Consider the following 57,671-nt stretch of genomic DNA (forward strand, 5'->3'; position numbering starts at 1 on the left):
TCAAAAGTACGTGATCAAAAACGATGACACGCGAGACTTCCCATACCGTTCGAAAGGTCCACTATTAAAAGGGCAGGAAGGGGCGTTTTTTAATGCCTTGAGAGCGGCGGTTGGTGATCACGCAGTGGTGTTTGCCAAAGTAAACATGGCGACGCTGATCGCACCAAAAGAAGTCAAAAATAAGAAGCAGTTCTTCATTGCTAGTAACCGAATTTCACGCAGCTACTTTGATTACGTTATCTGCGATCCTAGAACGCTTGAACCTCGTGTAATTATTGAGCTTGATAATGGTCAGCAGTTACATAAAGGCAAAGTCGAGCGCCAAAAACTGTTGATGCACGTGTGTAAATCGGCGAACCTTCCTTTGATTGGTGCATCGGTAAAACACAGTTACCAAGTGGGGCGTTTACGTCGTTTATTGGCAGCACACATTGATCTGATTGAGCCGGACAAAGAAATCCGCTTTTGCAAAAAGTGTGGCAGTCCGATGATCATCAGAACCGCGAGCCAAGGCGAGTTTAAAGGTCGACGCTTCTTTACTTGTAGTCGCCAACCAAACTGTACCTACACAGAAAACTACAATGTGGTGTTTGATACCGAAGACGAATAAGCATTTTGTTCCCTAGATAGTGAAATAGAGAGAGGCTTCAACTGGATTAGTTGAAGCCTTTTTTGTTTTACCGTTGAACAAAGAAGAGCACTTCGCAGCATCCATTCTGGTAGCTCCTATACTTTGATAAAGAAAGAAGAATAGGGAAGCGTTATGCGATATGGATGGATTCTTTCAGCACTACTGCTCACGTTCAGTAGCCATGCACAGCAGTCACTCAAACCACTTGAATGCCAATTAACAGATACACCTCAGGATCACTTCTTGTTTTATCGTGAACAGATGGTTTACCACAGTGAGCAGTTTGCGATTTTTCAAAATTTCAAAGGGCGAGTCAGTACTCAAGTGGATCTCAAAACGGGCAAGTTGATACGTACGACGTTTATTGGTGAACCATTTGAGCCTAAATACCAAATTTTGTTTGGTGATTGTCCAAACGTATCGCAAGTTTTGCAAATTTGGATGCTCAGTGAAGTGCCTTACGACAATTAGGTCAAACAACAAAAGTTAAGTAGATCACACTTTTAACACCGTTCAGGTCGAGCCTTGACGATAAAATCATCTGAAAACGGGTGTTGAGTTTAGATTTTCGCCAAACGATTCAAAGTTAGTGAATTTATGCTTGCACCCCCAATGGGATATAGCTAATATCCTTCTCGTTCTTAAGGAATGGGTCCGTAGCTCAGTTGGTTAGAGTACTACCTTGACATGGTAGGGGTCGGCGATTCGAGTTCGCCCGGACCCACCACTCCTTAAAGCCATGCTAAAACCAAAGTATGCCGAACATAAAATTTGGGTCCGTAGCTCAGTTGGTTAGAGTACTACCTTGACATGGTAGGGGTCGGCGATTCGAGTTCGCCCGGACCCACCAAATTTAAAGAAGCGCCCACCTTTTTAGGTGGGCTTTTCTTTACCTGAAATTTGTCAAATCGCGCTAATTTCCCTCTAAGGCACAGCTCTCCGCTATTCGATGTTCAGGTACGTGATTCATCGAGTGTCCTGACGTACGCAACTTTCACATGCCATCCCGCCTTTTATCCAAACAACAAAACGAGCAATAGAACGATTGAACTTAGGATGAGTAGTATTCGCCAAATTGGCTTGGTTTCAGAAACGTCTGAACCGTTGTGATGACACATGCCCATAAGAAATCCCCTTTCTCATTACCTGATAAAGAAAGGCTAGGGCTTCACCCAAGGTAAAGGTCAAGCGGAGGTGAACGGTTTACCTCCACAATCGCTCAAGCTTATTTTGCGGTAATTGGAATATTCAATAATAAATCTGGAAATTATCAATTATTTCAATGTCATAAGGGTAGTAAACCGTTATTTCTCAAGTTTGAATGGATACAGTTTTTTAATGTTGATTCGCAACGTGTGGCATTTTTGAGTAGTTTTGAATGATATACCCAAGTAACCTCGAGATGCTTGGGTCAGCGAGAATGACTTGGTTTGTAGACGCGGCGGCGATTTGAAGGCTTAGTGGGTCTAAATCAAGAATCGGCAACAAAGTATACAAACAAAGGCCCTTACTATTTGCAAAGAGGGCCCTCTGGGAGCGTGTCATTGACCCGATTGCTACGTCAAACAACTTGGAAAGAGCGTGCTATTCCGCTTCGTTGTTTTCCTTGCACTCGAATCAATGACAACGCTCTGAATCCAGCATCTTGAAGTCACTTGGGTATATGTTCAATATAGAGATCATTATGAAGTTAATTCCCTATAATAGGTTTCAAATCGATACGTTCTTGTCTGCACCTGAAGTTTTAAAGCGAATACAAGAAAACACATCAGAACGAGCTTTTTTCAAGCCTAGTTCCTCTTCAGCATTTTGTGGAAAGGTAGACGAAACGGGCTTCGATCTTGTGGGAAACATTCGTTACAGAAATTCATTTTTACCTGTCATGAAGGGAAAGGTAGAGGCGAATAAAGATGGTACTCGGGTGAGCGTCTCCATGCGGTTAAACTTGTTTGTGATGGGTTTTATGCTGTTCTGGCTTGCCGTTACCGGAGGTGCCGGTATTTACATTCTTCTGAGTGTTGATACTTTTAGCTTACCTTTGCTCATACCACTCGGTATGTTTTTGTTTGGAATCGCGTTGACTTGTGGTGGTTTTTGGTTTGAAGCACTAAGACAAGAACGTAAGCTGAGACAGATTATTTCTACCTGGCAATAGAGGTTTGAAGCGTATCTCGCAGCTAGGCTTGATTGAATGCACTATCAAGCCTAGATATCTCTTATTCTCGGGTTTTCCCGGTGCTATTTTTCAGGGCTTTAGCGAGAAGTTTATTCGACTTCGACTATAAAAACTTTTCCAAATTTTTTGAGTTGTTCGAGTTCCCAAGGTGGCTGTTTAACAAAAACATTTTTCACTCCAAGTTTCGAATAATCGTTTGGGTTATAGGTCCAACCGGAGTAATCCGAATCGGAAAAACTATCGTAGCGGGGAGATTGACCAAGGGTTGTTATTTCTTGTTTTACTTTGATTTTTTTGAAGAACGAATCTTCTTTTTCCTTAGTTTTGCCAATATACGTTTGCATTTCATGTAAGACTTTTTGAATTTCTTCTTCCCTTTGTCTTTTGGGTAAGTCCTTAAATGAAGCCTCAATATCTGAGGTATCAAACTCCTGACTGCTTAAGCCTCCGTGAAAACCGATAATTGCTTTGTTTGATATATATTTGTTTTTGCCTGCGGTAAATACATAGTTTGCACAAGAGGAAAGGCAATAGTCGTTGACTTCAATATCTATTTTATTTGCAAAAACCCATTCACCTAAGGCCATTCCCAGCTCCACATCACCGCCGTCACTTGAGATCACAAGAGTGGTTGGTTTCACTGCCGCATCAGCATAGATTTCCACAACAGCGTCGTTTGCTTCGGAGGTTAATGTACCGGTGTAGTGAATCGAGTCACCCACAAGTGTAACGTTGGTTGTTTCTGCGCTGTAAACGGGCGCTCCCGGCAGCAATAGAAAAGGGAGAACCATTTTTGTTAACTTAACACACATAAATTTACCTGATTAATGAACCGCATTAATAGACATGTTTATCTGCGTCTGGTTCCTTATGTGTAGGGCTTTTATAAAAATGCTAGCTGTCGAGTTAACAACAAACTTTAGATCATGCTATGTGTGCCACAGCCTTGTGTTAATGCAAATCGATAGTCCGTCGTTGGCGTAAACACCATTGCTAAATCAACCGGAAGAAAGACGACATCTGCTGCTAAAGAGAGCGGGATGTCGATGAAAGTCAAAGGGTAAAAGACATAGTCGACCACCGAGTCGTTTCTAAAAGCGCAAGGTTGGGACGCGACTGCCAGTGTTGTTCCTGAAAACGGCGCTCCATACCCTCCCACAAGGTGAGTATCCAAAGAAGAACAACCCATCATTGAAGTGGTAAGCGTAAGAAGTAATGCAGTTCGTAGTTTCTTAAAGTTATTGTTTTTCATTTTCATTTTCATTTAAATATTTTATAAACATAAACGTTGAAATTGAATCTATAGCCCAAAAGAATGAATTGCGAGTAGATATTCTTTTTTGTGTTCAATAATATGCGCTACGCAACAAGGTTTAGAGTGTTTAGGTACATGGTGGCGTTTAAGAGAGAGGGAAATGAAAGGTTTCGCTCTTAGATTGTCATCGTTCTCCACAGACCTCCCTAGAAATGTGTAATGTGGCAATTTAATCAACGATTGACGTCGCGATACCACTTACGTTTCAACTTAATTTAGGAATAACTATGTTTACTGATTTTTTCATACAGAAAAATAGAAAAGCGGGAGAAAAACATGTTCCTAACTCGTTCCCTAAACATAAATTAGTCCTCAACTTAGTAGTCGGCGTCTTTCTGGTGGTGTATGGCGCTTATGGCATCTATTCCGGCGAGTTATATGTGTTTTTAGGAAGGCGTACAGAGGTAACGCTACACGGTGATGCCATATACATCGCTTTTGCTGCCTTTATACTTGGCTGTATTTACTGTTTGGTAGAAATCATCGACCATTTCGATAAGCGAGATAACGAAGAAATCTACATACGCATTAGGGCAGGTTGCCAAGCATTTGGACTGTTGATTTTTGGTTTTGCATTGATACAAAACAGCGTTATGGCAGGCGCTTAGGCAACATTACTTGTTGTAGCAGGATGCTTTTCTATCGGTATTAAATACATAGCAAAGTATTGCGGCGTTATGCAGTAATTAAAAAGGGGATTAGATTGGATAAAGCAGTAAGAGTAGGTGTCGCGGCAGTGATTGTGCGCGAAGGACGAGTGCTACTTGGTGAACGTATTGGCTCACACGGGGCTCATACTTGGGCTACACCCGGAGGACACCTTGAATGGGGTGAATCTATTGAAGATTGTGCTAAACGCGAAACACTCGAAGAAACCGGCTTAGTTGTTGGGTCTTTTAAGAAGTTGAGCTTCACGAATGATGTTTTCGAGAAAGAGGGTAAGCACTATGTCACTTTGTTTGTTGCTGCTTCATGTGAGGTCGGAGAGCCTCAGGTCGCTGAACCGGAGAAGTGTAAGCAATGGAAATGGTTTGACTTAGACAAGCTTCCGGAGCCTCTGTTTTTGCCTTTAGAGAATTTGCTAAAAGCACAAACCGAACTAGATGTGCTTTTCCAAGCTAGCGCTGAATAGAGAGCCGTAGCGTTGCCCCTTTGGTAAAAGCTGGTTTAGTTTTGAGCTCTAGACCAGCTTTGATACTAATCCCTAAGTAACCTCAAAGTGCAGGGATATAATGACTAGTGGTTAATTTTATCGCGCTATATCCACTCTTGTTCTTCAACCGATACGGTAATATCGCTTTTCAGCTCACCAGTATGCGCCGTTGTGGATGGCTCAATCATCATGAAGTGAGTGTCTGGCTCAGCGACAGGGCAGTGCTCGACACCTTTCGGTACAACAAACATTTCACCCGGCTTTAGTACCACTTCTTGCTCTGGTAATTTCAGCGTCAGTTCACCCTTAAAGACGATAAATAGTTCATCTTCGTTGTCATGTTTATGCCAAACTAATTCGCCAGAGCCTTTTGCGATTTTAACTAGCTGACCGTTCGATTCAGCTAATATTTTGGGTGTCCACTGCTCTGAAAAAAGCCCAAATTTCTCATTAATGTTGATCTTCTTCATTGATGATAACTCCTTGAATTTTTGGGATTGAAACGCTTTTTATCTCCTTCGACGTTATGTCGCTACTGACCGTATGTAAAGAGAAACATTGTTCACACGTAATAGATGACTGTTAAGGTTGATATTTGAAGCGATACAGGGTGTAAGGCGCCTTTGCATTACCGAGACCTTGACTGAATGCTGGGTGCTGATGAAGCTGGTCTTGGGTGACATAAATGTAATCGCCGCTGACTGCCATACTGTCCGGCCAAGATAGCTTTTTGTCTTGAATAAGTGTCTGATATTTCCCTTTGGTTACCAAACCAACACCACTATGTTCGAGATCGGTCGCTAAAATGCCACCCCCTGGCGCATACGCAATGCCATCGCTGGGTCTTTTTGGTCCATATACTTCGATTTTATTCTGCAGCTTACTATCTGTGTTATTTGCATTTTCTAGGGCTGAAGTCGGAACTCGATAGATTTTTGTGCCAGTAAATGCGCCAAAGTAGAGCCATTCGTTATTGTCATCAATAGCGATTGGGTTTAACCCAAAACGTAAGTGGTTCGTGGCACCTTGTTCTGTTTTCGATGCCAATAGAGAAGCTTCGATGACTATATCTCTGTCTTCTGGCATAAGCTGGGGCGCATTTTCTAATACACGTGTCGACTGACCCGTTTTTAAATCTACCACGACAATAGCGGGTTTCGTTGCCCCAATGAAGTTGCCAAAGGTCATGTCAGCGATGTAGATCTTCGCGTGCTTTTCATCGATGGCAAAATCTTGCAGGAACGAGTTGTCTCTTAGTGCAGATGAGTTAATTGTAATTTGGTTGCTCAACTTATTTTTAGACGTGTCCCACGAGACCAATTGTGCTGGTGAGGTTTCGCTGCCCATATCGAGCATCCAGACCGTACCTTTGCTGTCGGAGTGAACGCCAATAACCGCACTTAAGCCTACATCGCCGACCTCTGGTCCGTCTGACCAGTCCATGGTTGGGAAGGGTCTTTTAGTACCATTCGCCATCACTTCGACGACTCGATATTTGGGATTGTCCAAAGGGTGCATGCTTACGATCAAGCGACCTTCGGGTGTTACGGTGACACCTGCGCCGCGGTAATCGTTAAATTGTGTCACGGCTTCTAGAGAACCGATTTCCGCAGCGTAAGTTAAATGGGGTGCCACCGCTGAAATTGCGGCAGCAGCAGTGAAGAGGCTGGTAGTTAAAAGATGCTTTTTCATTTTATTTCCATTTTGAAATGAACAGTTTGATGTATGGATTTTGGCGACTCGAATGAGATGTTGAGCGTCTCATTCAGTGCGTATTGAAATCCTAGCCTCGGAATAGTCCATTAAAAACAGTTCTTTATTTGATTTATTTTCTAATAATTTTTGATAATCCGTGAGTGCAAAGCTCAAAGCTCAAAGCTCAAAGCTCAAAGCTCAAAGCTCAAAGCTCCAACGTGACTATTTTATTGAATCTAATTAGCAAGAGATAAGTTGTGGTGATGAAGTGATGTAAAGCGTCTGATTTTGTGAATAATTATTATCTTTTGAAGAGAGATATTGTAGTGAATAGTGGTTGTTAATAAAAAGTTTCACAGCAAACAAGCAGGCACAACAATGTTCATTAATAACAATACTAAAATTACACTTCTTATCAGTACCAGTATCATCGGCTATGCCGTTACTCAACCTGCGTTCGCCGCGAACGTGCCAGACGGAGTAAAGCTGGCTAAAAAGCAGGAGTTTGTTCGAGGTAATGGCACCGAAGTCGCGACCATTGATCCACAAAAGTCCGAGGGCGTTCCAGAATCTAATGTGATTCGCGATTTACTGGAAGGCTTAGTAACGCAAGATGCCGATGGTAAAACCATCCCTGGCGTCGCGGAGTCTTGGGAAACAACGGACAATCGCACCTTCGTTTTTCATTTACGACACAACGCAGAATGGTCTAATGGTGACCCGGTTACGGCGCAAGATTTTGTTTATAGCTTCCGTCGAGTCGTAGACCCAAAAACTGCGTCACCTTACGCTTGGTATCTTTCTTCGACCAAAATGAAAAACGCGCAAGACATCATAGAAGGCAAGAAAGACATCAGTCAGTTAGGTGTCCAAGCGCTTGATGACTATACCCTTAAGGTCGAGCTCGATGCTGAAGTACCATACTTTGTTAAGATGCTCGCTCATACCACCATGATGCCAGTCCATAAAGCAACGGTAGAGAAGTGGGGAGATAAGTGGACCAAGCCAGAACACTTTGTGGGGAATGGTGCATATGTGCCAGACCGATGGGTGGTCAACGAGCGTCTCGTGCTTAAGCGAAATCCAAAGTATTGGGATGATGTACACACCGTCATTAACAAAGTGACTTATCTGCCTATTGAAGATCAGGTGTCAGAAATGAACCGCTTCTTGTCAGGTGAGATTCAAATGACTAACGAAGTGCCAAACGAACACTTCCGTCGACTTCAAAAAGAGTACCCTGAGGACTTGTCGATAAAAGGCAATCTATGTAGCTACTACTATCAGTTCAATACTCAACGTGCACCGTTTGATGATGTTCGAGTACGTAAAGCGCTGTCTTATGCGATTGACCGAGACATTATTACCAAAGCCATCCTCGGGCAGGGACAAAAGCCTGCGTACTTCCTGACGCCAGAAATCACGGCCGGATTTTCCCCTCAGTTGCCTGAATACGGCAAACTCACTCAAAAGCAGCGTAATGAAAAAGCAAAAGCACTGCTTAAAGAGGCGGGCTATGACAAACAACATCCTCTAGATATTAACCTGCTGTACAACACATCAGAAAACCACAAGAAACTCGCCGTTGCCATTTCATCAATGTGGAAGAAAACACTGGGCGTGACAGTTCACTTAGAAAACCAAGAGTGGAAATCTTATTTAGCCAGTCGTGATGAAGGGAACTTTGATGTTACGCGCGCCGCGTGGTGTGGGGATTACAACGAAGCATCAACCTTCCTGACTTTGATGATCGGCTCTAACGTCAATGGCGGAGTTCACTATAAGAGCAAAGCGTACGATGACATCATAGAAAAAGCGTTGAACTCGACCTCAGAAGAAGAGCGAACCAAGCTTTACTACGCGGCAGAAACTCAGATGGCGAAAGACATGCCATTAGCGCCTATCTATCAGTACGTAACGACTCGTTTGGTTTCTCCACTTCTCGGTGGTTATCCGAAAGGCAACGCTGAGGATAAGATCTACACCAAAGATCTGTACATCAAAGCGAAATAAGCTTATTGCTAGATAAGAGTTTGAGTTTCGTGAGATTTGCGAAACTCAAACTCTCTTTTTTGGACGGGGGAAATCGGCAAGGGTGGCTAAGCTGAGAAAACCAGCTTAAGCGCGAACTCGACGAAGCATGCTATCTAGAGATAACGCCCCTTGATTGTGCAGGAACAAGAATGGGTACAATGCCATTGCCCAGAAGAAAGGAAATTCCCATCCGCCGCCCGGCAGTGCCCACGTATATCCTGTGAAGAAGTGACCCGAGAAGAGCTCCGCTGCAATTAAATACGCAATTGCCCACAAAACGCCGATGCGTGTAAACAATCCCCAGCCAATCAATAGCGCCACGGAAATTTCCGTTATACCACCTACGTAGATCATTAAGTCAGTGAACCAAGGACCGACCGTATCAAAGCCAGCAACCTGCCCAAAGTAACCTCGCATTCCATTGTGTATCTGGGTTCCTGCAAACAGTTTTTCCGTCCCGTGGGTTAAGAAGTTCAATCCGAGAAATAGGCGTATACAGGTAAGGGCAAATTCGTTTGGGCTTTCTTTGTATATCTCTTTCGCAATGCCGATGAACTGAACAAGCAACGGGATCAACGATAAGGCGGTTAACCACCCAACCAATGAAATGTCATTTTGATCACCGATACGAATGATGATTATGGTTGGAGCAATGGTCATCAAAAATGACAGTCTGTTGCGATTTCTCAGAGCGAAAACAAGGATAGGTGTCAATACGCCAAAGCATAGAAGGGATGTGGTTAGCCACACATCATTGTAGGTATTGAGTTTAAACACGATCGCTGCCAGTGACGCTAAAGACGTTATTTGTAACCCGACCCACGTGTTGTTTTTATTGTTCATTGATAGTTTCTCCATCTCGTGACCAGTAAGAGCAGTCATCCTGTCCTCATCAGGTTTATGAATTTGTAGTGAGTGTCTGAACAATAAAATACGCCTTATTAACTCTCTGATAATTAGGGAATAAGTGAAATCATTCTTTGGCTGAGATGAACAATACACAGACAAAGCGAGTGACAGCTGCAAGACAGCGAGTAATTAAGGTGGAAGAGAGGAGAGGCAGAACGTGAAGCCGATGTTAATAAGTATCCTTCAATTCAACACGTTGTCGACTATTGATAAAAACTGACTTTTATTACTTAATTTCGGTAAACAGGGAATCAATGACAATGCTCTGAACCCTGCATCTTGAAGTCACTTGAGTATATGTCATTCATATATTCAATTAGATTCTGTGCTTAACTATATTTATGTCTTATGTGTCAATGGGGTAAATATATTTCCCTGCAATTAATGTTTGAACCTGATCGCATAACTATCTGATATCTATTATCTTGTGAGATCAAACTGTGCTTTTATGAATCAATTGGAGAAGATATAACGAATTGTCTTCTCGTGTCTTTATTTCCTCATGAAAAGACTAAGCAAAAAAGATGTAAAGTGTCTCTTTTTGCTGTTTTTCTGCGGCTTAATCGTAATATAAAACGAGAACAGTTTATGAAGCGTCAGTATATTCTTGTTGGTTTGTCAGTAATATTGTCAGGCTGTGCATCACAACAATTGGTGGTTCCAACCGCGAGTAAAGTCATCATTGTTGGTGATACTTTGGTTTATGATGGTGTCATTTCTGGCGGTGATGTTTTAAAAGCAATTCGGTTAGTAAAATCTAGCGATAAGAAGATTAAAAAGCTCAGAATTACCAGTCCTGGAGGCGAGATTGATACCGGTATCGAGTTTGGGTACTTTGTAAAAGAAAATAACCTTGATGTGGAAGTCAGCCGTCTATGTTTTTCAGCATGCGCAAACTATGTCTTAACGGCTGCCAATAGTATTACCATTAAAAAGGATGCCTTGATAGGGTGGCACGGTGGTGCGTTACAATCTGATGAACTGTGGAAGCAAACCATTCCAAACGGTTATTGGAATCAATATGAAGGTTACCTCAACCATCTGAGGGTCAAAGAAAAGGCGTACTTTAATTACATCAATGTCGACCCATATATCACGGTTTATGGTCAGATAAGAGACAGAAGTTGCCAAAAAAACAAGCTCACAGAAGGTTGGTACTACTCACTTAACGACCTTAAACAAATGGGAGTGAAAAACGTTGATCTACAAGGCGGAAAGCTAATGAACAGTGTGGAGTACGAAAACTCAGACATCACGTCTTGTTTGATGCCGGACGTTTACATTAACAAAATGGCTCCTAGCTCTAGCTCTAGCTCTAGCTCTAGTTCCTAGCCGTTAATCCTTTCGATACCACGTCTCTTAAATCAATATTCGTCTAAACATCATCAAGATGAAGGCTTGCCACGGTAAGCCTTCATTTCTGTTGCGGCTAGGATAACGACTAGCTTTCGTATCAGTTAGAAATATAGTGCTTTTTGTATAATCGCTTTGAAGTACCAGAGAACTTTATGTGCTCTGTTTTTCTTGTTGCATAATCAAGAATAATATTGGGATGCACACTTACGTGAAAATATTCGGGAATATTGATCGCTCGATAATAAATGTCATCCCGATATTTATTTTCTTCTATCAAACCACAATCGATTAGCTTGTTGAGCATGCTAAATGCAGAGAATATATCGATCCTCGTAAGTAATGATATTTCTTTTGCTGTTTTTCCTTGCTCGGGGAAATCAAGCATCCGACACATAATAAGGTCTTGCAGCATTCTTGTTGCAATCGCATTAAGCTCTTCTTTACTTAGTTTTTCCATGGCTATCAGGCACCTTTTGATGAAAAGTTGAACTTGATGTTTTTATGGAAACATATTGTTACATTTGTGTCAATAAGCCATTCTCTATGTTTTATTTACCATAGATATAACACTGATTGGATTTTGCTTTATTTATTTTTATTGAACTAAATTTCACTTGTTATTATTTGAATCTTAGTTTTTGCATATCGACAAACTCATTGTTGATATTATTGTTTTTAGTGGTCTTTTTTGAAATCAACATTTGAATATGCTTTGTTTTTAATGAGTGTTCTATACCCAAGTAACCTCGATATGCTAGGTTCAGCGAGAATGACTTGGTTTGTAGACGCGGCGGCGATTTAAAGATCTAGTCATTCTAAATCAAGAAGCGGCAACAAAGTATACAAGCCAAGGCCCTTATATTTGCAAAGAGTGCCCTTTGGGAGCGTAAAGAGAATAAAAACCATAGAAGTTAAATCATGCATTAAATCTGCGCTTTTCTTTGAACGCGCTTAGAAACTCAAACTCAATGATCCGGTGTAATGCTTCTGTCTACTAAACAAATGGTATGAGTATGATAGTAAGTAAGATATCTGATGAGCTAATTACGGAAAAAGCAAAACTAGAGTGGCTAGCGTATTGGCGTCACTTCAGCACCGTTAAGCATCGCCTTTGCTGCGAAGCCAACTGTACCGCAGAGCATGATTATGGTGTTCTGGTTAGAAAAGACGGGGAAGAGCGTAAGGTTTTCGTGGTGCCATTATGCAAGGCGCACAGTGATAATCTTGAACGATTGGAAGTCTCCGACGGCACAGAAATTATCTCCGCGGATCTGACCTTGTGATTTACGTTGTTGCTTCAACGACGTTTAGGGAACGCTTTGAATCGTAGGGTTTCAAAGCGTTCTTCCTAAGCAAGGGGGAGGTTACATTTTCTTTTGATAAACCCTTTCAGGGCGACCAACTTTACCATGTTGAATCACAGCAAGTAGAAACCCTTTTGCGGCTAAAAACTCAAGATAACGTCTTGCTGTTGTTTTGCTGATGCCGACTTCATTGCCTAGAGACTCTGCCGTGTAAATAATTTCGCCATCATCAAAGGCATTCGTGACTTTATCGAGCGTGAGCTCATCGATCCCCTTGGGTAAGGCTTGCATGTGTGATGATTTGGATTGAAAGTTAAACAGCTCGTCGACGTGGCGTTGATTGATATTGTCATTTGCTTTTAACGAACTGGTGTACTTCAGATAGCGCTCTAAAGAATCGGTTAAGCGATCATAAGAGATCGGTTTTAGCAGATAGTCGAACACGCCACACCTTACGCCTTCTCTTACTGTTTCCATGTCATTGGCGGCGGTGATAAAAATAACATCTGGTGACTGCTTGGCAGCGGTTATGTCTTTCAATAAATCGATGCCTTTGCCGTCAGGCAAGTAGTTATCCAATAAGACCAGTTTTGGCTTCAGTAACTGAATCATCTTTCTGGCTTCAGCGATACTTTTTGCAATTCCGATAGGTCTGAAACGTTGTGTTTGCTGAAGATAGTAAGAATGAAAGTCCGCGATATTGGATTCATCTTCTACTATCAAAACGTCATAAATTTCCATCTTTCAAACTCTCGTTAGGAATAAATAAAGAAAAGATTGTTCCGGTTGGTTCGGCATCGTCGACGAGGATTGCACCGCCAGCGTTATTGACAAGCTGGTGGACTAAATACAAGCCAATACCGTGTCCCGGTTGCGATTTGCTGGTGATCCCTTTATCAAATAGGGATTCTGCGATTTCATCGGGTATTCCAGTGCCATTGTCAGCAACCTCGACCACCAATTCCGTTTCGTTGGCGTCTGAAATTAGTATCGAGATGCATTTGTTGCTGTCAGGGTTTTTCAACGTTGCTTCATAAGCATTGTCGAGTAGGTTACCTATGATGGCGGCTAACTCATCATCAGTAAGTTTGGTTGGTGTACCGCTCAGGTGGCAGTACGGATCAAAATGGAGAGCGAGACCAAGTTCTTTTGCTCGGCTGTATTTGCCTAATAACAGACCCGCAATCACTTTGGAGTTGAACGTACGAGAAATGAAATCAATCAGCTTTTGATGTGTTTCTGTTTCTTGCCTTATGGCACTGAGCGCCTCTTCGTACGCGCCGATTTGAATCAGCCCACTGACTGTAGAAAGCTTATTTGCGTATTCGTGGCTCAATACTCGTAAATTGTCGGTTTGCTGCTGAACTTGGTTAAGTTGTGATGTAAGCGTGCTTAAATCATTGCGCGGTCTGAAGCTGATGACCCAGCCAGAGTGTTGATTGTCTTCCCAAATCTTTACACGAGTCGCGACCAAGGTTTCGCCATTACAGGTAATCACTTGATGCTGTCTCTGTGACTCCTCCGCGTCTTCTGCCATCTTTGCTCCCAAGAAAAAGTCAGCAGGGGTGACGTATTCGTTGACCATTCGACCTTGGAGGTGGGATAGATTACGCGCAATTCCTAGAATCTTAAGTCCCCTCTGGTTTGCCGACAAAATACGACCTTGTTTGTCGACCGCAATAATGCCTTCGTAAACCGCTTCAAATACCGAGTTTTGCACGCGGAGGGAGAGGGCGATCTCTTCCGGTTCCATACCATACATCTGACTTTTGATATGACGGGAGAAGAACCAAGCGCCTAAAGATGAGCAAACTAGAATGATCAATAAGGCAAAGAAAAACGGCGTGGAGTAGAGGAGCAGTAAATTACTAACGGTATCCAGTAAATAGCCTACTGAAACAACACCAATGATCTCGCCAGTTGAGGAAATAATGGGGGATTTCCCACGTATCGCAAAACCTAAGCTGCCTTCTCGTATTGAGTAGTAGTGCAATCCTTGTTGAAGGGCTCGTATGTTGTCTCCACCTTGCATCGGGTAGCCAACTTTTTTGATGTCTGGATGCGCTAAGCGAATGCCTTTACTATCGCCGACGACGATGAAGTTGGCATCGGAAATCCCTTGTAGGCGCTTAATTTGTTTTTGCACCCGCGCTGTATCTCGTAAAGAGACAGCTTCGATCAGTTGAGGGTCGCTGGCAATTTCACGAGCTTGTATGACTGCGCGCGCACTGACCTGGTGGTTTAACGTATCAGAAAGGATGTGGTGGAAATAGCCACCGATAAGGAGTAATTGAAACGAAACAACCACAAAAAGCAGCGCCCATACACGCTGTCTAAAAGAGAGGTTACGGCAGAGGTAGTCGTGAAATGTTCGGTCTGGCATGAATGGTAAGCTTCTTATTGATTGAAGGGTAAATTATCAAATGAAACAAGGAAGAGACCTGATCGAGATCTATTGAAGATAGTCAATCGAGCCTCGTTCCTTGTGTAACTGTCTAACCGATCACATATTTGATCATCACGCCTGCTGCAACCGCCGAGCCAATAACGCCGGCTACGTTTGGTCCCATCGCGTGCATTAGTAGGAAATTCTGTGCATTTGCTTCTAGACCCACTTTGTTTGACACCCTTGCTGCCATCGGAACCGCAGAGACACCCGCAGAGCCAATCAGTGGATTCACTTTTTCACTCGCGAAACGGTTCATTAGTTTTGCCATCAATACGCCTGCCATTGTACCAATACAAAACGCGACGATGCCAAGTGCGAGAATACCGATGGTTTGCGGCTGTAAGAACTTATCGGCAACCAATTTGGAACCCACAGAAAGACCCAAAAAGATGGTGACGACGTTGATCAACGCGTTTTGAGCAGTATCCGATAAACGTTCAACTACGCCACATTCACGCATTAAGTTACCAAAGCAGAACATACCTAGTAGCGGTGTCGCCGAAGGAAGCAACATGGCAATCAGAATCAACAGGAGCAAAGGGAAGCATATCTTTTCTAACTTGCTCACTTTACGCAATTGCTGCATCGTGATTTGGCGTTCTGATTCTGTGGTTAGCGCGCGCATGATTGGCGGCTGAATCAAAGGTACAAGTGCCATATAAGAGTAAGCTGCTACAGCGATAGCACCCAGTAATTCTGGTGCGAGCAGACTAGATACGTAAATTGCTGTTGGACCATCTGCGCCACCAATGATGCCCACAGCAGCGGCTTGTGCGACACTGAAATCCATCAAGCCCATAGAGCTCAAACCCAAAGCGCCGAGCACAGTTGCGAAGATACCAAACTGAGCTGCCGCACCAAGAAGCAAGGTTTTAGGGTTGGCTAACAATGGACCAAAGTCCGTCATTGCGCCTACGCCCATGAATATCACCAAAGGACCAGCGCCAGATGCAATTGCAATGCTGTAAAATAGGTACAGCATGCCATCTGAGTATTGATACTCTTCTGCGAGTAAGTGGATATTGACAAGTTGAGTTGGTGTCGCCGTTGCAAGTGCCGTTTTTACTTCGGCAGCGGAGTCCGTCGCAATGTTCAACACAGAGCCAAATGCTGACATTACCTCTGGTTTGGCAGCATGGAGCGCGTTTTCTACCGCAGACAAGGCTAAGCCTGCATCAGGTAGGTTAGCAAGAATCCCACCAAAACCGATTGGCACCAACAACAAAGGCTCGAACTGTTTAACAATGGCGAGATAAAGCAAAATCAAGCCAACAATAAGCATGATGGCTTGTCCCCATTCGAGGTGGAACAAACCAAAGTCATTCACTAACGCTAAGACATTTTCCATGTGACTAATGCCTCGTTACGCCAGTTGAAGTAAAGGTTCGCCTACATCGACCGCGTCGCCTTCAGACACATCAATGCTGGCGATTTTTCCGGAACGTGGTGCGCGAACTTCTGTTTCCATCTTCATCGCTTCAAGAATCAGCAGCACATCGCCTTCTTCAACTTCATCACCAGGCTTGGTGTGGATCTTCCAAATGTTACCCGCAAGTGGGGCGTTCATCGGCTCGGTATCTTGAGCGGTTGTCACTGGCTTTGATGGTGCAGGTTGGGGGGCTGACACGGCTTGAATATCGCCACCTGCGTCAACCTGAACGACATAGCTTTGGTTGTTGACGGTAATGGTGTAAACACCGCTTTCTGAGGTAGCGTTCATGGTTTGTTTCTCTGGTTTGGTCTTATTTTTTGCTTGGGCTGTTGCTCTTGCTGCTTCATTGCAAGGTGCGGGTTCAAAAGCGTCTGGGTTGTTGCGGTTTTCTAGGAACTTCCAACCCACTTGTGGGAAAAGCGCGATAGTAAGTACATCGTCAATAGCGCTGCCGGAGAGCGGAATGTTTTGCGCTTTTGCTTGAGTGGTCACTTCTGTGGTCAGGTGCTCCAGTTCTGGCTCCAACTTATCGGCAGGGCGGCAAGTAATTGGTTCTGAACCTTCCAACACACGCTGTTGCAGTTCCGTGTCGACAGGGGCAGGCGTTTTGCCGTACTCGCCTCTCAAGACACCAGCGGTTTCTTTGGTAATGGTTTTGTAGCGCTCACCCATAAGGACATTGATGACAGACTGTGTGCCGACAATTTGCGACGTTGGCGTGACAAGCGGCAGATACCCCAGCTCTTTTCTGACTTTCGGGATCTCTTCTAACACCGCATCAAGCTTGTCTGCGGCGTTTTGCTGTTTCAACTGACTTTCCATGTTGGTCAACATTCCACCAGGGACTTGCGCCACGATTATGCGAGAGTCTGAGCCTTTTAACTGACCTTCAAAAGCGGCGTATTTTTTACGTACTTCTCTAAAGTATGCAGCGACAGCTTCCAGCGCTGAAATGTCCAAACCTGTGTCGTATTCAGTGTTTTGAAGTGATGCAACCAGAGATTCTGTTGCTGGGTGACCGTAAGTACCGCTCATGGAAGAAATTGCTGTGTCCACACGATCAACACCAGCTTCAATGGCTTTCATTAACGTCATATCAGCCATGCCAGCGGTCGAGTGGCAATGCAGGTGAAGGTCGACATCCACTTGCTGTTTTAATGTTGAAACCAGCTCACTGGCTAAGGTTGGCGTCAGGATGCCCGCCATGTCTTTGATTGCGATCGAATCAACGCCAAGTTCACCCAATTGTTGTGCGATGTCGACCCAGGTTTGTAGGTTATGAACAGGGCTAGTGGTGTAACAGAGTGTACCTTGAGCGTGTGCGCCTTGTTTTTTCACCGCAGCAATCGCTTGTTGCATGTTTCGTGGATCGTTCATCGCATCAAATACACGGAATACATCCATGCCGTTTACCACGGAGCGCTCAATGAACTTATCAACGACGTCGTCAGCGTAATGGCGATAACCTAATAGATTTTGACCTCGAAGCAACATTTGCAACGGCGTTTTTGGCATCGCTTTTTTGAGCTCTCGCAGTCTTTCCCAAGGATCTTCCCCTAGAAAACGAATGCAACTATCAAACGTAGCGCCACCCCAACACTCAAGTGACCAATAGCCGATGTCATCCAACTGTTGGGCGATTGGCAGCATATCGTCGATGCGTAAACGGGTGGCAAATAACGACTGGTGGGCATCACGTAATACAACGTCAGTGATACCAATGCGTTTAGTAGACTCAGACATTCGAATTCCTCTTATAGCGAGCTTTGTTTGATTTTTTGATGATGAATAGCGGCAGCAATCACAGCGACGAGTTGGTTATCATCGTTTGATGGTTTGGCAGCACACACTTTCTTTTGCGGAGGGGGAGTTGGTTCGACATGAAAGCGCCCCAAAAAGCGAGACATGGCTTTGACAGCAAAGACCAAGAAAACAAGAAAAGTGAAGACAAAACCCATACCCAGTGTCATGAGGTTTAAGCCTTCGGCAAATAAATTAACTTCCATTAATATCTCCCATTGGACAAAACAAAGAGCAAAGGAAGACTTTGCTCTTTGACAAAATAAGAAGGGGATTAACCGCCCAACATGCCAAACACGACACTTGCGATGACTAGTACAATACCGCCACCAAGACGAGATGAGATTTGCGCGTAAGACAGCAAGCTCATGCGGTTTGACGCAGCAAGAACTTCAAGGTCACCAGAGCCACCACGGTTTGCCATACATAGACCAGCAGTGATTGAAGACTCGATTGGGTAAAAGCCCATTAACCAACCACCGACAGAGGCACCAATGATTGCGCCAGCAACGATCAGTGTTGCGATTATTAAGTTCGTGAAGGTTAGTGCATTCATGATTTCGCCAAGGTCGGTATAAGCGATACCAACGCCCACCATGAGCACCCAAAGCAATTGTTTTGAGAAGAATGAAGACAAACGTTTTGCGCCTTCTTTCACTTCTTCAGAGCAGATACCACAGGCGTTAACAATCGCAACGATGATGACCATGTAAGCGAAAGTGTGGATTTTTACGTCACCAAAACCTGGCAGTATTTCTTTAGAAAGGGCGGATGAGAAGGTGTAAATACATGCCGCCATCATCAAGCCAATCGCGATTTCACGGGGAGTGATTTTTGGAGCTTCGCTCTCTTCAACATCGAAATTAGACTTACGCAATAGCTCGCCATTACCAGTCAAAGACGGTACTTTTTCACCGATGCTGTTTAGAACGGCTGCTGCGACAATCGCTACGATGTTAGCGATGGTTAAAATTGCAATTGCAACCGAGTAGTACTGTTCTTTCGAGCCACCCGTGACTGACTCATAGATTTCAGAAAGTGGAATCGCACCTGCACCGTTACCACCACCCATGATAGGCAGTACGTAAAGCATCATGATTTTGTCGATAGAAATGCCAAACATCATTCCGCCAAGAATGCCGAGAATTGAAGCACCTGCAACGGCTGCAAGAATGGTCGGAATGTAACCAACTAATGATTTAAGCAGTAGCTTACGGTTAACCGCCAAAATCGAGCCAGTAATCAGAACGGCAATGAACAAGTCGAGGAAATCGGTCTTCTTCATGACTGCAGTGACAGTGTCAATCTCGTTTTGGGTTAATAAACCTGCATGAACAAACCAAGCTGCGACAAGGAAGATCATAACAGGCGCACCGCCAATGTATTTGTTAAAAATAGGCAGGCGTTTACCCAGTTCGCCAAATAGCGCACCAACAACAAACATAAAACCAAAACCGCCGACAATATTATCAGGGATGGTGTCTGTCATATGTGCAATTAACATGACCGCGAACATAAATGCATATAGCGGTAATGGTAAGCCAAAGATTCGGACTTGAGATAATAAGTCTAATCCCGGGCTTCTTGTTTCAGTTATTGAAAGGGTCTTTTCGTTCATCATTATTATTCCGTGTTGATTTAACATGGCGTAATTTAAATTTGAATGAAAAACCTAACTGTGAGTGTGATCATTTTACTTTGTGGAATATATACACACTTATGAATTTAAAGTTTTTAATTATCCAATCACTTAATTTACAGATAGTTAAGTAATTAAATTCATTAAATTCATAAATGACGTTTAGTAGAAGAAAATAGTCGATACGGATCATCATTTTTCAAATTCAAGTGACGCATGATGGCGGCAACACGAAAGAGGATGATGATCATGTTTGACACCTACGCATTTAGTCGAGTGAACCGAAATCAATACGAGAAGTTTGGTACTATTACCGAGTTTCTAACTTGTTATGATTTGGATGTTGACGCTGATGTAGAGCGATTTGTGGTGGCGAAGTCTCAAGGTCAAATCATTGCTTGCGGCGGTCTTGCTGGCGCAACACTAAAATCTATTGCGATTGATCCTGCCTTGCAAGGTACTGGATTTTCTCTGCGATTAATGACTGAGTTGACCACGATGGCTTATGAAATGGGGCGCTTTGATCTGTTCTTGTTTACCAAGCCTCAGAATATGCAAAGGTTTCGTGAATCTGGCTTTTTCCCCATTTCTTTTGCAGACGATAAATTAGTCTTGATGGAAAATAGTCAGACCAATTTAAGAAACTTTGTACGTTCATTAAGAAAGAAAAAGAAAGACGGTGATAAAATAGGCAGCATTGTGATGAATGCAAACCCGTTTACTTTAGGGCATCAATACTTAATTGAAACGGCGGCGTCACAATGTGATTGGCTACATTTATTTGTCGTCAGCGAAGAAGGTAAAGGTTTTTCTTATCACGATCGTTTGAACATGATTGAAAGTGGCACTAAACATATTCCTAATCTTACGATTCATCATGGTTCAAAATATATAATATCTAAAGCAACGTTTCCTACTTACTTTATTAAAGAGAAGCGATTGATTGATTATTGTCATACCGCTATTGATCTAAATTTATATCGTCAGCATATTGCGCCAGCATTAGGCATTACACACCGATTTGTTGGGACGGAGCCAGACTGTGTTGTGACTCATTATTACAACCAACAAATGAAACACAGATTAACCACCAAGGATCTCCACGGCGCACCAATCAGCGTTATTGAAATAGAGCGTAAGTGTGCGTCAGGCACCACGATTTCAGCGTCAACGGTGCGAAAACTCTTGCAGAAAGGGCAATTGGATCAACTGGTTCACTTTTTACCCTCAACCTCTATCGACTACCTACAAAGGCACACGGACGCTTTACCGTGTCTTACCCAAGAAACAGTGGCTGCTTAACAGCCCAATTAATTTTTAACCAAGGTGTTAAAGGTCTTTCAATGAAAATAATAAAACCCGCTTTTGCAGGGACGCTGGAATCCAGTGACTTGCAAGTTCGTATCTCACCCAATCCAGAAGGTGACATCGACATTTCTCTTGATAGCACAGTGAAAAAGCAGTTTGGCAAAGCCATTGAAGCGTTGATTCATGATGTGCTCAATTCGATGGGCGTGACTTCCGCAACGTTAGAAGTGGAAGACAAAGGCGCACTAGATTGTGTGATTAAAGCTCGCGTTCAGGCTGCAGTCATGCGCGCGGCAGACAGCAATGACATTCAATGGAGCAAATTATCATGAGTAAGTTACGCCGTAGCATGTTGTTTGTTCCAGGGGCAAACGCCGCCATGTTAAGTAATACCTTCATTTATCAACCTGATGCGATCATGTTTGATTTGGAAGACTCTGTGGCGCTGAGAGAAAAAGACACCGCCCGCATGTTGGTGTTTAACGCGCTGCAACATCCTCTGTATCAAGAGATTGAAACAGTAGTCCGTGTGAACCCACTAGAGTCTGAGTTTGGTTTGAAAGATCTGCATGCCGTTGTGCGTGCGGGCGTCAATGTGGTTCGTCTACCAAAAACAGACAGTGCCGAAGACGTGCAAGAAATGGAGCGCTGCATTGAAGACATCGAACGTGTATGTGGTAGAGAAGTTGGCAGCACCAAAATGATGGCGGCAATCGAAAGTGCGCAAGGTGTGAATAACGCCATCGAAATTGCTCAATCGTCTTCGCGTTTAATTGGTATTGCACTGGGTGCTGAAGATTATGTCAGGGACTTAAAAACGCAACGTAGCCCAGAAGGGACAGAGTTGCTGTTCGCCCGTTGTTCTATTCTGCAAGCTGCACGTGCTGCGGGCATTATGGCGTTCGATACCGTTTATTCCGACGCTAATAACGAGCGAGGATTCCTCAATGAAGCGGAACACATTAAGTCGTTAGGTTTCGACGGAAAATCGCTGATTAACCCAAGGCAAATCGAGCTACTTCACAACGTATTTGCACCGACTCAAAAAGAGGTGGATTACGCGATTCAAGTTATCGAGGCAGCAGAAGAAGCGCAAGAGCAAGGGCTTGGTGTGGTTTCACTTAACGGAAAAATGGTCGATGGACCAATTATCGAGAGAGCTCGTTGGACGTTACAAAAAGCGCAATCTGGAATTAAAGAGTAGGGCACGAACATGAAACAAATGGAATCCATCAAACCAGCATTGCTGCCAGAGACGTTGTCACTGTTTTCAGAGGCAAATGCGTTAACGCCTCATCTCAACGACTCAAACTCTAAAAAGTCGAGAAAGCTAAAGTCAGATCTGCGTTCTGCCATTTTAGACTCTGGGCTTAAAGACGGTATGACGATCTCTTTCCACCACGCGTTCCGAGGTGGTGATAAGGTGGTTAACTTGGTGTTAGATACTATCGCCCAGATGGGATATAAAGATCTGACACTGGCTTCAAGCTCTTTAACGGGTATTCATTCGCCGGTTGTTGAGCACATAAAAAACGGCGTAGTGAGTAAGATTTACACATCAGGTATTCGCGGTGAGCTTGGTGAAGCCATTTCTCATGGTTTGCTTAAAGAGCCTGTACATATTCACTCCCATGGAGGACGCGTGCACTTGATTAAATCAGGCGAGCTAAACATCGATGTGGCGTTCATCGGTGTGCCTTGTTGCGATGAGTTTGGCAATGCAAATGGCATGAACGGCAAATCTCGCTGCGGCTCTTTGGGTTACGCCAAAATCGATGCTCAACACGCGCGTAAAGTCGTCATGCTTACTGAATCTATCGTCGGTTATCCAAATCACCCTGCATCAATCACACAAGATTTGGTGGATGCCGTAGTCGAAGTCGAAGAAGTCGGTGATGCGAGCAAAATTGGTGGCGGTGAAACGCGTCTTACCAGTAACCCACGTGAACTGCTTATTGCAAAGCGTGCTGCCGATGTGATTATTAATTCTGGTTACTTTAAGCAAGACTTTAGCTTACAAACTGGGTCTGGTGGTGCGTCGCTTGCCGTCACACGTTTTCTAGAAAATAGCATGGAAAAACGAGGCATTACTGCTGAGTTTGGGCTGGGTGGCATTACCTCAACCATGGTCTCTATGCACGAGAAAGGGCTGATCCGAAATCTAATCGACGTGCAGTGTTTTGACTCTGGTGCAGCGGACTCACTTGCTCGAAACCCAAACCATATTGAAATCTCAGCGAATGAATACGCTAACCCATCTTCCAAAGGCGCAGTGGTTGATCGTCTAGACGTGGTCATTCTCAGCGCGCTTGAAATTGATGTGAACTTCAATGTCAACGTTATCACCGGTTCTGATGGTGTGATTCGTGGCGCGTCTGGTGGTCACTGCGATGCAGCGGCAGGTGCAAACCTTGCCGTGATTGTGGCTCCGCTCGTGCGTGGTCGTATTCCAACTGTCGTAGAGCAAGTGCTAAACGTGGTAACGCCGGGTCAATCGATAGATGTGTTGGTGACTGACCATGGTATTGCCGTAAATCCTCGACGCCCAGAAGTAAAAGAGCGTTTGTTGAACGCAGGACTGCCTGTGCTTGATATGGAAGCCTTGGTTGCGAGAGCGCAATCATTAACGGGCAAAGCGGAACCAATTGAATATGACGATCAAGTGGTGGGTTATGTACGTTATCGCGATGGTTCTGTGATTGATGTCATCAGAAAGGTTAAATCTGAATGAGCATTCGCTATGGGCTGAAAGTTGGTCTCGATGATGTCTTGAGCAACAAAGAAGCTCGTGTGAAACGACAAGGTGAGTGGTTAAAACGCTACTCCCTTCCTTTGCTGTCGTTTACCGTCAATATGCCAGGTCCGCAGAAAATGACGGAGTGCACGGAGCGAATCTTTGAACAGGGTGTGCAAGCGATTCAAGCCACTTGTCTCGAAAAAGGCTGGTCAATGGCAGGACGTCAATTGCTGCGACAAGTCACAGGTCCAGAGGCAATTTTTGCGGTCCAAGCACCGAATGCCATGGCGCTCAAACGAGACATGATTGAGATAGAGAATAACCATCGTCTCGGTCGGTTAATGGATTTAGATGTGATCGATGTCGATGGAAAGATCATCTCAAGAAAAGGGCAAGGGATGACTCGAAGAAAATGCCTTATTTGCGAACAAGATGCCGTGATTTGCGCGCGCTCGCGTAAACATGATCTTCAAACCTTGGTTTCTCACATAGAGTCGATGGTGTGTTATGACGAATGTTGCTCTTAAACTGTTGCTCGACCAAAATATCGAGCGTGTTCCAAGCGTTGCGCATCGCTCTGCTGTAAAGGTGAATCTGTTCTCTTTGGTTTCTGAGTTAGCGTATCACGCGATGCTGGTGGAAGTGCACTTGTCCCCAAAACCGGGGCTTGTTGACCTTATTAGCAACGGTGCTCACTCAGATATGAATGTGCCGCTGTTTGAAGCCAGCGCGAGTGCAATTCGTCCTTTTCTCAATGGCTTTCTTAACGCTGGTCTTGCGCATTCAACGCACTCGGCAGAGACATTACTGGATGTGTTGCGTCCGGTTGGAATTCAAGCTGAACGCGCAATGTTTGCCGCGACTGGTGGTGTGAATACGCACAAAGGGATGATCTTTGGACTTGGACTGGTATGTGGCGCGATCGGCTGGTTAAAAGGCAAAGGCATTGCGGTCGATTCTTTGCACATTAGCCAAGTTATCAAGCGCAGCTGTGCGTTAATGGTATTTCAAGAACTGAAAAATACCGACTCTAAAACGGAAACTCATGGTGAGCGGCTGTATCGAGAATTTGGTTTAACTGGAGCGAGAGGTGAGGCGGCGTCTGGCTATCAAACGATCATGACTTACAGTTTGCCTGCATACCAACAAGCGCTGTATGAAGGCGCGTCCGCAGAACAAGCATTATGGCAAGTGTTGCTCACGCTAATGGGGCACAATCAAGATACCAACGTGGTATCTCGTGGTGGGATGCATGGTTTGCGTTATGTGCAGAACATAGCATCGAAGCTTATTGAGAGTGGTGGTTGGCATAATCCAAACCTCGAAGAGCAGCTACTGGATTTTGACCGCCAGCTTATTGAAAAAAACCTTAGTCCGGGCGGCAGTGCAGATTTGCTCGCGCTGACTTGGTTGCTGGCAGAAATTGATGATTTGACGAGACATATCATCGCGAATAACGACGAATAATTAGGAACAAGTAAACGTATGCACAATTTTGAAGATGCGATGATCTTAGGTATCGCGGGAAACTTCGCAGGTCACCTGCAACAAGCTGGTGAGGCTGATGACTTTGCTCTCTACGGAGATGTGAACGCTAACAAGCCCCAAGCATTGTTCCCCATTTATGTGCCTTTTATCGAACATCCGTATTTGTCGACATATCCAATAAGTGCCGATACGACCAAGTTGCCAAATGATATTTTGAACTTACAAATTGAACCAGAGCTCGCTCTGATCTGTGATGTTTCTTATGAAGGTGGTCAGGTCTTACAGCTCACGCCGACGCATTTTGGCGCATTTAATGATTGTTCGATTCGACGCCCTGATGCGAATAAAATCAGTGAGAAGAAAAATTGGGGTGCAGCGTCAAAAGGCTTGGCATCGCAACTTATTGAACTAGAACGACTCACTCCTGATAGCGATATCGGCAGATTTAGAATCGCGAGCTTTCATAAGCGAGGAGAGCAGGTATTCGCCTACGGGGAAGATTGCGCGGTAAACGAATACTCCTATTTCTATGCGGATCTGCTGGATTGGATACGTGATCAGATGAATCATCAAGTGGATCGTGGTCCGATGGAAAACATTCACGCATTACTCAAACAAGCAAATCTCCCAAGCCAGCTAGTGGTCGCAGTGGGTGCAACGCGCTACACCGAATATGGTGAGCAGAATTTCTTGGAAAGAGGCGATGAAAGTGTGGTTGTTGTGTATGACAGCCACCTATACCAACCAAAAGATGTGCTCGGCATGGTACAGAAGTCGCAGTATGAAGCGACAGGCTTTTCTTATGTGAGTCAAAGAGTGCTTTAAGTTTAAGCCAATAGAGAACAAAAAAAGCCCGCAAATTAGCGGGCTTTTTAATGTCTTATTCGCTGGGTGAAATAAAAGGAGTGATATATATCTAGTGTTTATATTAGTGTTTGTCTTATTGATATTTAATGTATTTTGTTCAAGTTTTAAAAGTGGACAGTGAATCACAGATTCGTTAAGTGCATTTATTGTTTATTATAAGTTTGTTTAATAACGTAATTACTCTAATTATAAATATGTTTTGAAATTTTATAGCCTTATAAGTTTATGAAAAATAGGGTTATATTGCTTTGGTGATAATTCAGTTAGTTAATGTCAGGGTATTTAAAATTGTGATGTTAATTCCTATCAATAACCTCAAAACTTTCATTGATAAAATTTACGTATATTCTTTTTAACTGTTTCCAGATTAAAACTATAAACACGCAATAGGTGACAGTGGTTATAAAGTATCCGTTGTGGCTGACTTGCATAATAAAATGGTAGAGAGTGAAAAAGTGAAAGCAAATAAAAACATTCTTAAAGCAGCAGTAGGTATGGCAATGCTATCTGGCTTGCCAACAGCAGCCAATGCTCATGGCTGGTCAGAGTTTCCTAGTGCACGTCAAAACACGTGTTACGAGCAAGGCGGAATTTGGTCAGGTAACCCACCAAATGCAGCCTGTGCTCAAGCAAAAGAAATTTCTGGTACCTATCCGTTTGTTCAGCGCAACGAATACGCGAAGAACATTACTGATTACAACAATATGGCAGCAGTGAAAGCGGCGATTCCAGATGGTACGTTGTGTTACGCAAATGACCCTCAGAAAAAGGGCATGGGCGCACCACACACCGCGTGGACTCGCACAGAGCTAAATACGGGTACATTCGAATTTGTATTTAATGCGACGGCACCACATAACCCGTCTTTTTGGGAGTTTTACCTAACCAAACCAAATGCAGACCTAAGCAAAGCGTTGGCGTGGAGCGATCTTGATTTGATTCAAACCGAAGGTAATGTCCCAGTTGAAGGTGGTAAATACCGCATGAATGTGACCATCCCTTCTGATCGTTCAGGCGACGCGATTCTTTTTGTGCGCTGGCAGCGTAACGATGCGGCGGGTGAAGGCTTCTACAACTGTTCTGACATCACTATTGTGGGCGGCGAAACGCCTCCACCAGAGCCAACACCTCAACCAGATCTCGTGAAAGGTGAGCTATACATCCCAGTTAATTTTGTTGGTCCAGACCTTGGTGATACGGTTAAGTATGACATCATCAATAAATACGGAGATGTTGCACGTAGCTTCGATATTGAAGTGAATTCATCGAACATCAACGACTGGCAACGTCTATTGGCGTCAGAGATCAATGGTTGGCACGAAGAGTTCAAAGATGGAGCGGTGTTCATTGGTGATTGGCATGAAGAAATGTCTCATTACATGTACTTCCAAAACGATCCATCACGCAACTTCTTTAATTCGAAAGATGGTCGAGCGTCGGGTGTGATTTCAGTGATTGATGGTGATGACGGTAATGTTGAACCATTGGCAGGTGACATCTACGAGTTAGTGAAGAGCGACAAAGTAGTTAGCGCTGGGGACAAAGTGGTGATTTCTACCAGCGAAGCTGCGAACTTAACTCAAACTCAAGGCTCTTCTGTGAGTATTCAAAATAACGGCACTGCGTCGATTGTCGTTGATACTCGTGCGATTACGCAGAATGAGACCTTGTCGTTTGTTGCGAACGCAGTAAACAGCGAACGTGCAGAGACATTTACGTTTGAAGTGATTGTCGACGATGGTGGTGTAGACCCTGAGCCAACGCCAGATCCTGATCCAACACCAGACCCAAGCGATGACGCATGGGATTCAGCAAAAACTTACCTAGGTGGTGAAGTTGTCGCGTATGCTGACCAAAATTGGAAAGCACAATGGTGGATTAAAGGTGGTGATAACCCACAAGCGGCTTACCAAAAAGATAAGTGGGGCGTTTGGCGTCCAGCTAACTAATCATTGGTTGTAGCCAAATGGAATTGGCTAAGGCAAGCATGAAAGCCACTGTTTTGAGTTAAAGACAGTGGCTTTTTTACGTCGTTCATAAACTGACGGGGTAAGTGGGGTGATATCACCAAATGCAAATATGGGCAGAAAATCGTCCCTATCCCAAGTAACCTCGCCCTGAATTCTGGATCTTGAAGTCACTTGGGAATAAATAAAGACAATAGGCTGAAACGAACGGACAGAGTGATATTAGTGCTATGTAAGAGCTTGAAACTCAAAGAGCGCCTAAGCGCTCTTTTCTTTTGTACTGCCTTTTGGGTGATGACCGAATTTGTCATTCAAGTAGAGCAGTCCGCTGACGAAGAGTGCCACGACGGAAACCGTGAAGAGGGCATACATACTTAATACCCAAGCGAATGTGGCAGTCAGAAAGGCAATGAAGGAAAACATTCTGCTGAATGACATTACATGACCAAGTTTGTTACTTTTCATAACGCCTCCCAAAGCTTAGTGGGTAGAACCAGAGTGCTTTCACTCCGCATTCGTATTGTCTCTCTTCTGGGGGGAATTTACCCAAAAAACAGGCTAAATATTTCTCAAAAAAGATTAAATATTGACCTGGTAGACAGTTTTTTATTTGTGATTTTATATGAGTTTCATTGCTCATTGTCTATGCCAACATTTTTGATTCTGCTGAACGTCAAAATTGATTCCCATCTTTGGCTACAGTTAATGCATCCCCACTGACAAAGCAGGAAACTCTTATGTTCAAGACTCAACTTAAACGTGTCGTTGTTATCACTAGTCTACTGGTTTCATCATCTGTTCTGGCAAGCACGAATGCGTACAATACAGATATTCCTACCAGTATCATGACTCCTGATAAGGTTGAAACCAGCATTGGTACTTTGAATTTCAAGGATGGCGTACCAAGCCAGAAGACGATGGATACGCTATACAACAACCTCGATACCATGCGAGCAACAGAAGTGTTTATGAACGCGATTCCTATGGCATCCCTGGAAGCGTTAAGAGTCGGGCATGAGAAAATGGGGCTAACCACATCCAATCAGGTGATGCTGTTTGATGATCTGATGGATTCGAATCCGCTGTTCTTAACCGGAAATACAGATACGGTATACGCGTCCGCATTTCTCGATCTCGAGCGTGATGGTCCAACGGTGGTCGAAATCCCACCGGGTATGGGACCAACGACCGTCAATGATGCATTCTTTCGTTTTGTGACGGACATGGGTGTTGTAGGACCAGATAAAGGTGAAGGTGGCAAATACCTTATTTTGCCTCCGAACTATGAAGGTCCAGTGCCAGAGGGGTATCACGTTTCTCAATCAACAAGTTACGTGAACTGGTTTATTGCTCGTGGTTTTTTGAAAGACGGTAAAACAGACGCGGCGGTGAATTCATACCATAGTGGTTTAAAGATTTATCCATTATCTAAGAAAGGTGAGCCGCCGAAGATGGAATTCATCTCTGGTAGTGGTAAATCGTTTAATACCATTCATGCAAATGATGAGCACTTTTACGATGAAATCAAAACGGTGATCGACAAAGAACCGATTGAGTTTATCGACCCAGAAATGCGTGGACTGATAGCGACCATCGGCATACAAAAAGGTAAGCCGTTTGCCCCAGATGCACGAATGCAGAGCATATTGGAAGATGGTGCAGCAATAGGTAATGCAACCGCACGAGCGTTGATGTTTAATCCTCGTACCCAGAACGCTCACATTTGGGATGATCGTAATTGGAAGACAGCGTTCATTGGTAATGATTACCAATGGCTGATTGAAGAAGGCAACGGTGGTCGCAACCTAGATGCGCGCACTTATTTCTTCTATATGGCGACGGTTAATACGCCGGCAATGGCGCTCAAAATGGTTGGTAAAGGTTCTAAGTACGCAATCGTTGATAAATCTGCTCAGGGAGAGTTCTTTGATGGCAGCAAAAACTACAAGCTGACCATTCCTGCGAATGTTCCTGCGAAGAACTTCTGGTCAGTTGTGGCTTACGATACACAAACGCGTTCGGAATTACAGACCAGTCAACCTTTCCCGAGTAAGAATGACAAACGCGACGACATGATGACAAATGCAGATGGCTCGATTGATTTGTATTTTGGTCCGAAAGCACCAAAAGGCAAAGAAGCAAACTGGATTGAGACTGTGCCGAACAAAGGCTGGTTCACTATCTTGCGTGTCTACGGTCCATTAGAACCTTGGTATGACGGCTCGTGGAAGCCTAGTGATATCACGGAAGTGAAGTAAGATAATTGAAGAGGCAACCGGTCAATTGATAGACCGGTTGCTTGTTTTTGGCTTGTTCTTATGGCTCTGTTGCGGCTTTGTTTGGTCTTGCTTGAGGGATTGTTTATTTGCGACGACAAGTGATAGTCGTTCTAATTTGTTTCTTGCAGTGCTTGTTTAATAAAGGCTTCTACCTGAGCAATGATCGGGTGCTGCTAGAATGCTCGGTGATATTGAACGCCCACATCAAACATCATTGGTTTAGCATTCAGCCTTAACGGCAATCGGAGAACGTCCTCTGGTAGGGCATCATCGTTAATGTGCATCCCGACAAATACATACGGGCTGACTTTTACGCAATCAAGCGCTGCCGCCATAGAAGAGACCGTTAGTTTCTGTTCCAAATTTACCCCAGTGAGTTTTCGCATTCGTTCATAGTACGCACTGACATCAAGAGAGCCCATAGACACGCGCACCGTCTCGAGGTTTTCAATGTCACTTAGCTCTAGCTCGTTATGTTGGCTAAGTGGGTGTTGATCATTCACGTACGCAAAGATGGGAACAGAAGCAACTTTGCGCTCAACCATTCTCTCATTGAGCTCATTTGGAAAACCGCCAATTCCAATGACGACGGCCCCTCGTTTTGGGTTTTCGATACTTTCTATCGACCAATCAATAAATGAAATTTTCGGCTTTTGATCTTCCGTTGTAAGGGCGGAGACTAAAGGGGTCGTCAACATGCCAGATAACGGATTAATGATGCTGAATATGTACTCATTGGCTTGCTGATTTGCATTGAAGCTTTGTGCCAGCTGGGGGATTTGTTCTAGGCGTTCTAATGGTTCGCCGATGACTTCACACAGCTGCTGGCAAAGCAGGGTTGGGGTATAAATGCCTTTTTCTGCATTGAAGAGTTCGTTATCAAATCTTTGACGACATTCAGCCAATTGTCGTGTGAATGTCGCTTTGCTAATGTCGAGGGTATGACACACTTTCGCCTGCGATTTTTGCTGGCTGAGTAGATAAAGAAAGCGATACAAATTCAAATCAATAGTATTTTTCACGAGCTCAGTACCTGAGGTTATTGAGCTTTAAGTATCGGTGTCTCTCATCCTCTGTTCCAATAAAATTTAAAACAATTTTTCCTTTTGTGACATGGGGTTAGCTTGTAAGAGTATGATGTGCTCAATCGGAAGGCGAAACTAAGATTGCGTAAAAGGTGAAAAACAGTGCTAGGTAAGCCCTTGAACTCATCCTATAATTAGGTTGCATATGGAGGATGTTTGATGGTCAAACATCCTCTATTTTTTGAAACCTACAACAAGGATCCGGCATAAGTTGTTTTTGCTGGTGTTGTTTACATTTACCAAGAAGGTGATTTAACACTAATAATTGAGGTTCTTACGATGACTCTTAACAAGTACTTTGTTTTCATTCCGACTGATATGGATCAGGAAACGCACAAGGAACAGAAAGTGATATCTGAAACGGAAACTCAACGTCAGGCTTTAGTAAAACAGGCGCAGCAAGAAGGCGGACTGTAAGGCTAGGTTTCAAAATAAGAAGAGCACCCGAAGCGGTGCTCTTTTTTTATCTCTGTACATCTATCACTTTAGCATCCCAAGGCTTTTAAGCTTGCGATAAATGGTATTACGGCTTAATCCCAACATGCGTGAGGTTTTGCTGATATTACCTTGGTTCGCTTGATAAGTTTTTACCAGCTTATCTTCGACAGTCGAACGCATATCTTTGGTTTTCGGCACGCTAACGTCTTCAATCATACTGGTATGACTAAGCTTCTTAGCAAGATGATTTGGCACATGGCTAAGTTCTAGTTGCGGCTCTCCTTGCGCCATCAATGAAGAGACTTTGATTAAGCTATCGAGTTCTCGCAGATTGCCAGGCCACACGTAAGTCATCATCAATGAAAGAAGGTGGGGACAAATGGTCTGTTCCGAATCAGAATGGCGTCGATGAATGTTCTCAATCAGTGCTTGCTTATCATTGCGCTCTTCAAAGCGAGGTAGTTCGACGATAAGTCCGTTGAGGCGGTAGTAAAGATCCTGACGAAATACGCCTTGTTCAATCAACAACTCTAAGTCTTTGTGTGTTGCGGCGATGATTTGTGTATCAACTTGGATGGTTTGGTTTGAACCAACAGGAAGTACGGTTTTGTCTTGTAACACGTGGAGTAGGCGGCTTTGCGCTTCTAGAGGCAAATCTGCAATCTCATCTAAGAACAAGATGCCGTTGTGCGCTTGGCGGATTTTACCCTGATATCCTTTGCTGTTTGCACCAGTGAATGCACCTGAAACATAGCCAAACAGTTCAGATTCAACTAAGTCTTTGGGTAATGCCCCACAGTTAACTGATACCAAAGGACCACTCTTACGTTGGCTGTTTTTGTGTAACGCTTTGACGAATTCGTTTTTCCCTACACCGGTTTCTCCAAGAATAAGTAAGCTAATGTCTTTGTCGATAACGCGATTTGCTTGTTGCCAACAATGCTCGACCGTGGTGTCGCCATAATGAAGATCGTTGGATGCAGAAAGAGAGCGGGAAGACGTTTTACTCTCTGACAGAGGTTGAGTTTTAAACACCAGTGATTGACGGCTTAGCGAATTATCGAGTATCGAATCCAGAGATTGTCCAATCACATTCGGTTGATCAAGCAATTGCGAGGCGACTTGGTTATGCGCAAGGATTTGCCCTTCCTCATTGGCGATGATAATGCCTTGCCACCCACTGCTGAGTAACCCTTTTTCGCATGCTAAATCGACTCGAATATGTCCTTGAGGGATTTGATTGAGGAGTTGGTTTTCGACTTGCTGAACCATATTCTGGACCAGTACTTGCGTTGAGAAATCGTGCTTTTTCTCTTCGCTGGTAATGTCCAACACGCCCATTAAGTTACCCAAATGATCAAAGATTGGACTTGCTGAGCAACTGATAAAGCGATGATGTTGAATAAAGTGCTGGTCACCAATAACGGACACCGGTTTGGCTTCTACTAAAGCAGTGCCAATGGCGTTGGTGCCTTTCAGTTTTTCTTGCCAGCACGCGCCAGAACTGAGCGCAATCTCGGTCAGTTTTTCTCGGAATTTAGGTTGCCCCCAGCTACCGATGATCACGCCATCCGCATCGGTCAATATTAACCGACTGTCGCTGTGCGCAAACAACTGATTAAACAAAGGCAGGGCAAACTGCTTCACGGCATCGATTAAGAAGTTAAGCTGGTGGCGTCTGTCCTGCAGAAACGCAGAAGTGACGCGAATATCGTCAGGTCGACGTCGCTGTTTTAAACCCGCTTGTTCACTTCTGTCCCATGAAGTAGAAAGCCAGTTGTTGTTGGTAATGTGTTGAAGTTCCATGACTGTACCATTTTGTCACAGTGAGGGTGTGCCATTTTGGAACACTTGAACACTGGTGTTCACACCATACATCCGCTCAAACGTCACTCACTTAGTTTGTTATCGCTTGGTAATCATAGTTTTACATTTAATTAACAACAAGACGTGTGTTGTTGGCATGTGACTTGAGTAATGAAGTGACAACATCGCTGAGTTGAACACTCGGTTGTTTAAAACAAAAAACTGAACGAGAACAAAAGGAAGAGTTATGATCTATGCACAGCCAGGTAGTGAAAATGCCGTCGTGAGTTTTAAATCACATTACGACAACTACATCGGTGGCGAATGGGTGAAACCGAGGGGTGGGGAGTACTTCGATAATACGTCACCAATCAATGGTCAAGCGTATTGTAAGGTTGCTCGTTCTAGCGAGGCAGACATCAACCTTGCATTGGATGCAGCGCACAATGTAAGAGCAAAATGGGCCAAAACCAGCGTTACCGAGCGTGCCAACATTCTACTGAAAATAGCAGACCGCATTGAACAAAACCTTGAAGAACTTGCGGTAGCAGAGACATGGGAAAATGGTAAACCTGTGCGCGAAACACTGGCGGCGGATCTTCCTTTAGTGGTCGACCATTTCCGTTACTTCGCAGGCTGTATCCGTGCTCAAGAAGGCAGTGCGGCTGAGCTTGATGAACACACTGCAAGCTACCATTTCCCTGAACCAATTGGCGTTGTAGGACAGATCATTCCTTGGAATTTTCCAATGTTGATGGCGGCGTGGAAGCTTGCTCCTGCGTTGGCTGCTGGCTGTTGTGTGGTGCTCAAACCTGCCGAACAAACGCCAACTTCGATTCTCGTTCTGATGGAAAAGATTGGTGATCTCTTGCCAGCAGGCGTGGTGAACGTGGTCAACGGTTTTGGCTCAGAAGCAGGGCAAGCACTAGCAACCAGTAACCGAATTGCAAAGCTGGCATTCACGGGCTCAACCGAAGTAGGTAACCATATCTTAAAATGCGCAGCAGAGAATCTCATTCCATCAACCGTTGAGCTTGGTGGTAAGTCTCCAAATATCTACTTCCCAGATGTGTTTGATCATGAAGATGAATACCTAGATAAGTGTATTGAAGGCACGCTGCTTGCGTTCTTTAACCAAGGAGAGGTGTGTACCTGTCCATCACGTGTCTTGGTACATGAATCTGTGTACGACAAGTTTATTGCGAAGGTTGCGGAGCGCGCGAAGACCATTAAACAAGGTAACCCATTAGATACTGACACTCAGGTGGGGGCACAGGCATCGCAAGAACAATTCGATAAGATCCTGAGCTACCTAGAAATCGGACGCCAAGAAGGGGCCAAAGTCGTGTTTGGTGGTGATGTGGCGAAACAGGAAAACGACTTGGAGCAAGGCTACTACATTCAACCGACTTTGTTACAAGGTCACAATAAGATGCGCGTATTCCAAGAAGAGATCTTTGGTCCGGTCATTGCTGTGACTACTTTTAAAGACGAAGCAGAGGCGCTAGCGATTGCCAATGACACGGAATATGGTTTGGGTGCTGGTGTGTGGACGCGCGACCAAAACCTTGCTTACCGCATGGGGCGTAATATCGAAGCAGGGCGTATTTGGATTAACTGCTATCACGCGTATCCTGCACATGCTGCATTCGGAGGCTACAAAAAATCAGGCATTGGTCGAGAAACCCATAAGATGATGCTCGATCACTACCAGAACACGAAGAACCTATTAATCAGCTACGACGTCAATCCGCTAGGCTTTTTCTAAAGCGAAGGTATCGCAGTAAAATGTAATATACCCAAGTAACCTCGAGATGCTAGGTTCAGCGAGAATGACTTGGTTTGTAGACGCGGCGGCGATTTAAAGATCTAGTTATTACACTGCGTCGTTTTCCTTACTCTCGAATCAATGACAACGCTCTGAATCCTGCATCTTGAAGTCATTGGGTATACCTATATAAGAAGAGCCCCCTAAGTCATTCAACTTAGGGGGCTCTTAATTAAAGTGAACTTCACGTTTCTAACTTGGATTAGGCTTTTACTGCATCAAAATCATCTGATTGAGAAGACGGTTTGAAGAACAGTTTTGTCTCTTCCAACACCACGTGGCGCAGAGCAATTAAACCAATTAGGTTAGGGATTGCCATTAGACCGTTTACGATATCAGCCAGTAGCCAAATCATATCTAGGTGAAGGAAAGCACCTGAAGCCACCAAACCAACAAAAATCAGTTTGTACGGAAGTACTGCTTTTGTACCGAATAGGAATACAACACAGCGCTCACCGTAGTAGTTCCAGCCAAGAATGGTGGTAAATGCGAAGAACATAAGACCGATAGATACCAGCATTGGACCTAATGTCTCTGCGTTAAGACCAACCGCAAATGCGTGTGTTGTCATCGCTGCACCTGCAAGGTCACTTTGCCATGCACCCGTAAGGATCAAAGCAAGACCAGTCATCGTACAGATGATGATGGTATCGAAGAAGGTACCCGTCATAGAAATCAGACCTTGTTTAACACAAGAATCCGTTTTCGCAGCCGCCGCAGCCATAGGCGCACTACCCAAACCAGATTCGTTTGAGAATACGCCACGAGCGATACCAGATTGGATTGCCAGCATAATACTTGCACCCAAGAAACCACCAGTTGCCGCTGTCGAAGTAAATGCAGACACCAATACAAGCTCAACTGCATTTAGCAATTGGTCCGCATTCATGATGATCACACTCAAACACGCTAGCACATAAAACAGCGCCATTGCTGGCACGACTTTACCTGCAACGCTAGCGATCGACTTAATACCACCCAAGGTTACGAATGCCACTAATAGCGTCAGGATGAAGGCAGACAGCTCGCGGTTTACACCAAGAGAAATCTCACTTGCATCAAGAATTGCATTCACTTGAGGGAAGGTACCGATACCAAAACAAGCTACGCCCAGTGCAAATACCGCGAACATGATAGCTAGCGCTTTCGAGCCAACACCATATTGCAGGTAGTACATAGGACCACCAATCATTTGGCCTTTGTCGTCAACACGACGGTATTTCACAGCAAGAAGACACTCAGCGTATTTGGTTGCCATTCCAAATAGGGCAGCTAGCCACATCCAGAATAGGGCACCAGGACCACCAAGTTTGATTGCTGTTGCAACACCAACAATGTTACCTGTACCAATAGTTGCAGACAGCGCAGTACATAGCGCTGCAAAGCTAGAAACGTCACCCTGTTTATCAGATGACTTATCTTTACTGAATACCATCGCTAACGCAGTTGGTAGGTGTTTAAATTGGATCAAGCCTAGGCTAAAAGTGAAGTAAACACCGGTTCCCACAAGCAAAAGCAGCAGTGGTGGACCCCAGACAAAGTTATCAATGGTTTGAAGTAAAGATTGTAGGTCGTTCATGATTTCCCCTTAATAAAACAACTAATAAGGAGAAGAGGGAAAGGACGAGATCAAGGATCTCTAATAGCTATGCTATTCAAAACAAAATAAGGCGGGAACGCCAAATAGTTAGGTTGTTACTTTCCACTCCTCTGTCCTTTTGCCTGAGAGTTTCACCCCGCACACATGTGCGGGACTTGCTCCTTCGGCGACCGATTTAACGGTTCTCTCCAGAGGTTCCTCCAACTACAGTCCCCGCTACCAAGGTAGCACCTGAAATAGTTAATTCTTCGGCGAGTTACCCTAACTAAATGTTAAAATTTAGTTAATAACCACTCTCCTGCAGTCTTCATCGGAACATTTACTCAATTAAATGAGTAAAGGTTAGTTAATGATGCTGGTCACCATTAACGTGTGAACTCTATCATGTTTTGTTACCATTTCAACACCAAATGACGATTTATTTTCAACACATTATGCGGACTTTGTGGTCTTAATTTCATAGGTTTGTCGATTAATTAAACAAATGAGTCAATCTTTTGTTCATTGTTTACTTGTATGGATGGTCGAAATCTAATTCGATTGAACGATGGGCGAGTAGAGCTGTGTCGATAAGTTATTCAGTTTAGAATAGAAAATTGATCAAAACGGGAGCAATCGCTTCAAAATCTACGCTAAGTTGACCGTAAGCGACGTAGAAATAGGTTACAATGTTTCTTTGCGAAACTGTCTATGGAATCAGATAAGTTCACATTATTGGACAAGGAGGCGGTATGACTAGATTGTTAGCCATTGCGGTATTGATTGGATTAGCGTTTGTGCTATTTCGTTATCGTACCAATGAAAAAGTCCAAAAAGCGACGGTCATTACGCTGATCAGCGCATTTTTAATTTATACCGCGTCAATCATGATTGCGGAACTCACTCGCTAGCAAACCGGTAGAGTCCTTGGAGTAAGATACGGTGACTTCTCAGAATAATATTGAAGATCAAGACGAAGTAGTTGTCATTGAGGAGCGCGATAAGCGTACCCACATTTATATTGCCATTGCGGCAGTACTGGGTTTGGCATTTGGTGGTTTGGCTGGGTCGGCAATGACAGCAAGTAAGTGGGAGTCCACTTACCAAGTGTTGGAAGAAAAATACCAAGCACTAGCACAAGACAAGACGGATTTGGTTTCTCAAGTGAAAACACGCGAAGCGAGCTTGGATAAAGAAATCGATGCAAAAGTCGCGACGTTATTGGCAGAAAAAGAAGAAGCTCATAAAGCGGAACTAAAAGCGCTTCAAGCGCAGTTAACTGAAGTAGAAAAAGTGAATATTTCACTTGAGTCACAAGTGAAAGAACAGAAAGCGACGCTAAGTACCACTAAGAGTGAAAACGATAAGCTTAATCGCCAAGCCGATATGCAAGCGACCATCTTTGAGCGTTCACGTGAAGTGTTCCGTAAGGAGCTGCAAATCTCGCAAGAGTTGGAGTCTCTAGAGAAGGAGCGTGAATCGCTATTGCCTAAGATCGAAACGTTGAAAAAAGAGTGTGACGTTTTCCTAGAGGGCAAGTCTTGGGACGTGAAATCAGACGCGTGTGACCGACACGATGAAGCAAATTCTCGTTTAAGCCAAGTTGACCAACTTATTGAAGTTCACAAGATGGACCTAAAACAGATCAAAGACATTACGGCAGAGATGGGACTGTAGAGCAAGCGCTTTTCACTCCCCAACTTGGTGATTCAGAAATACAAAAGGAGCTCTCAATGAGCTCCTTTTTTGTGTCTATCCGTCAGAACGGATTAACTCTAATTCGATGTCGATTAGATGCGAGAAGCGTCATAACCTGAAGCTAATAGCAATTCACGTTCATGTTTAATCAATTGTGCTCGGTCTTCAATCAGTTCATTCAACGCTTGAGACGGTTTACCAGCCAGTGATTTAAAGGCATCGAAAGACTCTGCGCTGTCGATTTGGTCAATCATACCACTGATAACATTACGTGCTTCGCAAGGGTTATCGTCAGTGGTGAAGTATTCAACTTGCTTTGCTGCAGACTTCATTTCGGTGAGCAGTTCTAGTGGACTACTTTCTTTTGCTACTGCCATGTAATTATCAAGTACACGTTTCGCATACAACAATTCTTTTAGTGGGATATCTCGGCCACTTACAATCAGCGATTCATTAAGGATCATACTTGAGCTCATGGGCATTCCTTTTTATCAATAATTCAAACTTCTTGGGCATTGATTTGAGTCTAATTTATTGCTGACTGAATGGGAATGCCTAAAATGCACATTTTTAACCGATCTTTCTGATTATTTACGTCTTTTTAGTGAGTAAATACGCAAGCGGCGTATCTGGTAGAATCTTCAGATGATAAGGATGTCAAGTACTCGGAGTATCGACCGTTCGAACTCTGCATCAAATACGGGCTTTATTCGTCCTCAATATCAATTGATGAAGAAGCGGCCCGGTGTCACCCCAAAGCTTTGTTTGAATAGATGATTAAAAGCACTTGCGCTCGTAAAGCCGCACTCAAATGCAACGGTAGTGACAGGGTGAGATTGCGCCAACAAAGTCAGAGAGTGGAATAATCTTGCTTGTTTACGATACTCGATGAAAGACATGCCAACTTCATTACGAAACAAGCGGCTCAAAGTACGGCTGCTGACGTTAATTTCTTCTGCCCATTGCTTTAGTGAACGATTGTCCGCAGGGGTCTCCAACAGTGAGTTACAAACTTGTCCGAGTTTGGCGTTGTTGGGAAGAGGGATTTGAATGGACACTTGTGGTGCGACTTTCAACTGATCCAACAAAACCTGAACAATAAGCCAATACGGTTCCGTGGTCGCTTGATCGGCAGGTTGCTCAGAAAGATGAATGATCATCTCACGCAGCATTGGTGAAACATTGAGAACACCACTCTGATTTGGCAGCTCAATATCGATGCTTGGCAACAAGTAAACGTTTTTCATCGCCGCATCCCCATACATGTACACCTTGTGTTTCTCATACGCTGGGATCCACACAGCCCTTTGAGGCGGAACGACCCATAACTTCAATTCTGTCTCGACCGCCATCACTCCACTGCTGGCGTACACCAATTGGTTATGTCGGTGGCAATGCCAGTCAATGATGTGCCCGTTGGGGTAGTGCTTGGGAATGACCACCGCCTCTAAGCGATTGATACTGGCATCCAAACTGATGGCTTTGACGTTTTGGCTCATTTGAGCAATAACCTGTCTCGATGGAATCTATACGCCAAATGCTAGCCAGATAAACTGAGCTTGTCATTAATTAGCTTTCCGTTATTTTGTTTGGAGTCGAGATGAACCGCTCAATTCACGCGGGTGTCCTTAATGTGGGGCACTCACTTAATCATTATTTCTTGCTCATTTTTCCTTCTGTCGTACTAACGCTGCATAAAGAATGGAACATGAGTTACGCCACACTACTTCAAGTGGGAAGTGCAGCCATGTTGGTTTATGGCGTGATGTCGCTACCGGCTGGTTGGCTAGCGGATCGTTGGAGCAGAAAAGGCATGATGATCGTTTTCTACTTTGGGATGGGCATCTCTGCGTTACTTACCGCTCTCGCGCAAACGCCATGGCAAATGGGATTGGGGCTTTGTACCATTGCCTTGTTTGCCGCGATTTATCATCCTGTTGGTATTGCACTTATCTTCAGCTCTGCAAACAAAACAGGCAGGGCTATCGCGGTAAATGGGCTGGCAGGCAACTTAGGTTTGGCATTTGCGGCAATGGGGACCGCTTTGTTATGCCAATGGTTCTCTTGGCAAGCCGCATTTTATATTCCAGGTATCGTATGTTTGTTAACTGGCGTTATGTACTGGTTTGCATCGAAAGACGTTACCGGTATCGAACATGTGAAAAGTATACGTGACGACGTAACGATACCTTTGCGACAACTCAAAGTGCTGTTCGCTTGTGTGGCGGTGATTGTCTTCTTCGGTGGTTTGGTCTTTCAATCTACTACGACCTCGTTACCAAAAATCATGGACGCACAGTTTAGCCAATCATTGAGCCTTTCAAGCACGTTGACCACCTCTATTTTTGTCTGTGCTGCGTTTATTCAGCTTGTTGTGGGTGAGTTGATAGATCGTGTTGATATCAAGAAGCTGCTCGCCTGCATTACTGGTGGGCAGCTGTTATTCCTGCTATTGGCGACGATTACTCATGAATGGTCTTTGGTTATGGTGTTTGTTGGTTTGATGTTGTGTACGTACGCGCAAATACCGGTGAACGATTGGCTTATTGGCCGTTATTCCGATGCGAAATGGCGCTCTAGGATCTATGCCGTTAAGTACACATTAAGCTTTAGTACCGGACCTATCGCGTATTGGCTTATTGCTTCTACCTATGCTCATACACAAGAGTTTGTATTGATGTATTTCATCCTTGCCGGTGGGATGGGGGTCGCACTACTGAGTGCAACGTTAATGCCTTCGTCAAGCAAAAGAAAACCGGCTAGCACCACACTAGTGAAACAGTGAAACAAAAAGGAGCGCGTCGGGCGCTCCTTATCACGCACTGTGCTTACACAAAGAGTAAGACCGAAAACACAGTTTGAAAGAATGAACTCACTCTAGATTGGTTGGTTCTTACTGGTTCTGGTTTTGGTGTATTTCGATGGCGCTCGGCACTTAATGTATAGTAAGAGTAGTAAATGGTATTCATATTGACCTCCTGTATGACTTTAGAGATAGTATGAAAGTCTAATTGGGAACAAATAACGAACACATGAATATGGATAGTTCATCTTTTAAATCTACCTCGCATTTGAGCCGCTTACGTCAATTGAGTCGGCACTATCAAACTCAGGAGAGAAAGCCAGTCACCATCGCATCACTAGCAGAACAACTGCAATGTAGCGATCGAAATGTCAGTAAATTAATGGTGGCAATGGAATCATATGGTTGGGTGACTTGGGCTCCGGGTAAGGGGCGGGGAAACGTGTCCACGCTCACACTACTTGTGACGTTTGAAGAGGCGTTAAAGCAGGCATTAGAAGAGTGGGTTAAAGCGGGAAAAATCAACCAAGCACATCAACTTGCAGAGCAGTTTGATGGCGAATTGGTGTTTCAAGAAAATCTGCCTCTGTGGTTGGGTGATGCGCAAACCGAACTGAACAAGCAAAATACCCTGGTTTATATCGCACCTTATCAATTACCAGAGTGGCGACCACATCAAGCTCACTCTGTGCGTTCGGTGATGCTAATAGATAGCATTTACAATACATTGCTGCGTTTTGACCCTCACTCTCAAAGCATCTTGCCTGAACTTGCGCACGCATTTGAAAATAAGGGAGACCATGTTCGAATTCGCTTGCGTAGTGATGTGACTTTCCACAATGGCAAGCGATTGAGCGGCACTGATATTAAAGCGAACTTTGAGCGAAGATTAAACGAGGCTCATCCGTTTTCGATCTTGTTTCGCCACCTTGATTCTATCAACGTCGAAGGGCAATGGGTGACGTTTTATCTACGTCAAAATGACCCTGTATTCCTCAATTTATTGTGTGATAAACACACGGCAATTATGGATTGTGAACAGCCACATAAGCCTATTGGAACAGGTCCCTATTATGCGGAACGATTGGAGAGTCACCATTGGACACTCAAAAGAAATCCTCGGTATTTTGGCATTGGAGGGTTGATTGATATGGCTGAATTTTGGTCATTGTCACCCTGTAGCAAAGTGGGTCATGCACACATTCAGCAAATGCAGCGCGCGATTCATCTTGATAATGTCGGAGATGATCACAGTAAGCAAAATGGTTGTTCTGTCCTTCATTTTTTCTACCACAAAAACCAATTGAGCAAGCAAGAGCGTGCTTGGATTGTTCATCACTTTAGAAAGCATGCTGATCAGCGCGTAGAGTTAGCAAATAGTCTGATGAACGAGCACCAAGACAAAGGTTTTCACCTGTTTGAAAGCCAAATGACAAAGCCAAAGCGTCCAGTGGTGATCGAAATTCGTGAGAACTTAAAAGCAGAGCTTGCTCCACTCATTGAGATACTTTCCGAGCTTGGTGTTGAGTGGACGATTCAAAGTCCAGACGACGAGAAACGTGCGATCGCTGATGTCGGTTATGGTTGTTACGTATTTGGCGATGACCGAGCTTATCAGTATTACGAGTGGATGCTTGCCAGTGACGCGTTTACTCGATGTTTGAGCGAGAAAGAGAAAAACAGTTTAGTGCAGTTCGTTGATGGATTGATGCGTGAAAGTGAAGACAGTCATGGATTGCTAGAGAAGCTATTCCGAGCGGAGGATTGGTTGATACAGAACTACCATTATGCGCCGCTTTGGAGAGAGCACATTGTCTACTCTCAATCTGAAGAACTGCATGGAGCAGAAACTGACCGAATGGGTGTGATGTCTTTGAAAAACATGTGGCTTGAATAGGGACTGCAGACACTAAGAATACAACAATGTGAGAAAACAAAAAGGAGCGCATTGGGCGCTCCTTTTATTCATTTATAGCTCAATGAATGTTTGGTATGACTACTGAACCGCTTTGGATGCATACCAGTTGTTTTGGTACGCCTTAGAAGCAAATAGTGCATTGGCTTTCGCGCGTTCAATAACGGCTGGATCAACGTCCATCGGCTCCATGGTTTGTTTATCAAAATCGTATTGCATTGTTGATACTTTCTCACCCGGAGAGAATACAACAAGGTTATCTCGGGTTAGGTAACCAAAGTTCTTGTCATATTGCATCATTGCACGTTCATCTTCACGAGCCAAAGGCTTAGTCAGGTCGCGACCGATCATCGGTGTTTTTGCATCGATACCAATCAAAGACAGCAGTGTTGGTGGCATGTCGATGTTGTTTGCAATGCGGTCATCTTTGCGCGGTTTGATGTCTTTACCAATGATTAAAGCAGGAATGTGGAAGTGCTTCACTGGGACCAAGTTCGCACCGAATACACGAGCATCATGGTCAGCAATGACGATGAAGATAGTATCGTCCCAGTAAGAAGATTTTTTCGCTTTATCAAAGAACGTACCAATCGCATAGTCTGAGTATTTAACGGCATTGTTGCGCGTCATATGCTCAGCATCGTAAGGTTCAATCTTACCTTCTGGGTATTCGTATGGGCTGTGGTTACTCGAACTGAATACTAAGCTAAAGAAAGGCTTGTCAGTTTTTGATAAGCGCTCAAACTCTTGGTCCGCTTTAGTGTAAAGATCTTCATCACTTACACCCCAAGAGCCAACAAACTCTGGATTCTCATAGTCTTTTTCTTCCACAATCTGGTCGAAGCCGTTACCGAAGAAGAAGGTTTTCATGTTATCGAAGTTTGCTTCACCACCATAAATAAACTCAGTGTGGTAACCGCGGTTTTTCAGTAAGTCAGCAATAGTAAAGAAACCTGTTTGGCTTTTGCTTAGTTTTACCACTGCGCGCGATGGTGACGGTGGGAAACCTGTTGTCACCGCTTCGATACCACGAACAGAACGCGTACCCGTTGCGTACATCTGAGTGAACTGCCAACCTTCATTCATCAACTTGTCGAAGTTAGGCGTAAGAGGAAGACCACCCAAGGAACCAACGAATTGAGCGCCCAAACTTTCTTGAAGCAAGATAACCAAGTTCTTTGGCTTTCCTTGATATGTTGCTTGGTTGCTGTTCATAGTTGGAAGTAAAGATGGATCAAAATCAGACTTAGTAGAAGAGGCGCGAACGATGTCGAGCATCTTCTGATCATCCATTTTTCCGTAAAACTGCTCTGCGCTCTTTTCTGACTTCATGTTGTTGACAGCAAACAACAGTGAATAGGAAGAGTTGAGTGCCAGATCGTTCATTAGAGGATCATTCGAAAATGCCACCATTGCAGGGTTAAGAGGGCGGTGACCCAAAGATGAACGAGCGCCAGCGACACCAATCAGAACCACTAAAATTGCAAGAACAGGACGCCATTTCCAGTTTACTTGCTGAGCGTTATCCGTCAGTTTCTTACTCCATTTCCAACCTAAGAAAAGCGTAATAACCGTACCAAGCGTGCCGATGAACAGTTCTAACTTGTAGCCAGTCCAAAGCATACTGAATACTTCTTTCGGATAAATGAGGTATTCCACGAACAAACGGTTCGGACGAAGATCGTATTCTTGTATAAATGGAGCGGTAGCAAGCTCCATGTATACCAAGATCCATAGACCAGCGACCATCCAACAACGGAGTAACCATTTCCAGCACTCACCAATCTTACCGGTCACCGGTAATAGCGCAGACAGTAAGCCTGGCAGGATAAACAACCAACAAATCGTTGCAAAATCGACGCGTAAACCCTGACCAAGAATGTAAATAAGGTCGTTAAAAGATTCGATCCGGTCAGAGAGCCAAAAGGCTAATAAAATCCGCGAAGTGGACAAAAAGACAAGCGAAAATAGCGCAAATACAGCAACAGGCTGTAAAGGCCCAAAGGTGGGCTTTTTCATAAATATTCCCTAATTTACTGATGTGTTTGGTTTTTATGATGCGTCTTGTATCAAAGAAAACGTGAAACAAACGTGAAATATAAGGCTTATCTATAAATTTAATTGTAATGATTGGTACGGCTTTGTAAGGAGGCGTAATGCGATACTCAACTATACGAGTAGTGATTTTTTGAAACTCAACATTTGGAAGTAAAAATCAGCAGAGAAGAGAATAATTTGCGTTAGTTATTATTTAACGTTAATCACAAAAGGAGATGCATTAAGCTTCTTTCATTCGTGTTTTAATGCATCTTTGTTAATATCACCGATTTATAAAATATAAATATAATGAGTGAGTTAGAAATATCTTTCGAGCTTATGACTGAAATGCAATGTGACGCAGTCGGATCAACGTACGTTTTGGCTTTGAATTAAAATATGGATTTAAAAATGCAAGAAACCAGCAGTATGCCTTGCGAAGAAGTGTTAGATAAATCGTCTTCTGATGACGCGCCTATTCAAAAAATGAAAGTGGCGTATCCAAGAAAACCAATTTTTGATTGGTTTTTAGCTTTCAGTACTCTCGGCTTTTACACAAACTTTTGGCTCTATCGCCGTATTAAAGAAATAGACCAACTATCCGCTAGAAACTTCAAACCGTTTTTATGGTTTTTTGTTCCTTGGTTGGCGATTTTCCAATACTTCGCATTTCGCAGCTTGGATCGCACGCTTTGTGAACTCGAAGAGGATAATAAGAACCTCAATGTTCGTACCGTTTATTACTTAGGTGCATTAGGGTTCTTGTTATCAACGATTTACTTCTCCCTAACTTCGCAGTGGGCAACACCCTTATGGCTAGACTTTGTTGCATATTTATTTACTGCTACTTCATTTACTGCTTTTTCTTATCGAGTAAACAATTTCAAACGTCAGCGAAGCGATATTGAGTTTACAGGCAAAAAAGGTGGTTACCATCCTCTGGAATGGTTAGTCGTAATCATTATGACACCGGGTGTGCTGTTGATGTATGGCGTGATGTACAACAATTCCGTAATGAAAGACAGTTTAGAAGCGTACCCAGATCAATCTACTTACATTGAACAGGGACAGGATTTTCAGCTCACTTTCCATGGTGCTAATTGGCATCGTTTAGAGCTTGGTACGTACAGTGATGGCTCAGCGTTAGCAGAGTTTGCGAGTGAAGAGTTTGGTTCTTACCTAATCGTGTTTAATAACCGAGAGCTCCAGGATATTAACGAGCACATGCATGATCGTCGTCAATGGATTGATGAGGAGATTGGTGCGTCTCGTTGTGTAGAGTCACGCAGCTTTGTCGGTAACGATTTTGCGCTCAAGGTAGAGTTAGTCTGCACCAAGGAAAGTGGCTCAATGTTAGCTTCGGGTTACGTGACTTTGCTTCACTCTGGTGATAATAGCTATGAGCTAATGGGAATCCTAGATCAACCCGCTAAAACTTACTCTCATAGAAAACCAGAGTTTGCAGCGATGGCAAAGGAGTTCACATTACAATGAATTTAACTCAGTTATTTAGCCTAGTCGCTATTGCTGGGTCGTTAGGTGTGCATGCTAACGAGTATCCCCAAATCGACTGGAAGTTATCACAAGACGGTCTACGGGACGCGTTAGCTCTCATCCCTAAAGATAAATCACATTCTGCAATGGCTCAGCTTTTACGTGAAACTAAGTTTAATGTTCGAGCCGACGTTGTTAGAAAAGAGCAAACATTAGTCAACTACTTTCCAAGGTTTGTCGACGTTGAATCGCATGGGACGATGGGGCTGTACTTTGACCCTAATTATGAAAAAGTGATAATCAAAGCGGCTGCATCAGTTTCACCAAACGGAGTGATAAAGCAGATTGACCCATCTCAAATTCAGGTGCTAGGTACAGGCGTTTATAACACCTTTTCCAGTCAAAAAGAGATCGCTTTAGCAATCCCAGGCTTGGAAGAAGGTGGTATTGCTGTCTTGAAGTACGAAATCATTACTCAACGTTCAATGATGGAACATGATTGGGCTGAAGAGCTACATACACAACGTAGCTACCCAATGGATAGTTTCCGACTCGACGTCGTGTGGGATGAGGCTTCGCCAGTTTATTGGGCAAATGACAGCGAAGATGTGAATTGTAAACAGACCAATTCAACTCTCTCATGTTTGGGGCACAATATCGCTGCTTTTGATGGTGATTATCAGGTTAAGTGGCGTGATGCTATTAGTCGCATTGCTTTGGGGTCTATGAGAACATGGCAAGATGTCGCGGATCGCGCGTCGACCACCATGAACACAGCGTTTAGAGATCAATCGGGCTTAGAGCCGCTGTTTCAAACATTGGCTCATGGCGCAATCGACACTGATGAGAAAATCAAACGCATTTTGAGCTTTGTGTCTCGTGATATTCGTTACGTTTCGCGTTCAAAGTTCGGTCATGCGATGACACCGCATGACCTTGCCGAGACGATTGAAAACCGCTTGGGTGACTGTAAAGATAAATCTGTTTTGCTACTCGGATTATTGAATAAACTGGGCTTGGACGCTGAGTTAGTTTTGGTCGCAACAAAGCAAATCAAAACAGAAGGGGTATTGCTGCCAACAATGACGGCATTTAACCATGTAGTTGTTTGTTTTGAGTATGGTGAACAACGTTATTGTGTAGACCCAACTGATACACAAACCAATTGGCAGTACACACCTGAGTGGATTCAAAGCAAAGTGTCTCTTCCATTGACGCAAGACGCTCAACTTGGACAAATGCAACAAAGCCGTTACCGATGGAAAATGAATACTGACACCGTGATTTTATTTGATGATTTGGGTGGACAAAAAGAAGTTCAAGAAAGGGTTTACGTCGGTGAATATGCAGGGTTGGTGCGCGCCAATTTGTATGAACTGGGTGAAGCTGAACGTATCGAAAAATTAACGGATGAATATTCCGAAGTGGTAACAAGCATCGGTAACCCCGAATTTCAGGTCAAAAATCTCGACACTATGTCGACTCGAACCGTTGTCCGGTCTGAGTCGGTCATCGAGCCGTTTCTAGGTGTGGAAGAAGAGCTTCAATATGAAGAGCATGATGCATGGATCAAGAAGGAATTGGTTGACCTGAAAATGTACAATGAGAAGTACCCTGCACTTTTCCATGGAGTGAGAGTTGTGTCTGATGTGTATTACGATACTAACAATTTATGGGAAATTACGGATATTCCTCCAACTCTTGAATTGACCCATTCTTTGGGTTCGCTAACACGCAGCGCAGAACTGATTTCGCCGACTGAATTGTCCGTAAGAACAATACTTGAAGTGAGGTCTACAATGGTCGAAGTGTCTGAGAGAGAGCGCTTCAATAAGATGCTTAATACATTTGCAGAGCAGTCTCTAATTAAGTTCTATGGCAAAGTGTTAAAGCAGCCCTAACTAAAAATGAACAAAGGAGCTCAAGTGAGCTCCTTTGTTCATCAGTTCAATACAAGTTCTTTAGCATCAAGTTCATTTGTAGTTTGATTGTACTTCTTAATCACTAGCGCCAAGCGAATCAGCATTGAAATTGCAGCGGTAGTTAATCCTGTCACGATACCAATCCAGAAGCCTTCTTCGCCCATGGCAGGAACGATTTCATCGGTGATACCCAGCAACATACCCAATGGAAGTGCCAAGCCCCAGTAAGCAAGAATTGCCAGAATCATTGGGATCTTAGTATCTTTGTAGCCACGCAGAGCGCCGTTTGCAGAGGTCTGCAGTGCATCACTGAATTGGTACATCGCAGTAAACATCAGCAGTGTAGCCGCTGTTGCTGAAACCACAGGATCTGTGGTGTACAAACGAATGATCCACTCTGGGAACAGCAAGAAGAAGCCGACTGAAATCAACGACAGTAGCGCGGCAGTAATAATGCCTACCAAACTGCGGTGAGAGGCCGTTTCAAGCTTTTGTTCACCCAATGCATGACCAACGCGAATCGTGATACCAAATGAAAGACTCATTGGGATCATGTACGTCATGCTAGAAATATTCAGTGCTATTTGCGCCGCTGCAACGTTCTCCGCACCGATACGACCAATCAACAGGGCAATCACCGCGAAGATACTGCCACAAACCGCAATGTTTAAGCCAATCGGCATCCCGAGTTTGAACAGCTGTTTGATCTCTTGCCATACTGGTTTTAATTCTGCGAAGTGAAGAATGTTTTTATAGTGGTGATGGCTCTTGATGTAGCTAAACAGCAGGGCCGACATCAGCCAGTAAACCAAGCTAGTAGCCCAGCCACAACCAACCGCCCCCAGAGCCGGCATGCCGAATTTGCCGTAAATCAGAATGTAGTTAACAGGGATGTTTACCAACAAACCAATCACAGAAATCAACATCGGTGCGCGAGTGTTGTTCATCCCTTCGCAGAAGCCATTCAAAGTGTAGAAAAGCGCAATGCCTGGAACACCAAACGCCAACGCGACAACGTAATCACTCGCGATAGGGATGATCTCAGGCGCAACACCTAAGCCAACGAGAATGGTTTCCCCAAGTAGTAAGTAAACAATCAGAATCGCACTGACAAACGCAGACAACCAAAGCATCTGAATAAACGCGATACGCACGTTATTTAAACTTTGTGCGCCGCGGTGGTAAGCCACAACAGGTGTTAATGCCATGATGATGCCGCGAAGCAATAGCGAAACGGGTAGCCATAAACTGGTGCCAAGTGCGATCGCAGCAAGGTCTGCAGCACTCACTTGTCCTGCCATTGTGGTATCGATAAAGCCCATCGACTGAGTGGCAAGTTGCATCAGAATGATAGGGATCGATAGGTGTAACAAAGCGCCCGATTCTTTAAAAAAGCGAGAAAAAGAGGAAGGTTTGTTTTGCATGGAAGTAATTAAACACCAATATCAATGCACCAGTGGAAGCAGGATAGCGTTGTGCATTGTAGGGTGTGCCGCGTAGGCACGCGCAATATACGGATTTTTGTTCTTGCGTTCAATATGTAATTTAGATCACAAGAAAACGATTGCGAGAGCTTTTAAAGTAAATATTTATCGCGTGAATGCATTGTATTTTTTACTGCTGATTTTTAGATGAAAACAAGCAATTTTAGACACACTCGTTTCAATAATCATCAGTCATTATTCCGCTTTTCGACGGTTGCACAGCTTTTTATCTGACGTCTCAATTTATTTATTGTCTGATTATTTTCTTGGTGATATTTATCGCCTTAGTTTAGGCAATGCATGGAATAAAGAATGGAAGCCGAGCAATTAGAAGTACTCAATTTCATTAGCCAATACCCACCTTTTGATGATTTACCGGAAGAGCACCTAAGAAACATCGCAATGAATGCCGAAGTCGCCTATTACCGCGCAGGGACGGACATTCTCAAGAAAGGCGATGACATTCGTGATTTATACATGATCCGTAGTGGTGTGGTGGAAATCTTCCGCCGTAAAGGGGAGTTGTACAACCGTATTGATGCTGGTGGTTTATTTGGACAAATGGGGTTGTTGATGAACAACCGTGTCCGTATGCCAGCCAAAGCGATTGAAGACACCTTGGTTTACTGCATTCCAGAGAAGATCTTTACGGAGCTATGTGACGAGTTTGAGAACTTCGCCGATTTCATGGAGTTGGAAGACAGCGCGAGGCTGCGTACCGCTGTATCAAACCACTCAGATGGGAATGACTTTACGACTGCGAAAGCGCGCAAGATCTTAAGTCGTGAGCCAGTGACGCTAGAAGCCAGTGCAACGGTTCGTGAAGCGGCGATCTTAATGGCAGAAGAGGGCGTCACTGCGCTTTTGATTGTCCGCGCGCAAGAAGACATTACTGAAGACGACGATGACCAACTGCTTGGTATCTTGACCGAGAAAGATCTGTGCGTTCGCGTTTTAGCTGAAGGTCGAGACAGCGATATTCCTGTAAGTGAAGTGATGAGCTACGACGTTGTGTCGCTCGATTACAGTGCTTACGTGTTTGAAGCTATGCTGACAATGCTGCGTTACAACGTCCATCATCTGCCAATCCTAAAAGATAAAAAGCCGATTGGCGTAATCAGCATGACGGATATCGTCCGTTATGAGTCGCAAAACAGCTTGTTGCTAGTGAGTTCTATCTTCCAGCAAAACTCGGTAGAAGATCTCAAAGCGGTATCTAAACAAGTGAAAGACTGCTTTGTCCGAATGGTGAGCGAAGACGCAAATGCGCACATGGTTGGACGAGCGATGTCGGTTATTGGCAGCAGTTTTAAACAAAGATTGGCAGAGCTAGCAGAGCAAGAAATAGGTCCTGCGCCCATCCCGTATTGTTTGTTGGCGATGGGCTCCATGGCGCGTGATGAACAGCTTATCGTCACAGACCAAGACAACGCGCTGATTCTAGACAACAGCTACGACCCAACATTGCATGGTGAGTATTTTGCTCAGTTCGCGAAATTCGTTTGTGATGGATTAGCCGAGTGCGGTTACACCTACTGTACTGGCGACATTATGGCAACTAACCCACAATGGCGTAAAACGCGCTCAGAATGGGAAGAGTGCTTTGCGAACTGGATTGATAATCCAACGCCAGAACGACTTCTGCATAGCAGTATTTTCTTCGATTTACTTGGTGTACATGGACGCGTGAAATGGGCTGAGCAACTGAGCGGGTTCATTGTCCGTCGTGCTAAGAAGAACAATCGTTTCTTGGCTTGTATGGCTTATAACGCAATCCGTCGTACACCACCACTAGGCTTCTTCAAAGACTTTGTGATGGAGAAAGACGGACGTCATCGCAATTCCATCAACTTGAAGCGTCGTGGTACCGCACCAATGGCGGATCTGATTCGGGTGCACGCGTTGGCGATTGGCTCTCGTTCGCAAAACTCGTTTGAGCGTTTGGATGACATCAACAATGCGGGCATCTTACCGAAAGGTCGCGGCATGGATTTAAAAGACGCTATGGAGTTGATCTACATGGTGCGAATCCGACATCAAGCGCTGGATATTGAAAATGGGGAAGAGCCCGATAACAACATCGAGCCAGAAGAAATGTCGGAGTTTGAGCGTCGCAACTTAAAAGCTGCATTCCAAATCCTAAGCAACGCACAGAACTACATTAAGTTCCGTTACCAGAGAAGTGGCAAATGATGTGGTTTTCTAAACAGAAGCAAGATAGTCGAGATTTGCTTGATACCAGCCAGACCCCCGATTGGGCGGTTTTCTTCGAGCAACTTTCCGAACAAGCGAAAGATACTCGATTAAAACGTTATTACTCTACGCCTATTGTGAATGGTGATACGCCACTAAAAGAGGTACCGTTTGTCTCCGTCGATTTTGAGACTACTGGCTTAAACGCAGAGGAAGACGCCATTCTCACCATAGGCTTGGTACCATTTACCCTAGGCCGCGTACAGTGCAGTGGCTCTCGTCATTGGGTTGTGAATCCAAATCGAGAACTGAATGAAGAGTCGGTGGTGATTCACGGCATTACCGATTCTGAAGTGAAGAATGCACCTCAACTTGAACAAATTCTTGATGCCATTCTTGATGCGTTGGCAGGTAAGATTGTGGTCGTGCACTACAAAAACATTGAGCGACAATTCTTCAATAATGCTTTGTTAAACAGTATAGGTGAGGGGATTCAATTTCCAGTCGTTGACACCTTGGATATCGAATACGCAATTCAGCGTCGACAATGTGAAGGTTGGTTAAATAAACTCAAAGGCAAAAAGCCTGGGTCTGTGCGACTCGGACATGCGCGTGAGCGTTACCATTTACCTGTTTATCAGCCTCATCATGCCCTTACGGATGCACTTGCAACCGCCGAGTTGTTGCAGGCACAACTGCAGTATCACTTTGACGGTGACATGCCATTGTCCGTGGTTTGGCAATAGTGGTTCGGTAAATTGACAACAAAAATAATTAGTCGTCCTGATAACAAAATGCAATGCGATATCATGGCGGTTGAGGGTAAAATTATAAAGTAGAGCAACCCTTCTAAAAGCGACACAACGATCGCACATAAGCTTTGCAGCAAGTGACACAAGAAAGTCATCACTCAGCTTCCTACACAAGCTTAATTTGAATTTAATCTAGCCACGTTTTTAAGGAGATAAATCGTGAGCACCGACAATAATGGCGGTATACAGCGCCCCGACGGTAAGGTGAACCCGATCGATACTGATTACCAGATTGGTCAGGACAACGTCGCGTTAAAAGTAGGTCCTTTCGGACTTGATATTCACAACCGTGTGTTTGCTATTTCAGGCATGTCGATCATCCTGTTCGTAGTGTTAACACTGACTTTCCGACAACAAGTAGAGCCGTTTTTTGCGGGTTTGCGTGGTTGGCTTGTATCTAACCTTGATTGGTTCTTCCTATCTGCGGGCAACGTGTTTGTCGTGGTGTGTTTGATTCTGATCGTAACGCCACTTGGTCGCGTTCGTATCGGTGGTACAGAAGCAACACCAGATTACACTTACGCAGGCTGGTTAGCGATGCTATTCGCGGCTGGTATGGGTATCGGTCTGGTATTCTTCGGCGTATCTGAGCCTATGTCTCACTTCAGTGCTGCACTTGGCGGCGTGAACGTTGAGAATGGTATCCGTACTGACTGGGCTCCATTAGGCGCAGCAGAGGGGGATACCGCGGCGGCATCTGCACTAGGCATGGCAGCGACGATTTACCACTGGGCACTTCACCCTTGGTCAATCTACGCACTGTTGGCTCTTGGTTTAGCGATCTTCTCGTTCAACAAGGGCTTGCCTCTAACGATGCGTTCTATTTTCTATCCTCTTTTCGGCGAGCGAGTTTGGGGTTGGGTTGGTCACGTTATTGATATCCTAGCCGTTGTTGCAACTGTGTTTGGTCTTGCGACTTCTCTTGGCTACGGTGCATCACAAGCAGCAACAGGTCTAAACTTCTTGTTCGGCATCCCGATGACAGAGACAACGCAAGTCGTGCTTATCGTGATCATTACGGCGTTAGCGTTAATCTCGGTAGTTGCGGGTTTAGATAGTGGTGTAAAACGTCTGTCTGAAATCAACATGGGTTTAGCAGCACTATTGCTATTGTTCGTGATCATCGTGGGTCCAACGCTCGCAATCATGACGGGCTTCTTTGAGAACATCATGTCATACCTTGCGAATGTTCCAGCACTATCGATGCCATTCGGTCGTGAAGACGTGAATTACTCTCAAGGCTGGACGGCGTTCTACTGGGCATGGTGGATTTCATGGTCACCATTCGTAGGTATGTTTATCGCGCGTGTTTCTCGTGGTCGTTCCGTTCGTGAGTTTATCGTGTGTGTAATCCTGATCCCATCAACCGTGTGTGTATTATGGATGACGGCATTCGGTGGTACGGCGATCAGCCAATACGTGAACGATGGTTACCAAGCGGTATTTGATGCAGAGCTTCCACTTAAACTGTTCGCGATGCTAGATGTGATGCCTCTGTCTCAAATAACCTCTATCGTGGGTATTATTCTGGTTGTGGTGTTCTTCATCACATCAGCGGACTCTGGTTCTCTTGTAATCGATACGATTGCAGCGGGTGGTAAAGTGGACGCACCAACACCTCAACGTGTGTTCTGGTGTACATTCGAAGGTTTAGTTGCAATCGCGCTAATGCTTGGCGGTGGTCTAGCGGCTGCACAAGCAATGGCGGTAACAACTGGTTTACCATTCACAATCGTATTGTTGGTTGCAACGGTATCTCTAGTGAAAGGTTTAATGGATGAACCTCGCCCAACATCAAAATCAATGAAGAAAGCGAAAGCGTAGTTTGAGCGTCTTTCATAACAACTAAAAAAACGGCACGTCTCAACGTGCCGTTTTCTTTTCTGAATTCTTCATATCTAGCCAGAAATTGGCTACGACTTTCTTCCTGTTCAAAGCTTTTTTTACGCCACAATATCGATAATGTGCAGCGCATCTGTCTAAAAATACTCTTAACCCTATAAATACATTAGAGCTCAAACTATTTTTAAAGTCATCTGCACTTTGCCTTCGTGCGATCTAGATCAAATAAACGGGTATTTAGAGCTGGTCAGTTTGATTTTTATGCACAATCAGTGTGCATAATAAAAAGGAAATTTAATTAGTGTACGAAGGATATGTATCTACATATGATTACCTCAGCACCTTGGGTGATGTATCCAGAAATTGGAGAAGACCCAAGCAAAAAATGGATTTTTCGTGAACCTGTCGTGTCTGATGGCGACGACATTTATGGTTTAATCGCAGATTGTCCGCCGCTCGATATGAACTCTTCATATTGTAACTTCCTCCAATCTAGCCATTTCAGCAAAACCTGTGTTCTCGTCGAGCACAAAGGTGAGATCGCTGGTTTCATCTCTGGTTATCAGAAACCGGATGAGCTCAATGTATTGTTCATTTGGCAAGTCGCCGTCGCACCGCGATTTAGAGGCAATGGATTGGCTTTCAAAATGCTCAAAAACATTCTTGACCGAGAAGGTCTCGAAAATGTTAATGCCATTGAAACCACGATCACCAAGGCAAATGATGCATCTTGGGCATTATTCAAAAAGCTTGATGCGCAAAATGGCAATGACGGTGAAGTGACCACCTTCTTGGATGAAGATAAACACTTTAAAGGCAAGCACGATACTGAATATTTGTATCGTATCCCCCTCAAATAAACCCACTAATAGGAATCAAATAACGGTCTTATCATGGATATTTTTAAAAAGCAGGAATCCAACGTACGTTCATACTCAAACAGTTTTCCGGTTGTTTTTCGTAGTGCGAAAGGTTGCTGGTTAGAAACAGAGCAAGGTGAACGTTACCTCGACTTTCTTGCTGGAGCGGGATCTCTCAATTACGGTCATAACAATCCAGTACTTAAGCAAGCGTTGCTTGAATACATTGAAATGGATGGCATTACACACGGCTTGGACATGCATTCAGAAGCAAAAGCCGCCTTTCTTGAAGCGTTAAACCAATACATTCTTCAACCAAGAGCGCTGGACTACAAAGTTCAATTTACAGGTCCAACGGGAACTAACGCTGTTGAAGCTGCCATTAAACTCGCCAAAAAAGTAACGAGTCGTAGCAGCATTGTGGCCTTTACTAATGGTTTTCATGGCTGTACGGCAGGTGCGCTTGCAGCGACGGGTAATCAACACCACCGTCAAGGAGCGGGATCAAGTTTAAACAACGTCACGCGAATTCCATTCGAAGGCTATGCGGGTATTGATGGTCTGAAATTATTTGAAACCATGCTGACTGACAATTCGGCAGGCATGGACAAGCCAGCGGCAGTTCTACTGGAAACCGTGCAAGGCGAGGGCGGTTTGAATGTTGCCTCCAACGAGTGGCTGCAACGACTTAGTAAGCTGTGCAAAGCTCACGATATTTTACTGATTGTTGATGACATCCAAGCTGGGTGTGGCCGCACAGGTACTTTCTTTAGCTTTGAGCCATCAGCTATCAAGCCGGACATGGTGACGCTTTCAAAATCTATTGGCGGTTATGGTCTGCCAATGGCGATTGTTTTGCTCAAACCTGAATTAGATAAATGGAAACCAGGCGAGCACAACGGAACGTTTCGCGGTAACAATCATGCTTTCATAACGGCAACCAAAGCGCTAGAAACCTATTGGTCGACGAGTAACTTTGAAGCTCATATCAAATCTTGTTCCAACAAAGTCGAGAGCGTGATCCAACGTTGCGTGCAGCGTTATCCTGAGCTGTTCGTGCAGCGTAAAGGTCGCGGCATGATGATTGGTATTGAATGTAAGAGTGGTGACATCGCAGGCAACATTGCAAAAAGCTGTTTTGACAATGGTATGGTCATTGAAACCGCAGGCCCAAATGATGAAGTGGTGAAGTTTTTCTGCCCATTGACCATTTCTGAAGCCGAACTTACCCAAGGGCTTAATATCTTCGAGGGCTCGGTTGAAGCCATCGCAAACAAACACTTCAAACAAGCATCATAAATAAGGAACAGATCATGATCGTTAGAACACTCGACGA

51 protein-coding genes, 2 tRNA genes, 1 pseudogene and 1 riboswitch (2 of these 55 cut by a window edge) are annotated in these 57,671 nt (G+C 44.2%); of the genes and pseudogenes, 33 read left to right on the plus strand and 21 right to left on the minus strand.

Annotated elements, in window-relative coordinates; all coding sequences use genetic code 11:
• From MHO32_RS05760 to MHO32_RS05780, 5 genes are all read left to right on the plus strand, one after another.
• Positions 1–610 carry the 3' portion of a DUF2726 domain-containing protein gene (locus MHO32_RS05760; RefSeq protein ID WP_009701558.1) on the plus strand. The gene continues 53 nt to the left of window position 1, outside the view, so the window shows 610 of its 663 coding nt (coding positions 54–663); its start codon lies off the left edge, out of view; it ends in the stop codon at positions 608–610.
• Between the two features lie 153 nt (positions 611–763).
• Complete coding sequence (locus MHO32_RS05765; RefSeq protein ID WP_009697431.1) at positions 764–1,102, plus strand: hypothetical protein; 339 nt, start codon at positions 764–766, stop codon at positions 1,100–1,102.
• 179 nt (positions 1,103–1,281) lie between these two features.
• A tRNA-Val gene (locus MHO32_RS05770) sits at positions 1,282–1,358 on the plus strand.
• Positions 1,359–1,404: 46 nt separating this feature from the next.
• Positions 1,405–1,481: transfer RNA gene (locus MHO32_RS05775), tRNA-Val, on the plus strand.
• 834 nt (positions 1,482–2,315) lie between these two features.
• Complete coding sequence (locus MHO32_RS05780; RefSeq protein ID WP_029791034.1) at positions 2,316–2,786, plus strand: hypothetical protein; 471 nt, start codon at positions 2,316–2,318, stop codon at positions 2,784–2,786.
• 110 nt (positions 2,787–2,896) lie between these two features.
• Here MHO32_RS05780 and MHO32_RS05785 read toward each other — a convergent pair whose 3' ends face one another.
• On the minus strand, positions 2,897–3,619 hold the full coding sequence (locus MHO32_RS05785; RefSeq protein ID WP_017190268.1) for a peptidase: 723 nt from the start codon (positions 3,617–3,619) through the stop codon (positions 2,897–2,899).
• 107 nt (positions 3,620–3,726) lie between these two features.
• Positions 3,727–4,059, minus strand: coding sequence for a YceK/YidQ family lipoprotein (locus MHO32_RS05790; protein WP_005445462.1), 333 nt, complete (start codon positions 4,057–4,059; stop codon positions 3,727–3,729).
• A 290-nt stretch (positions 4,060–4,349) separates the two neighbouring features.
• Here MHO32_RS05790 and MHO32_RS05795 point away from each other — a divergent pair, with 290 nt between their 5' ends.
• Together MHO32_RS05795 and MHO32_RS05800 are read left to right on the plus strand one after the other, a co-directional pair.
• On the plus strand, positions 4,350–4,730 hold the full coding sequence (locus MHO32_RS05795; RefSeq protein WP_017190266.1) for a hypothetical protein: 381 nt from the start codon (positions 4,350–4,352) through the stop codon (positions 4,728–4,730).
• Between the two features lie 95 nt (positions 4,731–4,825).
• The gene (locus MHO32_RS05800) at positions 4,826–5,254 is read left to right on the plus strand and encodes a nucleotide triphosphate diphosphatase NUDT15 (RefSeq protein ID WP_005445461.1); all 429 of its coding nucleotides are present in this window, start codon (positions 4,826–4,828) and stop codon (positions 5,252–5,254) included.
• 125 nt (positions 5,255–5,379) lie between these two features.
• Here MHO32_RS05800 and MHO32_RS05805 read toward each other — a convergent pair whose 3' ends face one another.
• Together MHO32_RS05805 and MHO32_RS05810 are read right to left on the minus strand one after the other, a co-directional pair.
• Positions 5,380–5,745: a cupin domain-containing protein gene (locus MHO32_RS05805; RefSeq protein ID WP_005445460.1), complete on the minus strand. Its 366-nt coding sequence runs from the start codon at positions 5,743–5,745 to the stop codon at positions 5,380–5,382.
• A 112-nt stretch (positions 5,746–5,857) separates the two neighbouring features.
• Entirely contained in the window at positions 5,858–6,967 is a 1,110-nt protein-coding gene (locus MHO32_RS05810) for a major royal jelly family protein (protein ID WP_239210885.1), read from the minus strand.
• 381 nt (positions 6,968–7,348) lie between these two features.
• Between MHO32_RS05810 and MHO32_RS05815 the strand changes: the two genes are divergently transcribed.
• Positions 7,349–8,983, plus strand: a complete 1,635-nt coding sequence (locus tag MHO32_RS05815; RefSeq protein ID WP_009697438.1) for an ABC transporter substrate-binding protein — start codon at positions 7,349–7,351, stop codon at positions 8,981–8,983.
• Positions 8,984–9,088: 105 nt separating this feature from the next.
• Here the strand turns inward: MHO32_RS05815 and MHO32_RS05820 are convergent, their stop codons facing one another.
• Complete coding sequence (locus MHO32_RS05820) at positions 9,089–9,886, minus strand: DoxX family protein (RefSeq protein ID WP_047516903.1); 798 nt, start codon at positions 9,884–9,886, stop codon at positions 9,089–9,091.
• A gap of 615 nt (positions 9,887–10,501) precedes the next feature.
• On the opposite strand from MHO32_RS05820, the gene MHO32_RS05825 reads away from it, so the two are divergent.
• On the plus strand, positions 10,502–11,245 hold the full coding sequence (locus tag MHO32_RS05825; protein ID WP_239210888.1) for a hypothetical protein: 744 nt from the start codon (positions 10,502–10,504) through the stop codon (positions 11,243–11,245).
• Between the two features lie 121 nt (positions 11,246–11,366).
• Here MHO32_RS05825 and MHO32_RS05830 read toward each other — a convergent pair whose 3' ends face one another.
• Positions 11,367–11,726 carry a hypothetical protein gene (locus MHO32_RS05830; protein ID WP_005445454.1) on the minus strand — a complete coding sequence of 120 codons (360 nt, stop codon included), beginning with the start codon at positions 11,724–11,726 and terminating at the stop codon, positions 11,367–11,369.
• A 556-nt stretch (positions 11,727–12,282) separates the two neighbouring features.
• Here MHO32_RS05830 and MHO32_RS05835 point away from each other — a divergent pair.
• Positions 12,283–12,552 (plus strand): hypothetical protein, encoded by a 270-nt coding sequence (locus MHO32_RS05835; protein ID WP_005445453.1) that lies wholly within the window; start codon positions 12,283–12,285, stop codon positions 12,550–12,552.
• A gap of 81 nt (positions 12,553–12,633) precedes the next feature.
• Here MHO32_RS05835 and MHO32_RS05840 read toward each other — a convergent pair whose 3' ends face one another.
• The 6 genes from MHO32_RS05840 to citS all read right to left on the minus strand — a co-directional run bounded on the left by MHO32_RS05840 (position 12,634) and on the right by citS (position 19,872).
• Positions 12,634–13,314, minus strand: coding sequence for a response regulator (locus MHO32_RS05840; RefSeq protein ID WP_005445452.1), 681 nt, complete (start codon positions 13,312–13,314; stop codon positions 12,634–12,636).
• Positions 13,301–14,956 (minus strand): ATP-binding protein, encoded by a 1,656-nt coding sequence (locus MHO32_RS05845; protein WP_005445451.1) that lies wholly within the window; start codon positions 14,954–14,956, stop codon positions 13,301–13,303. Before MHO32_RS05845 ends, MHO32_RS05840 begins: the two co-directional genes overlap by 14 nt.
• A gap of 112 nt (positions 14,957–15,068) precedes the next feature.
• Positions 15,069–16,370 carry a sodium ion-translocating decarboxylase subunit beta gene (locus MHO32_RS05850; RefSeq protein WP_239210890.1) on the minus strand — a complete coding sequence of 434 codons (1,302 nt, stop codon included), beginning with the start codon at positions 16,368–16,370 and terminating at the stop codon, positions 15,069–15,071.
• A 15-nt stretch (positions 16,371–16,385) separates the two neighbouring features.
• Positions 16,386–18,197: a sodium-extruding oxaloacetate decarboxylase subunit alpha gene (oadA, locus tag MHO32_RS05855; protein WP_239210892.1), complete on the minus strand. Its 1,812-nt coding sequence runs from the start codon at positions 18,195–18,197 to the stop codon at positions 16,386–16,388.
• A gap of 11 nt (positions 18,198–18,208) precedes the next feature.
• Entirely contained in the window at positions 18,209–18,460 is a 252-nt protein-coding gene (locus tag MHO32_RS05860; RefSeq protein WP_005445447.1) for an OadG family protein, read from the minus strand.
• A gap of 68 nt (positions 18,461–18,528) precedes the next feature.
• Entirely contained in the window at positions 18,529–19,872 is a 1,344-nt protein-coding gene (gene citS / locus MHO32_RS05865; RefSeq protein WP_017190260.1) for a citrate/sodium symporter CitS, read from the minus strand.
• Between the two features lie 270 nt (positions 19,873–20,142).
• Between citS and citC the strand changes: the two genes are divergently transcribed.
• The 8 genes from citC to MHO32_RS05905 all read left to right on the plus strand — a co-directional run bounded on the left by citC (position 20,143) and on the right by MHO32_RS05905 (position 28,242).
• The gene (gene citC, locus MHO32_RS05870) at positions 20,143–21,195 is read left to right on the plus strand and encodes a [citrate (pro-3S)-lyase] ligase (RefSeq protein ID WP_443088416.1); all 1,053 of its coding nucleotides are present in this window, start codon (positions 20,143–20,145) and stop codon (positions 21,193–21,195) included.
• Between the two features lie 41 nt (positions 21,196–21,236).
• Entirely contained in the window at positions 21,237–21,533 is a 297-nt protein-coding gene (citD, locus tag MHO32_RS05875; RefSeq protein WP_017818060.1) for a citrate lyase acyl carrier protein, read from the plus strand.
• The gene (gene citE, locus MHO32_RS05880; protein ID WP_021452683.1) at positions 21,530–22,405 is read left to right on the plus strand and encodes a citrate (pro-3S)-lyase subunit beta; all 876 of its coding nucleotides are present in this window, start codon (positions 21,530–21,532) and stop codon (positions 22,403–22,405) included. Before citD ends, citE begins: the two co-directional genes overlap by 4 nt.
• Before the next feature lie 18 nt (positions 22,406–22,423).
• Positions 22,424–23,932, plus strand: a complete 1,509-nt coding sequence (gene citF, locus MHO32_RS05885) for a citrate lyase subunit alpha (protein ID WP_370623142.1) — start codon at positions 22,424–22,426, stop codon at positions 23,930–23,932.
• On the plus strand, positions 23,929–24,465 hold the full coding sequence (gene citX / locus MHO32_RS05890; RefSeq protein ID WP_239210894.1) for a citrate lyase holo-[acyl-carrier protein] synthase: 537 nt from the start codon (positions 23,929–23,931) through the stop codon (positions 24,463–24,465). Before citF ends, citX begins: the two co-directional genes overlap by 4 nt.
• Entirely contained in the window at positions 24,446–25,405 is a 960-nt protein-coding gene (gene citG, locus MHO32_RS05895) for a triphosphoribosyl-dephospho-CoA synthase CitG (protein WP_239210895.1), read from the plus strand. Before citX ends, citG begins: the two co-directional genes overlap by 20 nt.
• Positions 25,406–25,423: 18 nt before the next feature.
• A complete protein-coding gene (locus MHO32_RS05900; protein ID WP_009697449.1) occupies positions 25,424–26,251 on the plus strand; it encodes a DUF5718 family protein in 828 nt (275 codons plus the stop codon).
• Positions 26,252–26,730: 479 nt separating this feature from the next.
• Complete coding sequence (locus MHO32_RS05905) at positions 26,731–28,242, plus strand: lytic polysaccharide monooxygenase (protein ID WP_026000338.1); 1,512 nt, start codon at positions 26,731–26,733, stop codon at positions 28,240–28,242.
• Positions 28,243–28,518: 276 nt separating this feature from the next.
• On the opposite strand, the gene MHO32_RS05910 is transcribed toward MHO32_RS05905, so the two are convergent.
• Complete coding sequence (locus MHO32_RS05910; RefSeq protein WP_005446094.1) at positions 28,519–28,725, minus strand: hypothetical protein; 207 nt, start codon at positions 28,723–28,725, stop codon at positions 28,519–28,521.
• Positions 28,726–28,997: 272 nt separating this feature from the next.
• Here MHO32_RS05910 and MHO32_RS05915 point away from each other — a divergent pair, with 272 nt between their 5' ends.
• Positions 28,998–30,518, plus strand: coding sequence for a DUF1254 domain-containing protein (locus MHO32_RS05915; protein ID WP_239210896.1), 1,521 nt, complete (start codon positions 28,998–29,000; stop codon positions 30,516–30,518).
• Positions 30,519–30,715: 197 nt separating this feature from the next.
• On the opposite strand, the pseudogene MHO32_RS05920 reads toward MHO32_RS05915, so the two are convergent.
• A pseudogene (locus tag MHO32_RS05920) lies at positions 30,716–31,561 on the minus strand (LysR substrate-binding domain-containing protein); the annotation flags it as partial.
• Between the two features lie 342 nt (positions 31,562–31,903).
• Between MHO32_RS05920 and MHO32_RS05925 the strand changes: the two are divergent.
• On the plus strand, positions 31,904–32,041 hold the full coding sequence (locus MHO32_RS05925; protein ID WP_005446090.1) for a hypothetical protein: 138 nt from the start codon (positions 31,904–31,906) through the stop codon (positions 32,039–32,041).
• A gap of 63 nt (positions 32,042–32,104) precedes the next feature.
• Here MHO32_RS05925 and MHO32_RS05930 read toward each other — a convergent pair whose 3' ends face one another.
• Entirely contained in the window at positions 32,105–33,868 is a 1,764-nt protein-coding gene (locus MHO32_RS05930) for a sigma-54-dependent Fis family transcriptional regulator (RefSeq protein WP_239210899.1), read from the minus strand.
• A gap of 247 nt (positions 33,869–34,115) precedes the next feature.
• Here MHO32_RS05930 and exaC point away from each other — a divergent pair, with 247 nt between their 5' ends.
• Positions 34,116–35,636 (plus strand): acetaldehyde dehydrogenase ExaC, encoded by a 1,521-nt coding sequence (gene exaC / locus MHO32_RS05935; protein ID WP_009697454.1) that lies wholly within the window; start codon positions 34,116–34,118, stop codon positions 35,634–35,636.
• 262 nt (positions 35,637–35,898) lie between these two features.
• Here exaC and MHO32_RS05940 read toward each other — a convergent pair whose 3' ends face one another.
• On the minus strand, positions 35,899–37,275 hold the full coding sequence (locus MHO32_RS05940) for an alanine/glycine:cation symporter family protein (protein ID WP_005446084.1): 1,377 nt from the start codon (positions 37,273–37,275) through the stop codon (positions 35,899–35,901).
• A 121-nt stretch (positions 37,276–37,396) separates the two neighbouring features.
• Positions 37,397–37,498, minus strand: a riboswitch (glycine riboswitch).
• Between the two features lie 529 nt (positions 37,499–38,027).
• Between MHO32_RS05940 and MHO32_RS05945 the strand changes: the two genes are divergently transcribed.
• A complete protein-coding gene (locus MHO32_RS05945; RefSeq protein ID WP_005446082.1) occupies positions 38,028–38,186 on the plus strand; it encodes a hypothetical protein in 159 nt (52 codons plus the stop codon).
• Between the two features lie 31 nt (positions 38,187–38,217).
• Complete coding sequence (locus MHO32_RS05950) at positions 38,218–38,952, plus strand: hypothetical protein (protein ID WP_009702107.1); 735 nt, start codon at positions 38,218–38,220, stop codon at positions 38,950–38,952.
• A gap of 113 nt (positions 38,953–39,065) precedes the next feature.
• On the opposite strand, the gene MHO32_RS05955 is transcribed toward MHO32_RS05950, so the two are convergent.
• Positions 39,066–39,449, minus strand: a complete 384-nt coding sequence (locus MHO32_RS05955) for a hypothetical protein (protein ID WP_005446079.1) — start codon at positions 39,447–39,449, stop codon at positions 39,066–39,068.
• A 246-nt stretch (positions 39,450–39,695) separates the two neighbouring features.
• A complete protein-coding gene (locus MHO32_RS05960; protein ID WP_239210901.1) occupies positions 39,696–40,472 on the minus strand; it encodes an AraC family transcriptional regulator in 777 nt (258 codons plus the stop codon).
• Positions 40,473–40,573: 101 nt separating this feature from the next.
• Between MHO32_RS05960 and MHO32_RS05965 the strand changes: the two genes are divergently transcribed.
• Positions 40,574–41,758: an MFS transporter gene (locus tag MHO32_RS05965; protein WP_239210903.1), complete on the plus strand. Its 1,185-nt coding sequence runs from the start codon at positions 40,574–40,576 to the stop codon at positions 41,756–41,758.
• Between the two features lie 43 nt (positions 41,759–41,801).
• Here the strand turns inward: MHO32_RS05965 and MHO32_RS05970 are convergent, their stop codons facing one another.
• Positions 41,802–41,942 carry a hypothetical protein gene (locus MHO32_RS05970; RefSeq protein ID WP_155243578.1) on the minus strand — a complete coding sequence of 47 codons (141 nt, stop codon included), beginning with the start codon at positions 41,940–41,942 and terminating at the stop codon, positions 41,802–41,804.
• 63 nt (positions 41,943–42,005) lie between these two features.
• On the opposite strand from MHO32_RS05970, the gene MHO32_RS05975 reads away from it, so the two are divergent.
• Positions 42,006–43,673, plus strand: coding sequence for an SgrR family transcriptional regulator (locus MHO32_RS05975; RefSeq protein WP_085320025.1), 1,668 nt, complete (start codon positions 42,006–42,008; stop codon positions 43,671–43,673).
• A gap of 99 nt (positions 43,674–43,772) precedes the next feature.
• Here the strand turns inward: MHO32_RS05975 and MHO32_RS05980 are convergent, their stop codons facing one another.
• Positions 43,773–45,710, minus strand: a complete 1,938-nt coding sequence (locus MHO32_RS05980) for an LTA synthase family protein (RefSeq protein ID WP_009697460.1) — start codon at positions 45,708–45,710, stop codon at positions 43,773–43,775.
• Between the two features lie 417 nt (positions 45,711–46,127).
• On the opposite strand from MHO32_RS05980, the gene MHO32_RS05985 reads away from it, so the two are divergent.
• Positions 46,128–47,222 carry a hypothetical protein gene (locus tag MHO32_RS05985; RefSeq protein ID WP_239210905.1) on the plus strand — a complete coding sequence of 365 codons (1,095 nt, stop codon included), beginning with the start codon at positions 46,128–46,130 and terminating at the stop codon, positions 47,220–47,222.
• On the plus strand, positions 47,219–49,123 hold the full coding sequence (locus MHO32_RS05990; protein ID WP_239210906.1) for a DUF3857 domain-containing protein: 1,905 nt from the start codon (positions 47,219–47,221) through the stop codon (positions 49,121–49,123). Before MHO32_RS05985 ends, MHO32_RS05990 begins: the two co-directional genes overlap by 4 nt.
• A gap of 41 nt (positions 49,124–49,164) precedes the next feature.
• Here the strand turns inward: MHO32_RS05990 and MHO32_RS05995 are convergent, their stop codons facing one another.
• Positions 49,165–50,568, minus strand: coding sequence for an MATE family efflux transporter (locus MHO32_RS05995; RefSeq protein ID WP_049535949.1), 1,404 nt, complete (start codon positions 50,566–50,568; stop codon positions 49,165–49,167).
• Positions 50,569–50,940: 372 nt separating this feature from the next.
• Here MHO32_RS05995 and MHO32_RS06000 point away from each other — a divergent pair, with 372 nt between their 5' ends.
• The 6 genes from MHO32_RS06000 to MHO32_RS06025 all read left to right on the plus strand — a co-directional run.
• On the plus strand, positions 50,941–52,821 hold the full coding sequence (locus MHO32_RS06000; RefSeq protein ID WP_009703074.1) for a DUF294 nucleotidyltransferase-like domain-containing protein: 1,881 nt from the start codon (positions 50,941–50,943) through the stop codon (positions 52,819–52,821).
• Positions 52,818–53,567 carry a 3'-5' exonuclease gene (locus tag MHO32_RS06005; protein ID WP_009697463.1) on the plus strand — a complete coding sequence of 250 codons (750 nt, stop codon included), beginning with the start codon at positions 52,818–52,820 and terminating at the stop codon, positions 53,565–53,567. Before MHO32_RS06000 ends, MHO32_RS06005 begins: the two co-directional genes overlap by 4 nt.
• 225 nt (positions 53,568–53,792) lie before the next feature.
• Positions 53,793–55,457 (plus strand): BCCT family transporter, encoded by a 1,665-nt coding sequence (locus MHO32_RS06010; RefSeq protein WP_005446060.1) that lies wholly within the window; start codon positions 53,793–53,795, stop codon positions 55,455–55,457.
• Between the two features lie 344 nt (positions 55,458–55,801).
• On the plus strand, positions 55,802–56,335 hold the full coding sequence (gene ectA, locus MHO32_RS06015) for a diaminobutyrate acetyltransferase (protein WP_038897882.1): 534 nt from the start codon (positions 55,802–55,804) through the stop codon (positions 56,333–56,335).
• 33 nt (positions 56,336–56,368) lie between these two features.
• Positions 56,369–57,634 (plus strand): diaminobutyrate--2-oxoglutarate transaminase, encoded by a 1,266-nt coding sequence (gene ectB / locus MHO32_RS06020; RefSeq protein ID WP_110415964.1) that lies wholly within the window; start codon positions 56,369–56,371, stop codon positions 57,632–57,634.
• 14 nt (positions 57,635–57,648) lie between these two features.
• Positions 57,649–57,671, plus strand: the 5' end (the start) of a protein-coding gene (locus tag MHO32_RS06025) for an ectoine synthase (protein ID WP_005446054.1). 364 nt of this gene lie beyond the right edge of the window; 23 of the gene's 387 nt are visible here — the first part of the coding sequence; the start codon lies at positions 57,649–57,651; its stop codon lies beyond the right edge, outside the window.

It is taken from the genome of Vibrio sp. MMH1-50, assembly GCF_022347645.1.
GTDB classification, from domain to species: domain Bacteria; phylum Pseudomonadota; class Gammaproteobacteria; order Enterobacterales; family Vibrionaceae; genus Vibrio; species Vibrio harveyi.

Bases quoted from the DNA above. Each gene is read 5' to 3' on its own strand.
- citG (WP_239210895.1), top strand. From the start codon at position 24,446: ATGACGAATGTTGCTCTTAAACTGTTGCTCGACCAAAATATCGAGCGT.
- MHO32_RS05975 (WP_085320025.1), top strand. From the start codon at position 42,006: ATGAATATGGATAGTTCATCTTTTAAATCTACCTCGCATTTGAGCCGC.
- MHO32_RS05995 (WP_049535949.1), bottom strand. From the start codon at position 50,568: ATGCAAAACAAACCTTCCTCTTTTTCTCGCTTTTTTAAAGAATCGGGC.
- citF (WP_370623142.1), top strand. From the start codon at position 22,424: ATGGAATCCATCAAACCAGCATTGCTGCCAGAGACGTTGTCACTGTTT.
- MHO32_RS05910 (WP_005446094.1), bottom strand. From the start codon at position 28,725: ATGAAAAGTAACAAACTTGGTCATGTAATGTCATTCAGCAGAATGTTT.
- MHO32_RS05965 (WP_239210903.1), top strand. From the start codon at position 40,574: ATGAACCGCTCAATTCACGCGGGTGTCCTTAATGTGGGGCACTCACTT.
- MHO32_RS05985 (WP_239210905.1), top strand. From the start codon at position 46,128: ATGGATTTAAAAATGCAAGAAACCAGCAGTATGCCTTGCGAAGAAGTG.
- exaC (WP_009697454.1), top strand. From the start codon at position 34,116: ATGATCTATGCACAGCCAGGTAGTGAAAATGCCGTCGTGAGTTTTAAA.
- oadA (WP_239210892.1), bottom strand. From the start codon at position 18,197: ATGTCTGAGTCTACTAAACGCATTGGTATCACTGACGTTGTATTACGT.
- MHO32_RS05785 (WP_017190268.1), bottom strand. From the start codon at position 3,619: ATGTGTGTTAAGTTAACAAAAATGGTTCTCCCTTTTCTATTGCTGCCG.
- MHO32_RS05845 (WP_005445451.1), bottom strand. From the start codon at position 14,956: ATGCCAGACCGAACATTTCACGACTACCTCTGCCGTAACCTCTCTTTT.
- MHO32_RS05820 (WP_047516903.1), bottom strand. From the start codon at position 9,886: ATGACTGCTCTTACTGGTCACGAGATGGAGAAACTATCAATGAACAAT.
- MHO32_RS05835 (WP_005445453.1), top strand. From the start codon at position 12,283: ATGATAGTAAGTAAGATATCTGATGAGCTAATTACGGAAAAAGCAAAA.
- MHO32_RS05825 (WP_239210888.1), top strand. From the start codon at position 10,502: ATGAAGCGTCAGTATATTCTTGTTGGTTTGTCAGTAATATTGTCAGGC.
- MHO32_RS05860 (WP_005445447.1), bottom strand. From the start codon at position 18,460: ATGGAAGTTAATTTATTTGCCGAAGGCTTAAACCTCATGACACTGGGT.
- MHO32_RS05930 (WP_239210899.1), bottom strand. From the start codon at position 33,868: ATGGAACTTCAACACATTACCAACAACAACTGGCTTTCTACTTCATGG.
- MHO32_RS05805 (WP_005445460.1), bottom strand. From the start codon at position 5,745: ATGAAGAAGATCAACATTAATGAGAAATTTGGGCTTTTTTCAGAGCAG.
- MHO32_RS06005 (WP_009697463.1), top strand. From the start codon at position 52,818: ATGATGTGGTTTTCTAAACAGAAGCAAGATAGTCGAGATTTGCTTGAT.
- ectA (WP_038897882.1), top strand. From the start codon at position 55,802: ATGATTACCTCAGCACCTTGGGTGATGTATCCAGAAATTGGAGAAGAC.
- MHO32_RS05945 (WP_005446082.1), top strand. From the start codon at position 38,028: ATGACTAGATTGTTAGCCATTGCGGTATTGATTGGATTAGCGTTTGTG.
- MHO32_RS05900 (WP_009697449.1), top strand. From the start codon at position 25,424: ATGCACAATTTTGAAGATGCGATGATCTTAGGTATCGCGGGAAACTTC.
- MHO32_RS05905 (WP_026000338.1), top strand. From the start codon at position 26,731: ATGGTAGAGAGTGAAAAAGTGAAAGCAAATAAAAACATTCTTAAAGCA.
- MHO32_RS05780 (WP_029791034.1), top strand. From the start codon at position 2,316: ATGAAGTTAATTCCCTATAATAGGTTTCAAATCGATACGTTCTTGTCT.
- MHO32_RS05980 (WP_009697460.1), bottom strand. From the start codon at position 45,710: ATGAAAAAGCCCACCTTTGGGCCTTTACAGCCTGTTGCTGTATTTGCG.
- MHO32_RS05840 (WP_005445452.1), bottom strand. From the start codon at position 13,314: ATGGAAATTTATGACGTTTTGATAGTAGAAGATGAATCCAATATCGCG.
- MHO32_RS05810 (WP_239210885.1), bottom strand. From the start codon at position 6,967: ATGAAAAAGCATCTTTTAACTACCAGCCTCTTCACTGCTGCTGCCGCA.
- ectB (WP_110415964.1), top strand. From the start codon at position 56,369: ATGGATATTTTTAAAAAGCAGGAATCCAACGTACGTTCATACTCAAAC.
- MHO32_RS05940 (WP_005446084.1), bottom strand. From the start codon at position 37,275: ATGAACGACCTACAATCTTTACTTCAAACCATTGATAACTTTGTCTGG.
- MHO32_RS05795 (WP_017190266.1), top strand. From the start codon at position 4,350: ATGTTTACTGATTTTTTCATACAGAAAAATAGAAAAGCGGGAGAAAAA.
- MHO32_RS05925 (WP_005446090.1), top strand. From the start codon at position 31,904: ATGACTCTTAACAAGTACTTTGTTTTCATTCCGACTGATATGGATCAG.
- MHO32_RS05815 (WP_009697438.1), top strand. From the start codon at position 7,349: ATGTTCATTAATAACAATACTAAAATTACACTTCTTATCAGTACCAGT.
- MHO32_RS05765 (WP_009697431.1), top strand. From the start codon at position 764: ATGCGATATGGATGGATTCTTTCAGCACTACTGCTCACGTTCAGTAGC.
- citS (WP_017190260.1), bottom strand. From the start codon at position 19,872: ATGAACGAAAAGACCCTTTCAATAACTGAAACAAGAAGCCCGGGATTA.
- citD (WP_017818060.1), top strand. From the start codon at position 21,237: ATGAAAATAATAAAACCCGCTTTTGCAGGGACGCTGGAATCCAGTGAC.
- MHO32_RS05955 (WP_005446079.1), bottom strand. From the start codon at position 39,449: ATGAGCTCAAGTATGATCCTTAATGAATCGCTGATTGTAAGTGGCCGA.
- MHO32_RS05960 (WP_239210901.1), bottom strand. From the start codon at position 40,472: ATGAGCCAAAACGTCAAAGCCATCAGTTTGGATGCCAGTATCAATCGC.
- MHO32_RS05850 (WP_239210890.1), bottom strand. From the start codon at position 16,370: ATGGAAAATGTCTTAGCGTTAGTGAATGACTTTGGTTTGTTCCACCTC.
- citE (WP_021452683.1), top strand. From the start codon at position 21,530: ATGAGTAAGTTACGCCGTAGCATGTTGTTTGTTCCAGGGGCAAACGCC.
- MHO32_RS05970 (WP_155243578.1), bottom strand. From the start codon at position 41,942: ATGAATACCATTTACTACTCTTACTATACATTAAGTGCCGAGCGCCAT.
- MHO32_RS05990 (WP_239210906.1), top strand. From the start codon at position 47,219: ATGAATTTAACTCAGTTATTTAGCCTAGTCGCTATTGCTGGGTCGTTA.
- citX (WP_239210894.1), top strand. From the start codon at position 23,929: ATGAGCATTCGCTATGGGCTGAAAGTTGGTCTCGATGATGTCTTGAGC.
- MHO32_RS05915 (WP_239210896.1), top strand. From the start codon at position 28,998: ATGTTCAAGACTCAACTTAAACGTGTCGTTGTTATCACTAGTCTACTG.
- MHO32_RS06000 (WP_009703074.1), top strand. From the start codon at position 50,941: ATGGAAGCCGAGCAATTAGAAGTACTCAATTTCATTAGCCAATACCCA.
- MHO32_RS05830 (WP_005445454.1), bottom strand. From the start codon at position 11,726: ATGGAAAAACTAAGTAAAGAAGAGCTTAATGCGATTGCAACAAGAATG.
- MHO32_RS05790 (WP_005445462.1), bottom strand. From the start codon at position 4,059: ATGAAAAACAATAACTTTAAGAAACTACGAACTGCATTACTTCTTACG.
- citC (WP_443088416.1), top strand. From the start codon at position 20,143: ATGTTTGACACCTACGCATTTAGTCGAGTGAACCGAAATCAATACGAG.